Below are 55,755 nucleotides of genomic sequence, written 5' to 3' on the forward strand. Positions count from 1 at the left end.
CCGACCCCGCCCCCCACCCTGCGCAGGCGGCGGCGCGGCGTGCGCCGGGCCAGCGTGGCGCGTGCCGAGCCGTCGGCGCCCGCCGCCAGCGGTTCGTACGGCTGCGCGGGAGCGCCATTCATTGCCGTGTCCATCACCGTGGCCCGCATGCGGGTCAGGCGGTCGGCGGCGGGCTCGGGGGCGTCGGCGCGCATCTCCTGGAGCAACCGCAGGTCATCCATGGTCTGCCTCCTCGGCGATCTGGGTCGGGTCCGTGCCGCCCAGCGCGGCACGGGTCTTCTTCCTGGCCCGGTGCAGCCGGGACCGCACGGTCCCCACCGGGATGCCGAGCGCCACGGCCACCTCCTCGTAGCCGAGGTCCGCCCAGGCGATCATGAGCAGCACGTCCCGCTCGTCCGGGGTGAGGGCGGCGAGCGCGCGGGCGAGGTCGCGGTGCGCGGCGGAGGCCGACACCCGTGACTCGACGCGCTCGGCGTAGCTCTCGGCCACCTCGTCGACGCCGGTCCTGGCGAGCGCCTGGTAGGCGCGGACCTCGGCGCGGCGGTGCTTGCCGACGAGGTTGGCGGCGATGCCGTACAGCCAGGGCCGCGCGTCGGCGTGGCTCAGGTCGTAGCGGTCGCGCCGCCGGAAGGCGGCCAGGAACGTGTCGGCGACGACGTCGTCGGCGAGCGAGTCGCCCAGACGCCGGGTGACGTAGCGGTGCAGGGCCGGAGCGTGCCGGTCGAACAGGGTGGAGAAGGCCGCCGGTTCCTGCCTGGAGCGTTGGATCACCTCGGCGTCGGTGGACACGCGTGCAGTGTCCGTGATCAAACTCGCCCCCTTTCGTCGGGTGTCGTCACCTGCTATCACCCGGACGAGGAAGACGGGTTCTCACGAGTTCGCGTGGCGCAGCGCCTCTTCGTAGGTGTCGAAGACCTCGAAGGCGTTGCGCAGCCCGGTGATGTAGAGGACGCGGGCCATGACGCCCTGCACGCCGCCGAGCAGCAGGCGGGTGCCGCGGGCCTCGCACCGGTGCATGATGTCGACGAGCTCGTTGAGGCCGATCGAGTCGCAGAAGCCGACCCCGGCCAGGTCGATGATGAGGTAGGGGGTGGGCGCGATCTCCCACACGCGCTCCAGGTGGTCGCGCAGGATGAGCACGGCGTCGCCGTCGACCTCGCCGTCGAGCCGGACGATGACGGCGTTGCGCGAGAGGCCGGAAGAGACGCTCAGCAGTGACTTTCCCGTGGCCTCAGACGACATCGGCAACGTCCTTCTCATCTCCCAAGGCGGCCAAGGTCAGTGTTGCCTCATCCGTACGTGCTCTAACGGAAGGTCACGACTCTGTCGCCAAACGAACAGAGTCGCGCAGCGTGACGGTCACCGGCCGGGGCCGGTGACCGTCAACTGACCTGGCGGGCGCTCAGCGGCGCTGGGTGGCCCACTGGCGGATCTTGTCGATGCGCTCCTGGATCTGCTCGGCCGTCGCCTGGGCGATGGCCGGGCCGCCGCAGGCGCGGCGCAGCTCGGAGTGGATGACGCCATGGGGCTGGCCGGTGCGATGGTTCCAGGCGCCGACGAGGCCGTTGAGCTCGCGCCTGAGCTCGGCGATCTGCTCGTGCGGGGCCAGCGCGGGAGCCCGCTCGGCGGGCTGGGCGCGCTTGGCGGCCTGCTGCTCGGACTGGCGCTTGCGCAGCAGCGTGGCGACCTGGTCGGGCTCCAGCAGGCCGGGCAGGCCGATGAAGTCCTCCTCCTCGGCGGAGCCGATCTCCGCGCCGGTGCCGAACTCGCCGCCGTCGAACAGGACCCGGTCGAACGTCGCCGACGTCTCCATGGTCTCGAACGGCAGCTCGTCGCCCAGGACGTCGGGGTTGTCCTTCTTGCGGTTGGCGTCCTCCAGGAGGCTGTCGTCCAGGCCGTCCTCGGGCGGCCTGCGGTTGAGCACGTGGTCGCGCTCGACCTCCATCTCGTTGGCCAGGCCCATGAGCGTCGGCACCGACGGCAGGAACACCGAGGCCGTCTCGCCGCGCTTGCGGGCCCGCACGAACCGGCCGACGGCCTGGGCGAAGAACAGCGGGGTCGAGGTCGAGGTGGCGTAGACGCCCACGCACAGGCGGGGGATGTCGACGCCCTCGGACACCATGCGGACCGCGACCAGCCAGCGGTCGCCGGACGCGGCGAACTGCTTGATCTTCTTGGACGCGCCGGGGTCGTCGGAGAGCACGACCGTGGCGCCCTCGCCGCTGATCGAGCGCAGGTGGCGGGCGTAGGCGCGGGCCGTCTCGTGGTCGGTGGCGATGACCAGCCCGCCGGCGTCGGGCACGCCGCGCCGCACCTCGGTCAGGCGCCGGTCGGCGGCCTGCATGACCTGGCGGATCCAGTCGCCCTTGGGGTCGAGCGCGGCCCGCCACGCCTGGGAGAGCTGGTCCTTGGTGAGCGGGGTGCCGAGCGTGGCTGCCAGCTCGTCTCCGGCCCTGGTGCGCCACTTCATCTCGCCGGAGTAGGCCAGGAAGATGACCGGCCGCACGACGCCGTCGTCGAGCGCCGGGCCGTAGCCGTAGGAGTAGTCCGAGACGCTGCGCTTGGCGCCGTCGGCGTCCTCCTCGTAGGTGACGAACGGGATCGGGCTGTCGTCGGAGCGGAACGGGGTGCCGGTGAGCTGGAGCCTGCGGGTGGCGGGCTCGAACGCCTCGCGCACGCCGTCGCCCCACGACTTGGCGTCGCCCGCGTGGTGGATCTCGTCGAAGATGACGAGGGTCTTGCGGGCCTCGGTGCGCGCCCGGTGCAGCGCCGGGTGCATGGCGACCTGGGCGTAGGTGACGGCGACGCCCAGGTAGTCGCGGCTGGTGGCGCCCTGGCTGTTCTTGAACTCGGGGTCGATGCTGATGCCGACCTTGCCGGCGGCGTCGGCCCACTGGCGCTTGAGGTGCTCGGTGGGCGTGACGATGGTGATCGCCCGGATCACGCCGTTGGCGATCAGCTCGCTGGCGATGCGCAGGGCGTAGGTGGTCTTGCCCGCTCCGGGGGTGGCCACGGTGAGGAAGTCACGCGGCTCGCGCCTGAAATACAGGTCGAACGCCTGCTGCTGCCAGGCCCGGAGCTTGGGGGCGGTGCCCCACGCGGCCCGGTCCGGATAGGAAGGCGACAGGTGGGATGCGGCGAACGTGCTCACCGCATCACCTCTGGGGTTCGTGTGCTTCGCTCTCTCACAGTGACCCAAGAGTAATCGGGCTCACCGACAAGACGTGCCGTGCATCGTCGATCCTGGCCAAGCCGCCCCAGGAGTGGTATGGGCGGGTCGCGGCATATCGCACGCTGGCGAGCACGGTGTCCACGACCTGCCTGCCCGTCTCGTCCTCGGGCTGGAGCAGGCCGACGAGCAGCGCCGATCTGCCGTTCTCGGTGACGAGTGTCACGCGCAGGTAGGCGGGCCGGTTCACCACGTCGTCGTACTCGGCCCGCAGCGCCCTGGTGTGCCCGAGGGCGAGCGGCTCGTCGGCGACGACGGTCACCCGGTCGCCCTTCAGGAGCAGCTCGGAGTAGCGCTCGGCCGCCTCCTTGACCGCCCCGGCGGGGTCGGCCGGCGCGCCGGTGACCGGTCTGGCCATGACGAGCGCGCCCCCGCCGGGCGCCCTGGCGACCGAGGTGAACCCGGTGACGGGCGGCACCTTGCCCTCCTGCCATCCGGCGGGCAGCGCCAGCCGCACCCCGGCGATGGTGTCGGTGAGCGGCGCCCCCGCGCCGCCCGGCGCGGTGATCCGCAGCACGACGGCGGTCAGCCCGGCCACCGCCGCCACGGCCACGGCCGCGCCCAGCACGGCGCGGCCCCACCGTCCTCCCGCCAGGCCCCGCAGGAGGGCCCACACGCGGCGCAGGGCGCTGCGCCGGACCCGGGGGCCGCCTGGGGCGGCCGGAGCGCCGTAGAGGCGGGCGGAGGGCGGCAGGGAGTCCCACGCCTGGCCGACCGGCTCCTCGGGTTCGAGGCCGCGCGTGGCGGCGCGGGCGGCCGGGTCCCACAGCTCCTCCGGCTCGCCTCCGCGCCTGCCGCCGTGCCCGCCGCCGTAGGGCCGCCTGCGGTGATCACGCTCCATGGCACCTCCTCGTGCCGCAGTCGTATCACCGCAGGGCGCGGGGCTTCAGGCGTTCCGTGATCGCTGTGGCGGAAGGGGCAGAATCACCTTGCCGCGACCCGTGAGGACAGCAGCAGGGCGGCGACCGCGATGGCCGCCATGAGCCCGCAGATCACCGCGAACCCCCACACGAGCTCGGCCGGGCCGTGCCCGATGAGGTTCACCAGCGCGCCGCCGATGCCCAGCGTGAGCGCGGAGCCCAGCATGTCGGTGACCGAGAGGGCCGCGCTGTTGGCGCCCTGCTCGCTGACCGGCGACTGCTTGAGCGCGGTGACGTTGACCGTGGTCAGCCCGAGCCCCATGCCGAACCCGGCCACCACCCAGGCCGGCACCGCGATCCAGCCGGTGACGCCGGGCAGCACCGCCAGGACCGACAGCGCGATGCCCACGGTCACGCAGGCCGCGCCGAACCTGATCCGCCGGTGCGGCTCGGCGGTGCGCCTGCTCTGCAGGTACGAGCCTGCCGACCAGCCGAGTGCGCCGGTGGTGAGCGCGAGGCCGGCGGCGCCGGTCTCGAACCCCTTCACGTCGTGCAGGGCCAGCGGGATGAAGCCGTTCACCCCGAAGAACGCGGCGGAGAACAGGCCGCGCATCATCACCGTGGTCGGCAGCCCGCGACCGAACCGCAGCGCGCCCTGCGGCAGCAGCCTGACGAGCCCGTACAGCAGCAGGGCCAGCCCGCCGGCGCACGCGAGGCCGCCGATCAGGGCGGCCTTGTGCACCGTGTCGACGCCGTACAGGAGCACGCCGGCGCCCAGGGCGGAGGCGGAGGCGGCGACGGTCATGGCCACGGGCCGCGAGCGCGGCCCCTCGCCGGGCGAGGTCTCCTCGTCGGAGGGACGCCTCTTGAGCGCCGGGACGAGCATGACCAGGGCGGGCAGCACGAGCGGGATGATGCCGTAGAACACCCAGCGCCAGCCCCAGGTGTCGCCCACGAAGCCGGCGACGGCGGGGCCGACCATGGCGGGCACGACCCAGGCGGCCGACAGCGCGGCGAACACGCGGGGCCGCATCACGGCGGGATAGACCCGGGCGATCATCACGTAGAGGGCCACGATCGACGCCCCGGCGCCCAGGCCCTGCACGGCCCGGGACACGAGGAACAGCATCTCGTTCACGGCGGCCCCGGCCATGCCCATGCCGACCACGAACAGCACCACGCCCGCGACGAACGGCAGCGCGTAGCCTCGCCGGTCCGACCACAGGCCGGCGACCACGTTGGCGAACAGGCTGGCGATGAGGAAGGCCGAGAAGCTGACCCCGTAGATCTCCTGCGCGTCGAGGTCGGCGGCGACCTGCGGCATGACCACACCGACCGACATGCCCTCGAAGGCGATCAGGGTGACGACGAGGAGGATGCCCACGGTCGCCACCCGGTACGGATGGCTGAAGATGCGGGGGATCTCGTGAGGGGCATCTAGTGCGTTTGGTGCTGTCACCCGGACATCGTAGGGCGCACCCGGTATGCCGCCCACATCTGGCGCATACGCAGGCCCTGGCCCGCGGTGAACTCGCGCATGCACCGGTCCTGCGCGTAGTCCATGAAGTTGTGCACGCCGTCGAGGCCCGGCGCCGCGCAGGTGTCCTGCTCCACCGGGCATCCCTCGGTCGGCCCGGCCTGCGCGGGGGTGTCGGCCACGCCGTCGCCGGGCTCCTCGCAGCCGTTCTCGAAGGTGTGGAACAGGCCCAGCCAGTGGCCGATCTCGTGCACGCCGGTGTAGCCCTGGTCGTAGCCGTCGAGCGTGCCGCCGGGCAGGCCGCGCCAGTCGATCACCACGCCGTCGAGCCGGGGCTGGGACTCGTACCAGTAGGGGTAGGAGGAGAAGCCGAGCACCAGGTCGCCGGGCTGGGCGAGGTAGAGGTTGAGCGTCTCGGGCCCGCCCTTGCGCAGCGACGTCTTCATGGCGCGCTCGTGCGCGATCGGCGCGGTGAACCAGGCGGCGTCGCGGGTGACGGCGATGCCGTCGAGGCGGAAGCTGACGCCGGTGTCGGCCCCGCCGAGCCGGCCCGCGTAGGCGTCGTTGAGCGTGGCGATCTGCGCCTTGACCGCCTTGGTGGTGGCCTTGGCGGCGCCGTCGGTGATGACGTGCACCCAGGTCGGCACCGTGATCCGGGCGGGCGTCCTGACGCCGCGCAGCCGCTGGGCGAGCTCGGCGGTGACCGCCGCCACGTCACCCGGCTTGGGCGCGCGCGGCTCGGGCGAGCGCGGATGACCGGCCGCGCGCAGGCAGCTCGACGCCGCCGCCGGCGAGGCCGGCGGCGTGAACCCGGCCGCGAGCACGCAGACGATCAGGACGGCGGCGCGCCGGGTCATGTGATCTCCCGTTACGGTAGGGGGCGGTCCGGATACGAACCGTAGCCCTCCCGTGGGCGATCACCGGTCAGCAACACTCACTGCTTGTCGTCACCCTCGCCGCCACCGGACGGCAGGCCCTCGTAGATCTCCTTGCACTCCGGGCAGACCGGATATTTCTTGGGATCGCGGCTGGGCACCCAGATCTTGCCGCACAGCGCGCGGATCGGCGTGCCCGTCACCATGGATTCGGTGATCTTGTGCTTGTCGGCGTAGTGGGCGAACCGCTCGTGGTCGCCGTCGCCGTGCGAGGTCTGCGGACGGGTGTCCTGCTCTGGAAGGATCTTCGTGCTCACCCCATCGAGTCTATTCCCGCCGCCGACCGCTCCCGCTCGTGAACAGCGATACGGCTCCCGTCCCCGGAGGGAAGGGAGCCGTACGGGAGAGTGCGTCAGCCGACGTGGACCGGCGCACCCTCGGTCTTGCGGCCGGCCTTGACGAACAGGGCCAGGACCGCGGTGAGCAGCGCGATGCCGGTGCTGACCAGGAAGGCCAGGTGCATGCCGTCCATGAACGCGCTGTTCACGGCCGGGCCCACGACCTGCACGAGCTGCTCGGGCGTGCCCGCCGGCAGGCCGCCGAACGCGGCCGCCTTCTCCAGCAACCCGAGTTGGTCCGGCGGGATGCTCGCGGCGGCCGGGCCGAGATAGCCGGGCAGCTTGTCGGAGATCTCACCGGCCATGACGGCGCCCAGGATCGCGGTGCCGAGCGCGCCGCCGACCTGCATGGCCGACTGCTGCAGGCCGCCCGCGACGCCGCTGAGCTCGACGGGCGCGTTGCCCACGATGACCTCGGTGGCGCCGACGAAGACCGGCGAGAGGCCGAAGGCCAGCACCACGAACGGGATCGCGCTCTCCAGGAACGAGGCGTCCATGCTGAGGCGGGACATCAGGAACATCGCGCCGGCGGTGACCACCAGGCCGGACGCCATCGTGATCTTCGGTCCGAGCTTGCCGATCATCATGCCGGCCAGCGGCGAGGCGACGATCATGCCGGCGCTCATCGGCAGCATGCGCAGGCCGGCGTCCAGCGGGCTCAGGCCGTGCACACCCTGGAAGAAGAAGCCCAGGAAGAACATCGCGCCGAACATCGCGAACGCGACCATCATCATCAGCACGGTGCCGATGGAGATCGAGGCGTTGGTGAACAGCGACAGCGGCACCAGCGGCTGCCGGGCCCGGCTCTGCCAGAAGATGAACGCGGCGATCAGCACCGCGAACGCGCCCATGAAGCCCAGCGTCGTGGAGTCGCCCCAGCCCCACTCGGGCGCCTTGATGATGGTCCACACGAGCGCGAACATCGCGCCCGACAGCAGCACCACGCCGCCCCAGTCGATGCGGTTGAGCACCTTGACCGGGCTCTCCTTGATCAGGAAGATGCCCATGACGAGGGCGATGACGCCCACCGGGGCGTTGATGAAGAAGACCGACTCCCAGCCCTGGTCCTGGACCAGCAGGCCGCCCACGATCGGGCCGGCGGCGCTGGACAGGCCGATGATCGCGCCCCACGCGCCCATCGCCTGGTTGAGCTTCTCGCCGGGGAAGGCGTTGCGCAGCAGCGCCAGCGCGGCGGGCTGCAGCAGCGCGCCGAACAGGCCCTGCAGCACGCGCAGCCCGATGAGCGCGCCGACCGGGGTGACGCCGGGCACGATGTCGGCGAGCTGCTGGCTGAGGCCGATGCCCACGGAGGTGATCGCGAAGCCGGCGACGCCGATGAGGAACACGCGCTTGTGGCCGAACAGGTCACCCAGCTTGCCCGCGGTGATCAGGAAGACCGCCAGCGCGAGCAGGTAGCCGCTCGTCACCCACTGCAGGTCGGCGAGCGAGGCGCCCAGATCGGACTGGATCACCGGGTTGGCGATGCCGACCACGGTGCCGTCGAGCATCACCATGATGACGCCGAGGCTGACCGCGAGCAGCACCAGCCACGGATTGGCGGCCTTCTCCCCCGGTGGTGGCGCCTCTACCACCTTCGTCTGTGCCATGAAGTCCCCCTAAACACATCCCGCCCCACACCGGGGCGTACGTCTCATAAGCCCGGGTAATCTACGTCAGAGTCTGCCAGATGACAAATGAGTTTTATTCGTCGCATCCTGACTTGTGTCATACTGTGACAGGAAGGTTTCGAGGGAGTGACGCCGGTGGGTCTGCGGGAACGTAAGAAGGAGAAGACGCGGCTCGCGCTGCTCGACGCCGCACTGGATCTGTTCCTCGAACAAGGGTACGACTCGACCACCGTGGAGCAGATCGCGGGGGCGGTCGACGTCTCCTCCCGCACCTTCTTCCGCTACTTCACCAGCAAGGACCACCTGCTGCTCTGGTATCACGACCAGGGCGAGGAGACGATGCTGGAGACGCTGGCCGCCAGGCCGCCCGACGAGCCGCCGTTCGCCGCGATGACCCACGCCGTGCGCGCGGTGCTGCGCGAGATGGAGCAGTCGACGACCGCCGACACCGAGAGGTTCCTCAAACTGCGGCGCGTCCTCGACGACAACCCCAACCTCGTCGCCTTCACGATCGCCCGGGGCATGGAGAGCGAGCTCCGCCTGGCCGAGGCGGTCGCCGCCCGGATGGGCGTCACCCTCGACGCCGGCCCGGTCCCGGCGCTGGTCGTGGCGTTCGCGATGTCGCCCATGCGCGTCGACTACGGCTGCGCGTCGGACGTCCTCGACCTCAAGCTCATGGTGCGCCGCGTCGAGCAGACCCTCCAGGTCGTGGAACGCTCGCTGCGGCCCGGCTGGGACGCCTAGTTCATCGGCCTAGTTCATCGGTCTAGTTCATCGTCGGGTCGTCCGGGCACGTGGCGACGAAGGCCAGCTCGCCCGGCTGCCGCCGCAGCACGTGACGCCAGAGCGAGCCCGGGTCGGTGTGGAAGGTGTCGCCCGCCTCGGAGTCGACGACGTACCAGGCGCCCTCGGCGATCTCGCTCTCGAGCTGACCCGACGTCCAGCCCGCGTAACCGGCGAAGATCCGCATCTGGGCGATCTCGCCCTGGAGGATCTCCGGCGGCGCGTCCAGGTCGACCGTGCCCAGCCGTGACACCGCCGGCGTGCCCGCGTGGAGGCGGCGCCAGCCCAGCGGCTCCTCCCCGCTCGGCACCGCCGCGAGCGCCAGCGCGCTGTCGGTCTGCACCGGGCCGCCCTCGAACAGCACCGGCGGGCCGGTCACCAGCGGGTCCCACACGGGCAGGACCTGCGTCACCGAGATCTCGCTCGGCCTGTTGAGAACCACCCCGAGGGTGCCGCCGTCGAGGTCGTGTTCGAGGATCAGCACGACGCTACGCCGGAAGTTGGGGTCGTCGAGGAGCGGCGTCGCCACCAACAAACCGCCGACGTAGATCGCCTCCGCCATACCTCCATCATGAGGGGTGAACCGGCCTTCCCGCTCCCCCGGTCCGGCGATGTTACTTTTCGTAGTCATATGGGCACGGTAGGTACCAAAGTTCGCGAACTCGGGAGGGTCACATGCGCCGTCTCGCCCTGGCAGGTCTGGGACTGCTCCTGGGTCTCATGCTCTTCCCTCCTGCGGCGGCGCCCGCCTGGCCGAAGCCCGACACCGGCGACCCCTTCACGATGAGCGTCGACCGCATCGGCTGCCGGGCCGGCACCGTACGCGTGACGCTGCGCAACCAGACCCGCCAGCTCGCCCGGTTCGACCTGCGCGCCGACTCCGCGACCGTGGCGACGGGCTCCATCCCCGCGCGCAAGGCGATCACCCGGCACGTGCGGATCCGGCACGGCGGCAGCGTCGAGATCGAGGCGTACTCGGTCAGCGAGAGCCACCCCGACACCCTGATCGACTCCACGCGGGTGCGTAACGACTGCCCCGGCGGCCGGCGTCACCTGCCCTTCACGGGGCCTCCGGTGGACCTGATGGGCAAGCTCGCCACCGCCGGCGGCATGGTGCTCACCGGCGGGATCATCTGGTGGTACGGGTCGCTGTGGCCCCGGTCGCGGCGGGACCCGTACTGACGCCGGGAACGGCGGGCTCCACACCGAGGCCGGGCACGCCCGGATCCGCGCCGACGCCCGCTGCGGCGGGGCCGGTGACGAAGGCGCCGGCCCGGGCCGCGATCAGGGCGACGGTCACGGCGCGCACCGCGGCCTCGCGGTCGACCGGCTCGCGCGTCACCACCAGGCGGTAATAGAGCGGCGCGGAGACGGCCTTGATGAGCTCCTGGCCGTCGGTGCCGGGCGGCAGGTCGCCGCGCGCGATCGCCTGGTCGGCCACCGTCGCCCACTCCGAGATGCGGCGCCCGTAGAAGGCGCGCAGCGCCGCGGCGGCGCCCTCGTCACAGGTGGCGGCCGCGATCACGGCCTGGAAGGTCGCGCCGAGGCGCGGGTCGTTGACGGCCTCCATCACGCTGATCGCGTTGGCCTCCAGATCGCCCTGGATGCTGCCCGTGTCGGGCGGCGGCGAGGACTGGGCGGCCAGCTCGGTCATGAGCTCCGTGACCAGCCCGGCCGTGGTGCCCCAGCGGCGGTAGATAGTGGTCTTTCCGATGCCTGCCCTGGTGGCCACCTGCTCCATGTTGAGGCCGTGGAAGCCGCGTTCGACCAGCTCGTCCTGGGTTGCCTGCAACACTGCCGCGCGCACCTTCGCCGTACGGCCGCCAGGACGGACCGTTCCCGCCAAACGGGACCCTTGTTCCATTAATTCTCCTCATGTGTTAAGGTCACGCCATCCTAATGGAACAGATTACCCGTTAAGGGGGATGACGTGACTGTGCTCGATGAGCGGGTGACCGATCGGATGAGCTCCCGGCAGCGCTTGGTCCTCGTGCTGCTGCTGGGCTCCCAGTTCATGCTCGCTGTTGACTTCTCCATTCTGAACGTGGCGCTCCCGGTGATCGGCGCCGGACTCGGGTTCGGCCTCGCCGACCTGCAGTGGGTGGCCACCACGTTCGCGCTGGCCGCCGCCGGGTTCACGCTGCTGTTCGGGCGGATCGCCGACCTGTTCGGACGCCGCCGGCTCTTCCTGGCCGGGATGGCGCTGCTCGGCCTGTCGTCGCTGGCCGGCGGGCTCGCCACCTCGCCCGGCATGCTGCTCGCCGCCCGCGTCGCCCAGGGGCTCGCCACCGCCGTGGTCACGCCCGCCGGGCTGTCGCTGCTCACCACGTCCTTCCCCGAAGGGCCGCTGCGCGCCAGGGCGCTCGGGCTGAACGGCGCGCTGATGTCGGCCGGGTTCACCTCCGGCGCGATCCTCGGCGGCCTGCTGACCGAGCTGCTGAGCTGGCGCTGGGCGTTCTACGTCAACGTGCCCGTCGCGCTGGCCGTCCTGGTGGCCGCGCCCGTCGTGCTGGCCGAGAGCCGGCCCGACCGCCGCCCCCGCATGGACGTGCTCGGCGCCGTCACGGTGACCGGCGGCCTGCTCGCCCTCGTCTACGGCCTCACCCGCGCCGGCGAGCACGGCTTCGCCGACCCGGTCGCGCTCGCCGGGCTGGCCGCCGGAGCGGTGCTGCTCGTCGCCTTCTGGTTCGCCGAGAAGCGCGCCGTCGCGCCCCTCGTGCCGGTCGCCGTCCTGGCCCGCCCCAGCATCAAATGGGGCAACCTGGCCGGCCTGCTCGCCTTCGCCACCGAGACCTCGCTCGTCTTCCTCATGACGCTCTACCTGCAGAAGGTGCTCGGCTACTCGGCGCTGGCCACCGGCCTGGCGTTCGGCGTGCTCGGGCTCGGCACCGTCGTCGGCGGCGTGCTCGCCCCGCGCGTGCTGGCCCGCGTCGGGCTCCGCAAGGCGCTGGCCACCGGCTTCGCCCTCCAGGCCGCGGCCACCGCGTCGCTCGCCCTGCTCGGCACCGCGCCCGGCTGGATCTGGCTGCTGCTGGCCGCCACCTTCGCCGGCGGGATCGGCAACATGGTGGCGATCGTGGCCTTCATGGTCACCGCCACCTCCGGACTGCCCGACTCCGAGCAGGGCCTGGCCACCGGCCTCGCCACCATGACCCAGCAGGTCGGCATCACCATGGGCATCCCGGTCATGAGCGCCGTGGTCACCGCCGCCATGGGCAGCGTGCTCCAGGGCGTGCTCGTCGCCGTGCTGGTCAACGCCGCCCTCGCCCTGGCGGGCGCGTTCATCCGCGTGGCCCGCTGACATCCCCATCACGGGCTCTCCCCCGCTTCCGACGCGGCCCGCGAACCCCGCGACCGGCCCTCGTCACGACATCTCCCCGGTACGCACTCCGTACCGGGGAGAACGCGTCGGCGGCGAGGGCCGCCGCTGCGGTCACGCCTCGGTGAAGCCCCGGGCACGGCCGCCGGCGGACTCGCGGACGGCGGCGGCCACGGCGCTCGCCACGTCCGGGTGGAAGACGCTCGGGATGATGTAGTTGGGGCCCAGCTCCTCGGGCGTGACCACGGCGGCCAGTGCTCCGGCGGCGGCCAGCAGCATCTCCGAGGTCACCTCGGTCGCCTGCGCGTCGAGCAGCCCCCGGAAGACACCCGGGAAGGCCAGCACGTTGTTGATCTGGTTGGGGTAGTCGGAGCGCCCCGTGGCCACCACCGCGGCGTGCTCGCGGGCGTCGTCGGGAGAGACCTCCGGCTCCGGGTTGGCCAGCGCGAACACCACGGCGCCCGGCGCCATCGTGGCGATGTCGTCACCGGTCAGGATGCCCGGCGCGGACACCCCCACGAACACGTCGGCGCCCTTGACCGCCCCGCGCAGGTCGCCCGAGTAGCCCTCGGCGTTGGTGTGGTCGGCGATCCAGCGCAGCGAGTCGTCGAGGTCGTCGCGGCCCTGGTGGACGGCGCCGAGATAGTCGCAGACGATCACGTTGCGGGCGCCCGAGGCCAGCAGCAGCCGCAGCACGGCGTTGCCCGCCGCGCCCGCGCCCGCCATCGTGATGCGCACGTCCTCGATCCGCTTGTCGACCACGCGCAGCGCGTTGGTCAGCGCGGCGAGCACGCAGATCGCGGTGCCGTGCTGGTCGTCGTGGAAGACCGGGATGTCGAGCAGCTCGCGCAGCCGCCGCTCCACCTCGAAGCAGCGCGGCGCGCCGATGTCCTCGAGGTTGATGCCGCCGAAGCCCGGCGCGATGAGCTGCACCGCGCGGACGATCTCGTCGACGTCCTGGGTGTCGAGGCAGATCGGCCAGGCGTCGATGCCCGCGAACCGCTTGAACAGCGCCGCCTTGCCCTCCATCACGGGCAGCGCGGCCTCCGGCCCGATGTTGCCCAGCCCCAGCACGGCCGAGCCGTCGGTGACGACGGCGACCGTGTTGCGCTTGATGGTCAGGCGGCGAGCGTCCTCCTTGTTGCGGGCGATCGCCATCGACACCCGGGCCACGCCCGGCGTGTAGGCCATGGAGAGCTCGTCGCGGTTGCGCAGCGGCACCTTCGACTTCATCTCGATCTTGCCGCCGAGGTGCATGAGGAACGTGCGGTCGGAGACCTTGTGGATGACGACGCCCTCGACCGCTTCGAGCTGGTCGACGATCGCCTGGGCGTGGTCGGTGTCGCGCGCCGCGCACGTGACGTCGATGCGGAGCTTCTCGTGGCCCGCGTTGGTGACGTCGAGGGCGGTGACCACCCCGCCGGCCGACTCTACGGCATGGGTGAGCTGGCTGACGGCCTTGCCGCCGGCCGGCACCTCGAGCCGCACGGTGATGGAGTACGACACACTCGGGACGGTCGCCACGTCAATCGCTCCTTCGCGCCTGACCAAGAAGTCCTCCCATGGTAGGGGGCAACTGGTCAAGCGAGCGCCGTCGCGGCTGTCACGATCAGGTCGACACAGGCCGCCACCGGGATCGCCGTGCTGTCGACGACCAGGTGGTAGAGCCGGGGGTCGGCGGGGTCCGCACGATAGAAGTGGCGCACGTAGGCGGTGCGGGCCCGGTCGTTGTCCTCGATGATCCTGCGCGCCTCGCGCTCGGTCAGCTCGCCGAGCGTGGCGGTCTGCCGGACGCGGCGCTCGATCGGGCCGTCGAGCCGCACGTGCAGCGCGCCCGGGTGCTCGGCCAGCACCACCGCCCCGGCCCGGCCCAGGAAGACGCCGCCCTGGTCACGGGCGGTCTCGGTGAGCACCCGCTCGGTGTGGCGGACGAACTCCTCCGGCGCGTGCGGCAGCACCCCGGGCACGTACATGTCGACGCCGCCGAACGTGACCGTCGGCAGCCGCATCGCGCCCGACAGCAGCCTGCCCAGGCCGCGCTCGGCCCGGTCGTCATGGGCGAGCGCCTCCTCCAGCGTGCAGCCCAGCTCCTGGGCCACGGCGCCGGGGATCGCGCGGTCGACGAAGGGCACGCCCAGCCGCTCGGCCACGGCCGGGCCGATGTGGCTGCCGGCCGTGCCGTAGGTCGCGGAGAGCGTGACTACACGCATACCCCCAGGTTAGAACAGAGCGCTCGACAAAGCTCTACGCGCCTTCGCCAAAGACGGATCCTCGGCCGGCAGCGCGTCGAACAGGCCCAGCAGATGCCGCCTGGCCTTGTCACGCTCGTCGCCGGACGTGCGCTTGACCACCGCGATGATCCGGTTGAACGCCTCGTCGACCGAGCCCGACAGCATCTCCAGGTCGGCCGCCAGGAGCTGGGCGTCGATGTCGGCCGGGTCGTCCAGCCTGCGCTGCACCTCGGCCGGGTCGGCGTCGGCCGTCCGCTTGATCAGGCTGACGCCCGCCAGGCCCATCCTGGCGTCCTCGTTACCGGGGGCGCGGGCCAGCAGCCGCTCGTAGGCCGCCGCGGCCGCGTCGAGGTCGCCCTGGTCGATGGCCTGCTCGGCGGCCACCAGGTCGGGGTCGGCCGGGGGCGCCTGCGGCGCCTCCTCACCCGGCTCCGCCGCCGGCGGCCGGGCGCCCGGGTTGGCCTGGTAGAACTGCTCGACCGCGCCCATCAGCTCGTCGAGCCAGCGCTGCACCTCCTGCTCGGGCAGCACCTGCTGGAAGCCGGTCACGGCCTGCCCCTGGAAGATCGCCAGCACCGTCGGCACCGCCTGCACGCGCAGCGCCTGCGCGATCTGCGGGCTGGCGTCGACGTTGACCCGGGCCAGGACCACCTTGCCGCCGGCGTCGCCGACCACCTTCTCCAGCACGGGGCTGAGCTGGGCGCTGCCGGGCGCCCGCGGCGACCACAGGTCGAGGACGACCGGCGTGGTCATCGAGCGGTCGATGACGTCGCTCGTGAACGTCTCCTCGGTCACGTCCACGACCGAGGCCGGCGAGGCCCCCTGGGGACCCGCCGCCTCCCGCCGGGCCTGCGATTCCAGGGCTTGCTTGCGCGCGCCCAGATCCACGGCTCCGTAGAGCGATCCGGGCCTAGAGAAGTCCGCCATGCTCCTCATCTTGCCGCATGTCCGGCCCGGAGAAGTCACCCGCCGCCACCCGCAGCGTGCGCAACTGCTCGAACATCTGCCGCAGTTCGGTCTCGCCGTACATGCCCAGGCCGAAGTCGGCGCCCATGAGCTCGGCGGTGGCGCGCCGCACGACGTCACGGCCCGCCTCGGTGATCTCGGCGAGCACACCACGGCCGTCCCGCGGATTGGGCATGCGGCGGACCAGGCCGGACCTTTCGAGCCTGTCAACCGTGTTCGTGACACTGGTCGGGTGGACCATGAGCCGCTCCCCGATTTTCCAAAGCGGCAGCGCCCCGGTCCGGCTGAAGGTCAAGAGAACCAGAGCCTCGTACCTGGCGAAGGTCAAGTCGTACGGCTTCAGGAGCGAGTCAAGTTGCGACAGCAGGATCTGATGCGCTCTCATGATCGACGTGACGGCGGCCATGGCGGAAGAGGGACCGAAGTGAGCGCGCCAGGACTCCGCGGCACGGTCGATGGGATCGAACGGCAGGTTGAGGGGCTTGGGCTGCGACACAGCGCTACGGTAGCGCGCTGCTCGTCCAGGTTCGTGCGCTTACGGAGCGCGATCGGATTCTTCGCTTGGCCAAGAATCCGGGCGGCAATCATCACGCTCAGTTATGGTTCTCGCATCGAATGGTGACGGGGAAGCCAAGTCCATCAGCCGTGGGGACGGCCGGGCCTGACCGCTTCGCCGCGCCTACGGGGCACGGGGGGTGCTTTGATGAACTTCAACGGGGACAAGGGTGCGTGAGCACGGGGGCGTTTCACGGGAGGAGCTGAGACAGAGCGCGGCCGTCACGGTGGCCGTGCTCCTCGCTCTCGGCCTGGTCGCGGCGTGGAGCGTCCTGATCCCTGGCGTCGACGCCTGGGAGAACATCGTGGCCGCGGTCATCGGATCGCTCCGGCTGACCGGGCCCGTCGCCGCCGCGTTCGCCGCCTGGGTGGCGCTGCGCAAGCGCCGGGCGTCACGCGGCCTGCAGCTGACGACCTGGCGAGCCCTGCGGGCGCCGCTGGCCATCCTGGTGGTGGTGCTGGGCTCGTTCGCCGCGACCGTGCTGGTGCTGGCCGTCAAGACGGTGCTGACCGAGCAGTCGGGGCGGCTGAGCCTGTCGGGCCTCGGCATGGGCATGGCGGGGCTGGCGCTCTACTCGGTGATCGGGTGGGTGGCCGGCTGGGTGCTGCCGTACGCGGTCACGCCGCCGATCGCCGGCCTGGCCTGCTACGGGCTGTTCACCTGGCTGGCCGACGGCGAGGGCTGGGCCGACCGGCTGGCGCCGGGCACGGGCGAGCCGTACGACCTGTTCCAGGGGCTCAGCGGGACGATCTTCCTCAACCAGATCATCTGGCTGCTGGGCGTCACCTGCGCGCTGCTGCTGGGCTGGGCGGCGCTGGTGACCCGGCAGGCGCTGGTGCTGGCGTTCGCGCTGCTCGCGGTGCTGCTCGCGGGCACCGGGGTCGCGCGGGTGCTGGCCGAGCCGAAGCCCGCCGCCGCCCAGGAGATCGCCTACAGCTGCCAGGAGTGGCCGATCACGGTCTGCGTCCATCCCGGCATGCGCGCCGGGCTCACCGAGCTGGGGGCGGCGTTCACCGAGATCGCCTCCCGCCTGGCCGAGACGCCGGCCGCGTTCACCCGCGTCGAGCAGCGTCCGCTGGACGACCCGCTCACGCCGTCGTCCGGGCTGGCGCCGATCCACCTGCCCGACCTGTCGGCCGGTTTCGCCGACGAGGCCGCGCGCGAATACCTCGACGCGCTGGCCGCCCGCTGCCACGGCCGACCCGCCGACGGCTACCGGGAGATCGTGATGGCGTGGCTGCGCGGCGAGCCGCTGCCCGGCGGCCCGCTGCTGGAGCACGAGTACGCCGCCGCCTGGTTCTCCGGGCTCAACGAGCACCAGCGCCGCGAGTGGCTGCGGATGTTCTTCAGCGACTTCCAGACCTGCAAGCTGTCGACCACCCACTTCGGCGGCGGCCCGGCCGGCACGTCCGTCCAGGTGGCCACCCCGGTCGCCACCGAGCCCGACACCGCGAGCAGCCCCCAGGTCTACCCGGTCTACCCCGACCCGAGCGCCTCTCCGGGCTGGGGACCGAAGATGTCACCCCACGGGTGGCACTGATGATCTCTCCTCGGGTAGTCAAGCAGCATGACGACATCCCGTACGGCGCCGCCCGCGCCAACCCCCCGGCGGCGCCGCAGGTGGCGATATCTGGCCGGGCTGCTGGTCCTGGCGGTTCTGCTCGTGGTGGCCGGCCGCGTGGCCTGGACCTGGCTCAACCCGCTCGGCGAGCGCGCGATCGACCGCTCCGGTCCGGCCCTGCTCCAGTCCATCAAGGACATGAGCCGGTACGAGGCCGCGACCGGCTCCTTCCAGGTCGTGGTGGATCTGGAGAAGGACGCCAACTTCCTCCCGGACGCCGTCAAGGGCAGCCGCACGCTGTTCGTGGGGGCGGGCAGCGTCGACGCCTATGTGGACTTCTCCACCCTGGCCAAGGACGCCATCACCGTGTCGGAGGACCGCACCCGGGCTGACGTGCGCCTGCCGCGCGCCCAGCTGGAAAAGCCCAACCTGGACAACACCCGCTCCTACGTCTTCGCCCAGCAGCGCGGGCTGATCGACCGGGTCCAGGACTTCCTGTCGTCCTCCCCCGGCGACCAGCGGGAGCTGTACGTGCTCGCGGAGAAGAAGATCGCCGAGGCGGCCGTGGCCAGCGACCTGCGCAGCCGCGCCGACGCCAACACCCGCGCCATGCTGGAGGGCCTGCTCAGGTCACTGGGCTTCACCAAGGTCACCGTCAGCTACGCCGGGGAGCCTTAGGCCGTGCCCGCCGTGCCCGGCGCCTTCCTAAGTACCCTCTAGGCCCCCGGACCGGGGCAGATAAGGCATCCGCCCGATGTGTCGCCCGGGGCCTTAGGACCATTCTTGAGAGTGCAGGGAAACAACAACCAAGGAGCACTCTCCATGAACGCCGAGTTCGAATACGTAGTCATGCAGAACCACGCGCGTGAGCTGCGCGAGGCCGCCGCCGAGCACCGCAGGGTCCGGCAGGCCGTCAAGGAGCAGCGCGGCGAGGGCCGCCACCGCTCCGTCTTCGCCCGCCTGCTCTCGTCATGACCGCCCCAAGAACGCCCGGCCGCAACCTCCCTCGCGGCCGGGCGCATCAACCGCCCTGAACCCGCGCCCCGCTCTCCTGGGTTGGAGAGCGGGGCGCCCCTTTTCTCACGACATATACGGATGCGCCCTTATATGGGTGCGTCCTGCTGCTGGGACCCGGCCCCGCTACTCGGACACGTCCTGCGCGGGCACGTTGATGATCAGCGCGTCGCCCTGACCGCCGCCGCCGCACAGCCCGGCCGCACCGAGACCGCCGCCCCGGCGCCTCAGCTCGTGGGCCAGCGTCAGCACCAGGCGGGCCCCCGACGCCCCGATGGGGTGACCGAGCGCGATCGCGCCGCCGTTGACGTTGACGATCTCCCTCGGCACGCCGAGCTCCTTCGCCGACTGGATGACCACGCTGGCGAACGCCTCGTTGATCTCCACCAGCGACAGGTCGCCGGGCGTGAGACCCTGCTTGCCCAGGGCGTGCTTGATGGCGTTGGCCGGCTGCGACTGCAGGGAGGCGTCCGGCCCGGCGACGTTGCCGTGCCTGCCGATCTCCGCCAGCCAGGGCAGTCCCAGCTCCTCGGCCTTGGCCTTGGACATCACGACCACCGCGCACGCCCCGTCGGAGATCTGCGACGCCGACCCGGCCGTGATCGTCCCGTCGGCCGCGAACGCCGGCCGCAGCCGCGCGAGCGCCTCGACCGAGGTGTCGCCGCGCACGCCCTCGTCGTCCTTCACCACGATCGGCTCGCCCCGCCGCTGCGGGATCTCCACCGGCACGATCTCCGACTCGAACGCGCCGTTCTTGGCGGCCGCGGCGGCGAGCTGGTGCGAACGGGCCGACACCTCGTCCTGCTCCTCGCGGCCGATGCCGAGCCTGGCGTTGTGCCGCTCGGTCGACTCGCCCATGGCGCACTGGTCGAAGGCGCAGAACAGCCCGTCGTGCGCCATCGAGTCGACGACCTGCGAACCCCCGTACTTGACGCCCTTGCGCAGGCCCGGCAGCAGGTGCGGCGCGTTGGTCATCGACTCCATGCCACCGGCCACGACCACGTCGAACTCACCGGCGCGGATCAGCTGGTCGGCCAGCGCGATGGCGTCCAGCCCCGACAGGCACACCTTGTTGATCGTGACGGACGGCACGGTCATCGGGATGCCCGCCTTGACCGCCGCCTGACGTGACGGGATCTGCCCCGCCCCCGCCTGGAGCACCTGCCCCATGATCACGTACTCCACGTCCTCCGGCGACACCCCGGCCCGCTCCAGGGCCGCCTTGATGGCGATCCCCCCGAGCTCCACGGCCGACAGCCCGGACAGGGCGCCTAGCAGCTTGCCGATAGGGGTGCGAGCTCCGGCGACGATGACGGAACCAGACATGGCGGGCCTCCTGTGCGCACGGTGGATTCTTTGACACGATACCCACGCATCGCCGGGTGTCCGCTATGGAGGTTGGCCACACATGTTCATGCGTATCGACCACATCGGGATCGCCTGTCACGACCTCGAGGAGAAGATCCGGCTGTTCGCCGAGACGTTCGAGCTGACCGTCGTGGCGCGGGAGGTCAACGAGGAGCAGGGCGTCAAGGAGGCCATGCTGCACGTCGCCGACGGCGAGGGCGGAGGCTCCTACATCCAGCTGCTGGAGCCGCTCTCGCCCGATTCGCCGGTCGGGAAATTCCTGGCCAAGCGGGGCGAGGGAGTGCACCACGTGGCGTTCGGGGTTCCGGACGTCGCCGAGGCGATGGGTAAGATCGGTAACAGGGGCGTCCGGTTGCTCGACGAGCGTCCCAGGCACGGCTCGATGGGGTCGCAGATCGCGTTCCTGCACCCCAAGGATGTTGGAGGAATGCTCACGGAGTTGGTTCAGGCGACTAGGCCCTAGCTAACGCAAAAATCGTTCATTTGTAACTAGTCACGCAGAAACCTGGACGGGGCTTCGCACGCGGCAAGTGCGGAGTACGCTGGCTTTCCACCGGACGAGGAGCCTGCCGCGAGGCACAGGCTCCTGGCTCGGGTGCCCCGAACCCCCCGTCCGGCCCGTGTAGCCGTCTCGACAACCCAGGATCGAGCCTCCATGCAGTCCGACATCGACGCCCAGCTCAACAACTTCTTCGAGGATGCCCCAGCCCGCGAGTTCGACGTCGTGCTCCGCGGTTATGACCGGCACCAGGTGCACGATCATCTGAAGCAGCTCGACGCCGAGTTGCGGCAGGCCCGCGAGCAGGTCTCCGGCCTGCAGCGCGATCTGTCCGACTCCCAGCGCCAGCTCCAGGAGCAGGAGCGTCCCACCTACTCCGGTCTGGGCGCGCGCATCGAGCAGCTCTTGCGGCTGGCCGAGGAGCAGGCCACCGAGCTCGTGCAGGCGGCCAGGGCGGAGGCCAACGAGATCAAGGCCGCCGCCAAGGTGGAGGCCGCCGATCTGCGGGCCGCCGCCGAGGCCGAGGCGGCCGACAAGCGGGCGCAGGCCACTCGCGAGAGCGAGGAGATGCGCACCAGCGCCGAGCGGGATGCCGAGGAGATCCGTTCGACGGCCCGCCGGGAGGCCGACGAGCTGACCGCCACGACGGAGCGGGAGGTCGCCAAGCTGCGCGCGACCGCCGACCACGAGGTGGCGGAGAAGCGGGCCGACGCCGAGCGCGAGATCGCCAAGCTGCGCACGACCACGGAGCGGGAGGTCGCGCAGCTGCGCGCCTCGACCAAGCGTGAGCGTGACGAGGTGCTGACCACCGCCAAGCGTCAGGCCGACGAGATGCGCGCGCAGGCACAGCGCGTGCTGGAGGAGTCGGAGGCCAAGCGGGCGCAGGACGAGGCGGAGTTCGAGATCCAGCTGGCGTCGCGCCGCGAGGAGGCGGAGCGCCAGGAGGCCGAGCGCCACGCCACCACGCAGGCGGCGACGCAGAAGCTGGTCGCGGAGGCCGAGCAGCGCGCCGCGACGGCGGAGTCCCGGGCCACGAAGGCGACGCAGCAGGCCGACCAGACCCGCCGCGAGGCCGATCTGCACGCCAAGCAGCTGGTCGCCAACGCCCGTAAGAGCTCGGAGCAGATCGTCGCCGACGCCAAGAGCAGCGCCGAGACGATCGTCACCGAGGCCAAGAACGAGGCCGAGCGCACCCGCACGTCGATGCAGCGTCAGGTCGACGAGCTGACCCGGCAGCGTGACAGCATCACCAGCCACCTGGCCCAGCTCCGTCAGCTCCTGGGCGGCGCGGCCCTGCCGGGCCTGGAGCCGGAGCCCGCGGTCACCGCGGCCCCGCCGAAGCCGGCGATCGCCGCTCCGGCGCCCGACCCGGTCGAGGAGCGTCCGGCCCCGGCTCCAGTGACGGCCAAGGCGGAGACCAAGTCCGAGGACGACGCCGAGTGGTGGCAGGAGTAGCCACGACGAGCTGACATGGGCGACATGCACGGGGGCTGATCTGGCAGCCGGAGAGAGCCTGGCGACCGCGAAGGTCGCTAGGCTCTCTTTCTGTTCACGCCCCCGCCTCCGCAGGAGCCCGCCCGGTGACGACTGACGTCGAGTCCCCGAAGCCCGCCGCCGACGACAGCCCGCCGGCGCCGCCACCGCCGCCGTACGGGCTGCCGGGCAAGCCGCTGGCCCGGGGGCCGTTCCTGTTCGGGCTGGTGGGCGGGCTGGGGGTGCTGACGGCGATCGGGCTGGCGCAGATGGTCGTCAGCTCGCTGAGCACGATCATCCTGGTGATCGTGGCGATGTTCCTGGCGGTGGGGCTCAACCCGGCGGTGGAGGCGTTGCAGCGGCGCGGGATGGCCAGGCGGTGGGCGATCTCGATCGTGTTCGCGGCGGTGATCGTGGCGTTCACGCTGTTCGGGCTGGCGGTGGTGCCGCCGGTCAGCCAGCAGTTGTCCGATTTCGTCCAGGCGGTGCCGGGGTATGTCGCCGAGTTGCGGGCGCATCCGACGGTGCGGGCGCTGGAGGCCGACTATCAGATCCTGCAGCAGCTCGCCTCGTTCGTGACGGGCACGCTGGCGGCGTCGCTGGCGAGCGGGGTCGTGGGCGCGGGGCTGGTGGTGCTCGACGGGCTGTTCACGACGGTGACGCTGCTGGTGCTCATGCTCTACTTCCTGGGCTCGCTGCACACGATCAAGGCGTATCTGCTCAAGCTGGTGCCGGCGTCGCGGCGGGAGCGCACGAGCGCGATCAGCGAGCAGATTCTCGCGGGGATCGGCGGTTACGTGGCGGGCAACGTGCTCATCTCGGTGATCGCGGGCGTGATCACGTGGATCTTCCTGTCGATCGCCGGGGTCGAGTACGCGCTGGCGCTGTCGTTGATCGTGGCGCTGACCGACCTGATCCCGCTGGTGGGCGCCACGATCGGGGCCGTGGTGGTGACGAGCGTGGCGTTGCTCGGCTCGGTGCCCGCCGGCATCGCGTGCGCGATCTTCTTCCTGATCTACCAGCAGGTGGAGAACTATCTGATCTACCCGCGGATCATGAAGCAGTCGGTGAACGTGACGCCGGCGGTGACGGTGATCGCCGCGCTGTTCGGCGGGGCGCTGCTGGGGATCGTGGGCGCGTTGCTGGCGATCCCGGTGGCGGCGGCGATCGCGCTGATCATTCGCGAGGTCGTGATCCCGAGGCAAGCTCGGAGCTGAGGAAGCGCTCGACCGCCGCGTTGAACGCCTCGGGCTGCTCGACGGCGGTCAGGTGGCCGGCCTTGGGGATGACCTCGACGCGGCTGTCGGGCACGGCCCTGGCCATGGCCTCGCCTTCGGACAGCGGCGCGAGCTCGTCCTCCTCGCCGACGAGCACGAGCGTCGGCACCTTGAGCGCGCCGAGCGTGTCGAAGGAGTCGGGCCGGGCGGCCATCGCCCGCTGGGCCCAGGCGACGGCCTGGGGCGGGGCCGACTGCACGAGGCCCTTGACGCGCCCGAACACCATCGCCCTGCGCTGGCGGGTGGTGGGCCCGATGAGGGTGGGCAGCACGTCGGTGACGAGCACGTCGTTGCCGTCGGCGAGGACGGCCTGGGCGATGCGCTCGCGGTTGTCGCGGACGGGCTCGGTGTCGGGCCCGGCCTTGGTGCTGGCCAGGATGACGCCGAGCAGCCGGTCGGGGTGGCGGCGGCAGAAGGCCATCGTGACGTAGCCGCCCATCGACAGTCCGCCGACCACGGCCCGGTCGATGCCTTCGGCGTCGAGCACGCGGGCGACGTCGTCGGCCATCACCTCGACCGACGGCTCGTCGTCGCCGAGGCGTGATCCGCCGAAGCCGCGCAGGTCGGGGGTGATGACGCGGCAGGAGCCGGCCAGCCCTTCCCGTTGCGCCAGCCACATGGCCGACGAGAGCGGGAACGCGTGGAGCAGGACGACCGGGAGCCCGGTCCCGGCTGATCTCGTGTAGAGCTGCACTCACACAAGGTAGCCTCGTTCCCCGCGACAATCACTCCGCCCGATAGACCGATATACCGGATTTACCTGACCGGTTTACGCGGCTGTCGCGCCACCGTCGACGAACAGCACCTGTCCGGTCACGTACGCGCTGGCCGGGGCGGCGAGGAAGACGGCGGGCTGGGCCATCTCCTCGGGGGTCCCCCAGCGCCGCATCGGCACGCCCGCCACCGTGGCCTGGTTGCTGGTTTCGTCCTCCCACAGGTTGCGGTTGAGGTCGGTGGCGGTCCAGCCGGGGCACAGCGCGTTGACCCGCACCCCGGCCTGCGCCCATTCGAGCGCGAGCGTCTTGGTGAGCGCGACCAGCCCGGCCTTCGCGGCGGCGTACGGGGCCAGGAAGGGGGCGCCGAGCGCGGCGACGGAGGCGACGTTGATGACGGACCCTCTGCCGCGCCCGAGCAGGTGGGGCGCGACGGCGTGGCAGACGGCCATGGCGGAGTCGAGGTTGAGCCGCATGATCTTGTCCCAGCCTGACAGCCGCAGGTCCTTGAACTCGACGAGGAAGTTGGAGCCGCCCGCGTTGTTGACCACGACGTCGAGGTGGCCGAGCCCGTCGACGGCCCGGGTGACGGCCTCGCCGGCCGCCTCCCTGCTGGTCAGGTCGGCGGGGATGACGACGGCCCGCCGGCCGTGCGCCTCGACCTCCTTGGCCACCTCGGCCAGCGACTCGGCGTTGCGTGAGACCAGCGCCACGTCCGCGCCCGCCTCGGCGTAGGCGAGCGCGATGGCCTTGCCGATCCCCTTGGACGCCCCGGTGACCAGGGCCTTCTTACCGTCGAGGGCAAACGCGCCCATCGTGCCTCCTCGCTCGGGACCGAACAAGATTCTAGCGCGGTCAGACCTCGGTCGGCAGGGGGTACGCCTCCGGCACGACGCGCCGGACGATCTCGTTCAGGACGACGCGCACGTACGGCTCGCCCACCCACAGGTGCTTGGCCCCGTCGACGCCGACGACCTCCGCCTGCGGCACCCGGGCGAAGCGCCGCCTGGCCTCCTCCGGACGCAGGTAGTCGTCGAACTCCGGCACCAGCGCCACCAGCGGCCGGCCGAACGCCGCCCAGGCGTCGAGGTCGTCGTCGGTGGCCCTGTGGAGCGGCGGGGACAGCAGGATCGCGCCCTCCACCAGCGGGTCGTGCGCCCACTTGAGCGCCAGCTCGCTGCCGAACGACCAGCCGACCACCCACACGCGCGGCAGGTCGTGATACTCGGCGTACTCCAGCGCCGCAGCCACGTCGAACCGCTCGCCCTCGCCGCCGTCGAACGCGCCCTGCGAGGTGCCGCGCTCGGACGAGGTGCCGCGCGTGTTGAAGCGCAGCACCGCCATCCCGGCCAGGGCGGGCAGCCGGTTGGCGGCCTTCTTGTACACGTGGCTGTCCATGAACCCGCCGTGCGTGGGCAGCGGATGCAACGTCACCAGCGTCGCCACGGGGGGCCGGTCCTCGGGCTGGGCCAGCTCGCCGACCAGGGTCAGGCCGTCGCCGGTGTGCAGCTCGATCGGCTCCCGCCGGGCGGGCAGCACGCTCGCCGCGCGAATCTCCACGTCGTTCCTCTCAGTAGCGGCTGCGGCCGGGGCCGCGGTCACGTCTCTTGCGCCAGCACACCGTGTGCCAGTGGCGGCGCTCCTCGTCGCCGCCCGTCCAGTTGGGCCAGGTCACCAAGTGCGGCTGGCCGGTGCGGATCTCCTGGTCGCAGCCGGGACAGCGGTAGTTCTTGGCCGAGGAGGCGCCGCTGAGCGCGCGCACCTTCCACTCCCCGTCGGGCCACTCCTCCACCCGGTCGGTGGCGCTGGGGAAGGCGATCGGCCGGGTGGACTCCTTGCGGCGGGCGCGGCGCGGGCTCATGGCCGGGGAAAAGCGCGCACGCCGGCGGTGACGAGCTGGTCGAGCAGCGGCGCGGGGGCGTAGGCGGCCTCGCGGTACTCGGCGTAGAGGGCGCGCAGCCCGTCGCGCACCACGGCCAGGCCGATCGTCTCCAGCGTCTCGAACGGCCCCGCCGGGTAGCCGCAGCCCAGCTTCATGGCGGTGTCGATGTCGCCGATGGAGGCGTAGCCCGACTCGTACATGCGCACGGCGTCGTTGAGGTAGGGGTAGAGCAGCGCGTCGGTGACGAAGCCGGCCCGGTCGCGGCAGGCGACGGGCGTCAGCCCGATCACCTTCATCAGGTCGCGGGCGCAGCGCGCGGCCTCCGGCGAGGTGAGGATGGTGGCGGCGAGCTCGGCGACGCGGTCGCCGACGACGCGCACGCCGACAAGCTTGGCCGGGTCGCGCAGCTGGACGGCGTGCTCGATCACCGGCCGGTCGGCGGCCCGCAGGATCACCTCGGGCTCGTCGGAGGACTTGAAGCCCGCCGCGCGCAGCCGCTCGCCGATCCCGGCGGGGTCGGGCCCGTCGACGCCGAAGGTGATCACCGACGACTTCTCGGGCTCGCGGCGCATCGGCTCGTCGCCGTGGAAGCCGCGCCCGGTCTTGCGGCCGAGCAGCCGGGCGGCGACGAGCTCGCGCAGCAGCGGCGCGGGGGCGTGCCGCCGGTCGCGGGTCTCGTCGAACAGCACCCCCATCACCTCGTACGCGGTGTCGAGGCCGATGAGGTCGAGCAGCTGGAAGGGGCCCATCGGCAGCCCGGCGCCGCGGGTCATGGCGGCGTCGATGTCGTCGCGCCCCGCCACGCACTGCTCCAGCAGCACGGCGGCGTGGTTGAGGTAGGGCAGCAGGAGCCGGTTGACCACGAACCCGGCGCGGTCGCCGACGGTCACCGGCGTCTTGCCCAGCCGGGCGGCCAGCTCGGCGATCTCGGCGGGCAGCCCGTCGTCGGTCACGACGGTGCCGACGACCTCGACGAGCTTCATGACCGGTGCCGGGTTGAAGAAGTGCAGGCCCACGACCCGGCCCGGCCTGCCGGTGGCGGCGGCCAGCGCGGTGACCGGGAGCGAGGAGGTGTTGGTGGCCAGCACCGTTTGCGGCTTGCAGATCCGGTCGAGGGCGCGGAACAGGCCGATCTTGTGGTCGAGGATCTCCGGGATCGCCTCGACGACCAGGTCGGCGTCACGCAGGTCCTCGCGTGAGGTGGTCAGCGTGATCAGGCCGAGGATCCGGTCCCGGCCGGGGCCGTCGAGCCTGCCTCTGTCGACCGCCCGTTGCGTCGATCTCTCCAGGTGGCCGCGCCCCCTGGCCAGGGCGTCGGCGTCGGCCTCGACGCCGATCACCCGCAGCCCGGCCCGTGCGAACACCTCCGCGATCCCGGCCCCCATCGTGCCGAGCCCGACCACTCCCACCATTTCGAACGCCATACCTGTAGTTTTCCAGAGCCGATAGGGTTGCCAGTCATGCGGCTGGTCATCGCGCGATGCAGCGTGGATTACATCGGACGGCTCACGGCACACCTGCCGATGGCGCCGAGGCTCGTTCTCATCAAGGCTGACGGCAGCGTGTCCATTCACGCCGACGACCGCGCCTTCAAGCCGCTCAACTGGATGAATCCGCCGTGCAAGCTCAAGGAGGACGACGGCACCTGGACCGTCACCCACGGCAAGACCGGCGAGAAGCTGGTCCTGACGATGGCGGAGATCCTGCACGACTCCAGCCACGAGCTGGGCGTCGACCCTGGCCTGATCAAGGACGGCGTCGAGGCGCACCTCCAGGAGCTGCTGGCCGAGCACATCACCACGCTGGGCGAGGGCTATTCGCTGATCCGGCGCGAGTACATGACGGCCATCGGCCCGGTCGACATCCTGTGCCGTGACGGCGGCGGCGCCACGGTGGCGGTGGAGATCAAGCGCCGCGGTGAGATCGACGGCGTCGAGCAGCTCACCCGCTATCTGGAGCTGCTCAACCGCGATCCGCTGCTGTCGCCGGTGCGGGGCGTGTTCGCCGCGCAGGAGATCAAGCCGCAGGCGCGGGTGCTGGCGGCCGACCGCGGCATCGACTGCGTGACGCTCGACTACGACGCCCTGCGCGGCATCGAGCCGGAGAACCCCACGCTCTTCTAGTAAGTGCTGATTTACCGGTCTATCGTGACGCCATGACGACGCTCACGTTCGACTCGCTCAACCCGGCCACCGGCGCGGTCGTCGGCAGCCATCCCAACCAGGACGCCGAGGCGGTCGGCGCGGCCGTGGCGCGGGCGGAGACGGCCGCCGCCTGGTGGGGCGGGCTGGGTCACGCCGGGCGCCGGCGGCGGCTGCTCGACGCCAAGGCGGTCGTCACCCGCCACCTGCGGGAGCTGGCCGCCCTGGTGCACGAGGAGACGGGCAAGCCGGTCGGCGACGCCACGCTGGAGATCGTGCTGGCCATCACGCACCTCGACTGGGCGGCCAGGCACGCCGAGAAGGTGCTGCGCAGGCGGCGCGTCGCGACCGGGATGATCGGCGTCAACCTGGCGGCCAGCCTCGAGTACCTGCCGCTGGGCGTCGTCGGCGTGATCGGGCCGTGGAACTATCCGGTCTTCACGCCGATGGGCTCGATCGCCTACGCGCTGGCGGCGGGCAACGCGGTCGTGTTCAAGCCGAGCGAGCTCACGCCGGGCGTCGGCGTGCGGATGGCGGAGCTGGTCGCCGAGGCGGTGCCGGAGCACCCGATCTTCCAGACGGTGACCGGCCTGGGCGAGACCGGCGCGGCGCTGGCCCGCGACCCGCGGGTCAAGAAGGTCGCGTTCACCGGCTCGACGGCGACGGCCAAGCGCGTCATGGCGGCCTGCGCCGAGAACCTGACGCCGGTGGTGATCGAGTGCGGGGGCAAGGACGCGTTCATCGTCGACGCCGACGCCGACCTGGAGGCCGCCGCCGACGCGTGCCTGTGGGGCGCGCTGTCCAACGCCGGGCAGACGTGCGTGGGCGTCGAGCGGGTGTACGTGGTCGACGCGGTCTACGAGCCGTTCATGCGCGAGCTGTCGCAGCGGGCCGCCTCGGTCCGGGCGGGCGAGCACTACGGGCCGATCACCATGCCGGGCCAGCTCGACGTCATCAGGCGGCACATCGACGAGGCCGCCAAGTCGGGCACGGTGGTCACCGGCGGGCCGGACTCGGTGCGGGCGCCGTTCGTCGACCCGGTGATCATGGCGGACGTGCCGGAGGACTCCCCCGCCGTCCGCGAGGAGACGTTCGGGCCGACGATCACCGTACGGCGCACCCGTGACGTGCACGAGGCGCTGGAGCTGGCCAACGCCTCGGCGTACGGGCTGGCGGGCACGGTGTTCTCGCGCAACAAGCGCCGGGCGATGGAGCTGGCCCGCGCGATGCGGACCGGGATGACGGCCGTCAACTCGGTCATCTCGTTCGCCGGAGTGCCCGCGCTGCCGTTCGGCGGGGTGGGAGACTCGGGGTTCGGGCGCATCCACGGCGCCGACGGGCTGCGCGAGTTCGCCCGGCCCAAGGCGGTCTCCCGTCAGCGGTTCGCGCTGCCGGGGATGAACCTGACCTCGTTCACCAGAGGCGAGCAAGAGCTTGAGCGGCTGATCAGACTTGTCACGTTCTTGCACGGCCGACGTAAGAGATAATCTTCATACTCTTTCCCTAATGCGATCATCCATCCATAATTGTGTGCTCGGGGGCCACGATCATGCGGACGGGTGGAATGTGAACCGGTCTTACCGGGGAATGTCGGCTGAGCAAAGGCTGGCGGACAGACGCGAGCGGCTGATGACAGCCGCCTACACGCTATACGCGAAACCAGGTTTCACGGTCACGACGATCGAAAGGCTGTGCTCGGAGGCGCGGATCTCCAACCGCGCCTTCTATGAATGTTTCAGCAGCCAGGAGGAACTCCTTCAGGTCCTCCACGAGCGGTGCGTGGAGGAAAGCCTGGCCGTCGTGGCCAAAGCGTTACAAGATGCGCCTAACACACTCGACGGGCGGATCAAAGCGGGGATACGGGCATATATCGAGTTCGCTACTGCTGACTGGCGCCGGGCCCGCATCATGCACGTCGAGGTGCGCCGGAGCGGCGACATCCTCTCGGCGTCCCGGCAGCGCGCCATCGACTCCTTCGCCCGCCTCGTGGAGGACGCCTCGGCCGAATTCCCGGCGGCCATCGTGGCGAATCGGCGCCTGGTGGCGCTCGGCGTAATTGGGGCGCTTCAGGAGCTACTCATCGAATGGCTCCTGGCAGAGGATCCGCCCGAGATCGACGAACTGGTGGCCGTGGCCGTGCACATCTTCGGCCGGTCGCTCGGAGCGTCGTGATGATTTGATTACGCACCGTGGTTTCATGGCCGAGTGATACGCGGGATTATCGGCATTTTCCTTATAGCGACGACCACCTCCTGCGCCGGACAAGTCCGGCAAATCAGCACACCTAGCGAGCCGCCCGGGGAAAAGGCCGTCCAGGAGACGGCCACCCGGCGCGATTGGTGCGAAAGCGTGCGCTGCGGTCTCGCCGACGGCGAACGGCCACCCCAGTTCGTGGTCATCTCCTTCGACGGCGCCGGGGTGGGCAACGGCTGGTTCCGCGCCTTCCGCGAGTCCGCGGCCCGCAACCGGGCCACCCTCACGTTCTTCCTGTCCGGCGTCTACCTCCTGCCCTCCGACCACCGCCGCCTCTACCGTCCCCCCGGCCACCGGCGCGGCAGCTCCGACATCGGCTTCCAGCGGCCCGCCAGGATGCGGCTGCAGGCCCGCGAGCTGACCGCCGCCTGGAACGCCGGCCACGAGATCGGCACCCACTTCAACGGCCACTTCTGCGGCAGCCGCGGCGTCAACTCCTGGTCGGCCGCCGACTGGCGCAGCGAGATCCGCCAGTTCCACCGCTTCGTCACCGACTGGCGGCGCAACTCCGGCCTGACGCACCTGCCCGACCTGCCGTTCCGGGTCCGCGAGGCCGTCCGCGGCGGCCGTACCCCTTGCCTGCAAGGTGACCGGCAGGCGATGTTCCGGGCCTTCCGCTCGTACGGGTGGCGCTACGACGCGTCGGGCACCGGCGTGGCGGCCTGGCCGCGCAAGCGGGCGGGCCTGTGGCAGTTCCCGCTGCCGGGCATCGACGTGGGCGGCCGGCAGGTGCTCGCCATGGACTACAACCTCTACGCGGTGCAGAGCGGCGCCAGGCCCGGCCCGCGGCGGCTACGGGACCGCTGGGGGCGGCAGGCGGGCCGCGCCTACGAGCGCGCCGTGGAGCGCTCGCTGCGCACCGACCGGGCCCCGGTGTTCATCGGCCACCACTTCGCGAGCTGGAACGGCGGCATCTACCAGCGGGCGCTGCTCGGGCTGATGGACCGGGTCTGCACCCGGCAGGAGGTGCGCTGCGTGTCGTTCGAGCAGCTCGCCGACTGGCTGGACGCCCAGACGCCGGCCACGCTGGCCAGGCTGCGGGGCAGGACCTGAAGGGAGCGGGCGGCGGCTGATCGCCACCCGGTCCGATATGTGTCGCTCAGGCCACCGCGGCGTGCGTCACCTCGACGTGGAGCACCCGATTCAGCCGGGTCACCGCAAGTATCCGCATGATCCGCGGGGGCACCCCCCGAAGGACGAGGCGGCGTTGCGCGCTCAGCGCGAGCCGATGCGTGCCCACGAGCACTCCGAGACCGGTGGCGTCGATCATCTCCAGCTTGGAGAGGTCGAGGATCAGGTCGCCCTCGCCGGAGTCGACGGCCTCGTGCAGCATCGTCCGCACGCCCGCCGACGTCCCCGCGTCGAGCCGCTGACCGGTCCGCACCACCTGTGCCTTCGGATTGCCCCGGACGCGCATGCCACCTCCTCAGAACAACGTGCGCCGGGGCGAACCCCGACACCTTCCCACTACCCAGCAATCGGCAACGACACGACCGCTCGCAGCAGAAAGTGCCCGTCGTCGACCGGACCGGCCGTCAGCGTGCCCCGCACGGCGCCCACCCGCTCGGCCAGCCCCGAAAGGCCGCTGCCCAGCTCGTCGCCGCTGCGGCCGGTCGCCCCGTCGTTGCGGACCCGCACCTCCGCCTCCTCGTCGGTGAACCGGATGAGGATGTCGCAGAAGGTGGCCGTGCTGTGCTTGAGCACGTTGGTCACCGCCTCGCGGACGACGTAGGCGAACACCGGCGCCACGCCTTCGGGCAGCTCGCGGTGGGGCAGGCGCGTCTCGCAGCGCACCCCCGCCGCTTCCAGGACCCCTTTCACGCTATTCAGCTCCGCGCCCAAGTCAAGCTCGCGGTAGCCGCGCACGGCCTGCCGCAGCTCCTTCAGCGCCTTCCTGGTGAGCGCGTGGACCTCGGTCATCTCCGCCTTGGCCGCCCCGGTGTCGGCGTCGGCCAGGCGCACCGCCAGCTCGGTCTTGACCGCGATGGCCGAGAGCTGGTGGCCGACCAGGTCGTGCAGGTCGCGGGAGAAGCGCAGCCGCTCCTCGGCGAGCGCGAGCCGCGTGTGCGCCTCCTTGCCCTCGCTGGCCTGGACGGCGAGCTGCCAGATCCACATCCACACCCGGTTCGTCCACGGGAACGCCACGCAGAACAGCCCGTAGATGAAGACCAGGTACGCCACGACGGGGCCGGCGCTCACGTCACGCAGGAGCAGGACGTCCGGGTCCAGCAGGTAGTTGCCCAGGCCCAGCAGCACCCCGGCGGCCATCGTGCCCACCGCCATGACCGTGGCGGTGCGGACCCGTACGCCGATCGCCGCCACCGACAGCCAGGCCGCCAGCGTGAACCCCCAGCTCATCGGGTCGGCCCCGCCGGCGCTCGCGGTCACCAGCGCGAGCACCCCGGCGATCGTGACCTCCCGCCGGGCGTAGCGGTCGCGCAGCACGGCCGAGACGGCCCGGTGGTAGTACCAGGTGAACGCCGTCACCGCGATCAGCCCGGGCACGACGCGCTGCCAGTGGACGTCCTCGGCGTGCAGGAACAGCCGCCCGATGATGAACAGCCACAGCATCACCACGATGGAGGCCATCATGTGCAGCGTGTGGCGCCGTGCCCGATCGATCGGATTCATCACTTGGCGCGCAGCACTTCACCCAGCTTGACCCGGGCGCCGGTCCGCAGCACGGCCCGCTCGTACACCTTGGCCCCGAAGGACAGCGTGGCGAGCACGGCGACGATCATCAGCGCGGCCGAGGCCCCGACCTCCCACAGCGGCACCTCGGTGGCGGCCATCCGCACCGGCATCACCATGGAGGAGAACGGCGGGACGAACGACACGATCGTGGCCAGCGTGCCGGTCGGGTCGCTGGTGGCGTAGAAGGCCACGAAGTAGGCGGCCATGATGAGCATGGTCAGCGGCGACATCACGTTGCCGACCTCCTCCTGGCGGGAGACCAGCGAGGCCAGGGCGGCGGCGAGCGTGGCGAAGAAGGCGTAGCCGAGCACGAACCAGACCAGCACGCCCGCCACGATGCCCGCCATGCCCGGCGGGAAGTCGGCGGCGAAGCCGGAGGCGAACGAGGCCGCGAGGCCGACCACGAGGATCGTGCCCAGGTTGATCAGGCCGAGCACGCCCAGCCCGATGATCTTGCCGCCGAGGAGCTGCCACGGCCGGATCGAGCTGAGCAGGATCTCCACGATCCGGCTGCCCTTCTCCTCGACCACGCCCATGGCGACCATCATGGTCTGTCCGATGATCAACATGAAGAGCACCAGCACGAGCACGACGGCGATCCCGGTGCGGGCGGCCTCGTAGCGGGTGTCGGCGCCGACCGACTGCATCTGCAGCGGCGGGATCGACACCCCGGCCGCGCCCAGCTTGACCTCCCGGTTCGTGCTCTGCATGAGCACGCCGAGCTCGGTCTCGATCTCGCCGTCGGTGATGACCCTGACGCCGTCGATGAGCGCGGCGTCCACGTCGCCGGCGAGCACCGCCTCCTTGGCCGCCTCCTCGTCCGGGAACGCGCGCCACTCGAACGTGGCGTCCGGCGCCGCCTGCGCCAGCGGGAGCTGCTGGGAGTTGACCGTGCCCACGGTGTAGGAGTCGGGGCGGTCGAGCAGCTTGGGGGCGAAGGCCAGCGCGCCGACCAGCACCGCGGTGATCAGCAGGCTGATCTTGAAAGCCCGCGTCCTGACCTGGGTGCCGATCTCGCGCCTGGCCACCAGCATCATGCCGTTCACGCCACGGCCTCCTTGAAGATCTCGGTGAGGGTCGGCTGCTCGACGCCGAAGTGCTCCACGTGCCCGGCCTTGAGTGCGCGGCGCAGGATCTCCTGGTCGTCGCCGCCGGCGACGAGCAGGGTGTGGCGGTCGCCGGTCACGCTGAGCTCGCCCGGCAGGCCGTCGGCCCAGCCCGGCGTCGCGCCGCGCACCACGACCCGCAGCGTGCCGCCCTCGGCGGCGCGCAGGTCGCCGACCGTGCCGCTGGCCACCATCCGGCCGGCCGACACGATGCCGACCGAGTCGCACAGCCGCTCGACCAGTTCGAGCTGGTGACTGGAGAAGATGACGGGGACGCCGCCGCGGCAGCGCTCCTGAAGGGCCGTGGCCAGCGTCTCGACCGCGATCGGGTCGAGCCCGGAGAACGGCTCGTCGAGGATCAGCACCTCGGGGTCGTGCACCAGCGCGACGGCGAGCTGCACACGCTGCTGGTTGCCCAGCGACAGCGACTCCACCGAGTCGTTCCTGCGCTCGGTCAGGCCCAGCCGCTCCAGCAGGTCGTCGGTGGCCTTCTTGGCCGCCGGCGCGCTCAGGCCGTGGAGCTGGCCGAAGTACTCGATCTGCTCGCCGGCGCGCATCTTCTGGTAGAGGCCGCGCTCCTCCGGCATGTAGCCGAACCGCTGCCGCTCGCCGTAGCCCAGCGGCTTGCCCTGCCAGCTCACCGAACCGGAGTCGGCCTTCAGGACCCCCATGACGATCCGCATCGTCGTCGTCTTGCCGGCGCCGTTCGCGCCGACGAACCCGAACATCTCCCCCGGCCGGACCGTGAAGCCGATCCCGTCCAGGGCGAGCTTGCCCTCGGTCGCCCCGGGGGCCGCGGCGAAGCGCTTGCGCAGTTCGCTGATCTCGAGCATCAGGTTCTCTCCTTCGTCATGCACCAATCGTCCCGTAACAGGCGTTAGCCCTGGTAGGTGCTGAAATCAGGAGCCTGGCATGCGCTACGCGTCCGTTCCGGATGACATTTGTCATTACGCTGGGCTCATGACGCGCGCAGACAAGGACAAGCCGGTCGTCCTCTCCCGCATCTACACCCGCACCGGAGACGACGGCACGACATCGCTCAGCGACATGAGCCGCACGTCCAAGACCGATCCGCGACTGGCCGCCTACGCGGACGTGGAAGAGGCCAACGCCCACCTCGGGCTGGCCCTCGCGCACGGCACCCTGCCCGCCGACCTCGTGGAAGTGCTGGTACGGGTCCAGAACGAGCTGTTCGACCTCGGCGCCGACCTCGCCACCCCGGTCACGGCCGACCCCGAGTTCCCGCCGCTGCGCGTCGAGCAGTCCTACATCGACCGGCTCGAAGAGCAGTGCGACCACTTCAACGCCCGGCTCAAGCCGCTGCGCAGCTTCATCCTGCCCGGCGGCGACCCCGCCACCGCGAGCCTGCACGTCGCCCGCGTTACCGTACGCCGGGCCGAACGCACCACGTGGGCGGCCCTGCACACCCACGACGACATGAACCCGCTGACCGCGACTTACCTCAACCGGCTGTCGGACCTGCTGTTCATCCTGTGCCGGATCGCCCACGCGGGCGACGAGATCCTCTGGAAGCCCGGCGGCACCCGCTGATCAGGCCCGCTGATCAGGCCCACTGATCAGGCGACGTCCAGGTAGGCGCTCGGCGGCGCCGACTCCAGCCAGGCCAGAAAACCGGTCAGCGCGTCGGCGCTCATCGCCAGCGACAGGTCACGGGTGGAGCCGGAGCAGTCGACCGCGTACAGGCCGCCGTCGATCTCCCTGCGCTGGGAAACGACGAGGCCGCGCCTCGCGATCGCGTGGCGCGGCCTCAGTCGCACACCCATGAGCGGAATCCAGTGGAGCTCTCCGTCGGCGTAGCGCGCTACGCCGCTCTGCCAGGCTCCCTGCCCGACACGCAGCCGGCAGGGTACGCTCCCCCGGCGCGCGAGCATGAAGTAACGCACGACCGCCAGAGCGGCGGCAAGCAGCGCACAGATCACCAAAGTCTCGACCATGCCTGCCGCCCCCTAGCGCTCGTAATATCAGACCTCTTCGCCCGCCGCGCGCAGCCGGGCCCTGGCCCGCTTCGCCTCGATGGCCGCGTCAGCGTCCTCCTGGTTGGCCTCGATCGAGGCCTGGGCCCGGTCGAGAGCGTCACGGGCAGCCGCGACGTCGACCTCGGAACCGAGCTCGGCCACCTCGGCGAGCACGGAGACCTCGTCGTCGGCCACGGAGATGAAACCGCCGTGGACCGCGGCGACCAGGTCGTCCTGGCCCTCCCGCTTTACCTTCAGCACGCCGCCCTCGACGAGGACGCCGAGCACGGGTGCGTGTTGCGGCATAATACCGATCTCGCCGTCCACGGTCTTGGCAATCACCATGTCGGCCTCGCCCGACCAGATCTCACGCTCGGGTGAGACAACCCCTACGCGTAGCTTCGCCACTTGTGTAGGTTCCTTTCCGATCAGGTGGTGGCCCGGCCGCAACCGCGCCACCACCGGTAGGGCGACTTAGCGACGCTCGAGTTCCTTGGCCTTGGCCACGGCCTGCTCGATGCCGCCGACCATGAAGAACGCCTGCTCGGGCAGGTGGTCGTACTCACCCGCGCAGAGGCCCTTGAAGGAGGCGATGGTCTCGTCCAGCGGCACGGTCTCGCCCGGCTGGCCGGTGAAGGCCTCGGCCGCGTACATCGGATGCGACAGGAAGCGCTCGATGCGGCGGGCCCGCTGGACGGTGACCTTGTCCTCCTCGGAGAGCTCGTCGATACCGAGGATGGCGATGATGTCCTGGAGCTCGCGGTACTTCTGCAGGATCCGCTTGGTCTCCTGGGCCACCCGGTAGTGCTCCTCGCCGACGATCTGCGGGTCGAGGATCCGGGAGGAGGAGTCGAGCGGGTCCACCGCGGGGTAGATGCCCTTCTCCGAGATCGGCCGCGAAAGCACGGTCTGCGCGTCGAGGTGCGCGAACGCGTTGTGCGGGGCCGGGTCGGTGATGTCGTCGGCGGGCACGTAGATCGCCTGCATGGAGGTGATCGAGTGACCGCGCGTCGAGGTGATGCGCTCCTGGAGCACACCCATCTCGTCGGCCAGCGTCGGCTGGTAGCCCACCGCGGACGGCATACGGCCGAGCAGCGTGGACACCTCGGAACCGGCCTGCGTGAAGCGGAAGATGTTGTCGATGAACAGGAGCACGTCCTGTCCCTGAACATCGCGGAAGTACTCCGCCATGGTCAGCGCCGACAGCGCCACCCGCAGACGGGTGCCCGGCGGCTCGTCCATCTGACCGAAGACGAGCGCGGTGTCCTTGAGGACGTCCGCCTCCTCCATCTCCAGCCAGAGGTCGTTGCCCTCACGGGTGCGCTCACCCACGCCGGCGAAGCACGAGGTGCCACCGAAGTTACGGGCGACGCGGCGGATCATCTCCTGGATCAGAACGGTCTTGCCGACGCCCGCGCCGCCGAACAGACCGATCTTGCCACCCTGCACGTACGGGGTGAGCAGGTCGATGACCTTGATGCCGGTGACCAGCAGCTCCGTGCGGGACTCGAGCTGGTCGAAGGCCGGCGACGGACGGTGGATGCCCCACCGCTCCTCGATCTTGAGCGAGGAGGTCGGCACGTCCAGCGTCTCGCCCAGCGCGTTCCACACGTGGCCCTTGACGACGTCGCCGACGGGCACCGAGATCGGCGCGCCGGTGTCGAGCACCGCCTGGCCGCGGACCATGCCGTCGGTCGGCTGCATCGAGATGGCCCGGACGAGGTTGTCACCCAGGTGCTGGGCGACCTCGAGGGTCAGGGTCTTGGTCTCGCCGCCGAGGGTCACCTCGACCTTGAGCGCGTTGTAGATCTCGGGCATCCCCTCGACGGGGAACTCCACGTCAACGACGGCGCCGGTGACGCGGGCCACGCGGCCAGTGCCGGCCGCGGGGGTTTCTACAGTTTCAACAGCCTCTGCAGTCATTTCACTCTTTCCCCGCTGCGGCGTCAGCGAGCGCGTTGGCGCCACCGACGATCTCGCTGATTTCCTGGGTGATCTCGGCCTGACGAGCCTGGTTCATCTGCTGGGTCAGCATCCGCATCAGCTCGTTGGCGTTGTCGGTGGCCGACTTCATCGCGCGCCGCCGCGCGGCCTCCTCGGAGGCCGCCGACTGCAGCAGCGCGGTGAAGATGCGCGACTCCACATAACGCGGCAGCAGCGTCTCCAGCACGTCGCCCGCCGTGGGCTCGAACTCGAAGTACGGCGGGATCGTGGTGGACTCCGTCGCCTCGGTCTCCTCGACCTCCAGCGGCAGGATCCGCCTGACCACGACGTTCTGCGTCAGCATCGAGACGAACTCGGTCGAGACGATGTGGATCTCGTCGATCCCGTTGTCGTCCTTGAAGGAGTCGATCAGCGTGTTTGCGATCTCCTTGGCGTCGGCGTAAGCCGGGTTCCTGGAGAAACCGACCCACTGCCCGCCCATCTCCCGCTGGCGGAAGGAGTGCCAGGTGACACCCTTGCGCCCGGTGACGAACGGGACGACGCTGAGGCCGCGGCCCTCCAGCAGCCCGCGCAGGGCCTCGGCCTCGCGCAGGACGTTGGCGTTGAAGCCGCCACAGAACCCGCTGTCGCTGGTGACGATGAGGACGCCCGCCTTGGCGGGGTTCTCCTTCGCCACGGTCAGCGGATGGTCGACGCTGGCCGCGTTGCTGACGACGCCGGTGACGGCGCGAGTGATCTCACGCTCGTACGGCAGCGCCGCCTGCATCCGCATCTGCGCCTTCACGATCCGCGAAGAGGCGATGAGCTCCTGGGCGCGCGTGATCTTCGCGGTCGACTTGACCGAGCTGATCCGCCGCCGCAGCAGCCTTAGCTGGGCACCCATGTCCTACTTCTCCGCCGCCGGACGGACGACCTTCTTGATCTTCTCCTGGCCGACCTCGTCGGCACCGAGCGGCGCCACCGGCTCGTCCTTGACCAGCAGCTCACCCGAGGAGGTGGTGAAGCCCTTCTTGAACTCCACGATCGCGTCCTTGAGCACGGTCACCGCGTCGTCGGACAGCTCGTTGGTCTCCCGGATGCCGTCGAAGACACCCTTGTGGGAGGAGCCGAGGTAGTCGAGGAACTCACCCTCGAAGCGGCGCACGTCCTCGACCGGCACCTCGTCGAGCTCACCGGTGGTGCCGGCCCACACCGACACGACCTGCTTCTCGACCGGGAACGGCGAGTACTGCGGCTGCTTGAGCAGCTCGACCAGGCGCTGACCGCGGTCGAGCTGGGCCCGGGACGCGGCGTCCAGGTCGGAGGCGAAGGCCGCGAACGCCTCCAGGTCGCGGTACTGCGACAGGGAGAGCTTGAGCGTGCCGGCCACCTTGCGCATGGCCTTGACCTGCGCCGAACCACCGACTCGGGAGACGGAGATACCGACGTTGATCGCGGGCCGGACACCCGCGTTGAACAGGTCGGTCTCCAGGAAGCACTGGCCGTCGGTGATGGAGATGACGTTGGTAGGGATGAACGCCGAGACGTCGTTGCCCTTCGTCTCGATGATCGGCAGACCGGTCATCGAGCCGCCGCCCATGTCGTTGGAGAGCTTCGCGCAGCGCTCCAGCAGGCGGGAGTGGAGGTAGAACACGTCGCCGGGGAAGGCCTCACGGCCCGGCGGGCGACGCAGCAGCAGGGACACGGCGCGGTAGGCGTCGGCCTGCTTGGTCAGGTCGTCGAAGACGATGAGAACGTGCTTGCCCTGGTACATCCAGTGCTGGCCGATGGCCGAGCCGGTGTAGGGGGCGAGGTACTTGTAGCCGGCCGGGTCGGAGGCGGGGGCGGCGACGATGGTCGTGTACTCGAGCGCGCCGGCCTCCTCCAGCCGCGCCTTGACCTGCGCGATGGTCGAGCCCTTCTGGCCGACGGCGACGTAGACGCAGCGGACCTGCTTCTCCGGGTCGCCCGACAGCCAGCCCTCGCGCTGGTTGAGGATGGTGTCGACCGCGATCGCGGTCTTGCCGGTGCCACGGTCGCCGATGATCAGCTGACGCTGGCCGCGGCCGATCGGCGTCATGGCGTCGATGGCCTTGATGCCGGTCTGCAGCGGCTGCTTCACCGGCTGCCGCTGGACGACCGACGGGGCCTGGAGCTCAAGGGCGCGCAGGCCCTCGGACTCGATGGCGCCCTTGCCGTCCAGGGGGTTGCCCAGGGGGTCGACCACGCGGCCGAGGAAGGCGTCACCGACGGGCACGGACAGGACCTCGCCCGTCCGGCGGACCGTCTGGCCCTCCTCGATGCCGCTGAACTCGCCCAGGACCACGGCACCGATCTCACGGGTGTCGAGGTTCAGTGCCAGGCCGCGCGTGCCGTTCTCGAACTCGAGCAGCTCGTTCGCCATCGCCGAGGGAAGGCCGGAGACATGGGCGATGCCGTCGCCGGCGTCGACGACGGTCCCGATCTCCTCGCGCGCGGCGCCTTCCGGTTCGTACGCCTGGACGAAGCGCTCAAGCGCGTCCCGGATCTCGTCCGGCCGGATCGTAAGCTCCGCCATCTCTACTCTGTCTCCCTCTTCGCCTAGCCGGCCAACCGGCGGCGGACTTCTTCGATTCGTCCCACGATTGTGGTGTCGATGATCTCGTCGCCGATGCGGACCGAGAACCCACCGAGCACTCGCTTGTCCACCTCGACATTCAGGTGCACGTCTCGGCCGTAGGAGGAGCGCAGCCAGGCGGCGAGCCGCTGCTTCTGCGTCTCCGTCAGCTCGACGGCACTGCGCACGACCGCCACGAGACGCTGGCGCTGCTCGGCCACAAGGCGGCCGAACTCCTCCAGCCCCGTCTCCAGGCTACGTCCTCGCGGATGCACTGCCACCTGCGCGATGAGCCGCTGGGTGGTCGGTGCTGCCTTGCCGCCGAGCAGACCCGCGAGCAGCTCGCGCTTGCCCGCCTCGGGGGCGGCGGCATCGGCGAGCGCCCGGCGCAGGTCCGGGTTGGCGGCGACGATGCGGCCGAAGCGGAAGAGCTCGTCCTCCACCTCGTCCAGCTTGCGCTGACCCTCCGCCTCGGCGGCGGCGGCGACCACGCCCAGGCGCTCCAGCACGTCGGCCAGGTCGCCGGCACGCGACCACCTGGCCGAGACGGCGGCCTCGGTCGTGGCGACCGTGGCCTCGCTGACCTTGCCCTGGAGCAGCGCGCGGGCCGTGGCGGCCTTCTGCTCGCCGGCCCGGGACTGGTCGGACAGGGCGCGACGCAGGCCGTGCTCGCGGTCGAGCAGATCCGCGACAGCGAACAGCTCGTCGGAGAGCGCGCCGAGGTCGGCACTACCGGCGACCGCGTTGAAGCGCTCCTCGACCTCTGCCAGCGAAGTCCTGCTCAAGCCCCTCATTAACGCACCGCCTGCGCGTTAGAGCTCTCCAGCTCGTCGAGGAACCGGTCGACGATGCGGCTCTGCCGCGACTCGTCCTCCAGGGACTCGCCGACGATGCGGCCGGCGAGCTCGGTCGACAGGCGACCGACCTCGTTGCGGAGCTGGGCGAACGCCGCCTGCCGGTCGGCCTCGATCTGGGCGTGCGCCGCCTCGACGAGACGGCGGGCCTCGGCCTGCGCCTCCTCGCGGAGCTCAGCCTTGATCTGCGCCGCCTGCTCGCGAGCCTCCTCGCGCAGCCGGGCCGCGTCACGCCTGGCCTCTTCGAGCTGCTCGGCGTACTGCTGCTGCAGGACCTGGGCCTGGGCCTGGGCCTCTTCCGCCCTCTTGATGCCGCCTTCGATGGCGTCGGTGCGCTCGGCCAGCGTCTTCTGCACACGCGGGACGAGGATCTTTCCGACGACCAGGACGACGACGAAGAACGCGAAGACGCCGACGACGAGCTCGTAAGTGTGCGGCATGAGAGGGTTGGCGCCCTCCTCCGCAACGATGAGCTTAGCTGCCGTGATCATGGTTGCAGCCTTTCGTCAGAGGGGATGATCAGGCGATGCCCTGGAAAATGAACGGGGCGACCAGACCGATCAGGGCGAGGGCCTCGGTGAGGACGAAGCCGAGGAGCATGTTCTGGCGGATCAGGCCGTAGGCCTCGGGCTGACGCGCGATGGCCTGCACGCCCTGACCGAAGATGATGCCGACGCCGATGCCGGGGCCGATGGCGGCGAGACCGTAACCGATGGCGGTGACGTTGCCGGAGACCTCAGCGAGAACGCTCATTGCTGTTTTCCTTTACTGGACGGCCGGTGATTCGGAATTTCACCGGTCTGGACTAATCCGGTCTGTGGTTCTCAGTGATCCGCGTGCAGCGAGCTGCCGATGTACATCGCGGCCAGCATCGCGAACAGGAACGCCTGCAGGTACATGATGAACATCTCCAGGCCCGTGAGCAGGATGGTCATCACCACCCCGATGACGCCGATGGGGGCGCCGAGCGGGGTCAGCTTCTCGAAGAGGAACCAGAAGCCCACCATGCTGAAGAAGGCCAGCAGCATGTGGCCCGCGAACATGTTGGCGAACAGTCGCACCGCGTGCGTGAAGGGCGCGATGATCATGTTCGACAGGAACTCGATCGGGGCCAGCAGGAAGTAGATCGGCTTCGGCAGTCCCGGCGGGAACATCATGTTCTTGAAGTAGCCGATGCCGCCCTGGTGCTTGATGCCCAGGTAGATCTTGAGGATGTAGATGGTTGCCGCGAGCACGATCGGGAAGGCGATGTGCGAGGCGACCGGGAACTGGAGGACCGGGACGACGCCCAGGAGGTTCCAGACCAGCACCAGGAAGAAGATCGAGACCAGCAGGCCCATCCACCGGTCGGCGTCCTTGCCCAGGAAGGGCCGGGCGACCTGGTCGCGGACGAACATGTAGCCGAGCTCGACGACGTTCTGCATGCCCCGGGGCACCAGCTTCGGGCTGGCGAAGGCCGCCCAGCAGATGCCGATCACCAGGACCGAGCTGAAAAGGGCGAGGAGCACCGGCTTGGTGAACCATTCGACCCCGGGAATGATCGGGGGCAGAGTGAACAGCTCGTCAGGCGTAGGCGCCCCGAACTCTCCCGGAGGTGCTAGGACCGTCAGCGCACTCACGCGGCGTTCCCTTCAACGTCGTAGTGGATCACAGAAGTTTCCTCGGAGATGCGGTCGCGCCGTACGGCTAGCGACCGTGTCTCCGGTAGACCGCGTAGCCGGCGAGCGAGACCCCCAGGACGATGCCTATGGGGAAGAACGCGGACATGTCGAGCCAGCGGTCCAACAGCCACCCGAGTCCGCCGTAGACTGCCATCCCGGCGAGGAGGTAGCTGGGGACCGACCACATGGCGTCGGAGAAGTCCCGACCGTCGGTTTCCGGTCGGCGTTCCTGTTGGCTCATCGCGGCCCTGACGATAGCAGGCGAGCAGAGGACTAGTCATATCGGACCCCGCGTTTTACCAGGCTCATCAGTCGCCCTGCCCGGGGACCTTGGCGTCGGGGTCGACATAGAGCATCTTCGTCTTCATGAAGGCGCGGACTTCGAAGGCGGTCCAGACGACGGTGCCGGCCACGACGGTCCAGGCGAACGCCTGCGTGTTCCACAGCGTGGTGTCACGGAAAGTGACCAGCATCACCATGATGACGATGACTTTGACGAGGTAGCTGACCATCGCGGCGATGGCCATCATCTGCGGAGAGACGCGCGCCGCGTAGGCGACGGCCACCACGCTGATGCTGAAGAAGACGCCGACGAGTAGAACGCCGAGCAGTGCGCCGAGGGCGCCGCCGCCGCCCGCCACCAGAAGGCTCACGACCACGGCCACCGCCCCTACCCCGAGGGTGGGAATCGCGGCGCTTTTGAGTACGCGCACGTCGTTGGCCTGCATCGGAGCTCCATCAACGAGTTATCAAGCGAGCGTTTGCTACCCCCAGAACATTCGCGTTTGGGGGCCCCTGCTCGTGAAAGATATCACAAGCTCACGGAAGACCGCTTTTACCTGTGGTTTCTAGTTCACGATCATGAACGGCCCGGGTAGACCGGAATGACCGGGTTACGCTCCGCGCTCGCCCGGTCCTGCTGCGACGGGCCCGCCTCCGGCGGCATCCGCCGCCTGACCTCGGACTCCGGCACGATCGGCGGCATCGGGCCGGTGGGCGGGCCGTCGTCGTCATGGTTTCCGCCGGCCCTGCGCGCGCCGCCCCGGCCCCGCCACCGGGGCGCGGCCATCAGCAGCACCAGCACCGCCAGCGCCACCACGATCACGATCGGGAACAGCAGCACCGGCACACCCCACGTGGCCATCGCCACGATGCCGAACGCGAACACGAACGCCCACGCGTACATGATCAGCACCGAACGGCGGTGCGAGTGGCCGATGTCCATCAGCCGGTGGTGCAGGTGACCGCGGTCGGGCGCGAACGGCGACATGCCGTGAGAGGTGCGCCGCACGACGGCGGTGATCAGGTCGATCAGCGGCAGGACCAGCACGCCCGCCGGGACCAGCAGCGGCAGCAGCACGCCGAAGCGGTTGATGCCCTCGATGACCGACGGGTCGACCGGCGTCACGGTGACGATCGACGACGCCAGCACCAGGCCGATCAGCATCGCCCCGGTGTCACCCATGAAGATCTTGGCCGGATGGAAGTTGTGCGGCAGGAAGCCCAGGCAGGTGCCGATGAGGACGGCGGCGATCGCCGCGGTCGTCGTGATGCGGTCACCCGAGATGCTCTGCGCGAGAAAGATCGAATAGGCCCAGGTGGCCATGCCCGCGATGCACACGATCCCGGCCGCCAGCCCGTCGAGCCCGTCGACGAAGTTGACCGCGTTGATCGCCACCACCACGACGAGGATCGTGATGATCGTGCTCAGTGTGTAGTCGAGGCTGGTGGAGCCGCCCCAGTCCTTCGGCAGCGGGATGTAGGTCAGCCGCAGGCCGAAGGCGACCAGCACCCCGGCCGCCGCGATCTGGCCGGCCAGCTTGATGAAGGGGTCCATGCCCCACCAGTCGTCCAGGAAGCCCGTCACCGTGATCAAACCGCCGGCCACGATGAGCGCCAGCACCGGCTGGCCCTCCGCGTCGCCCAGCGCCCGGCCCGTGTTGGCCAGCTCGCTCGCGATCAGCAGGCCCGCGACCAGCCCGCCGTACATCGCCAGCCCGCCCAGCCTGGGCGTCGGCGTGGTGTGCACGTCACGTTCGCGAATCTCCGGCGCCGCCCCGATGCGGATGGCGAAGCGGCGCACCAGCGGGACGAGCAGATACGTCACCGCGGCCGCGACGAGTGCCATGAACAGATATTCGCGCACGGACCTAGTTTCCCGGATGCTCCGGCCGGCTGTGACCGGAAAACGACACAGACCAGCTTAATATTCGCTGAGATATGGCCGATGTATGGCGACGAGAGCGGCCACCCTTTCCCGGACCTCCGCCGCCGCACCAGGCTCTCGCACCACCCGCGCGACCAGCGAACCGATCTCCTTCAATTCCTGGAGCCCCATCCCCTGCGTCGTCACGCACGGCGTGCCCACCCTGATCCCCGACGTCACGGCGGGCGGCTCCGGGTCGTACGGGATCGCGTTGCGGTTGAGCGTGATGCCGGCCGCCGCGCACCTGCGCTCCGCCTCCGCCCCGGAAACCCCCAGCTCACGCAGGTCGATCAGGGCCAGATGCGTGTCGGTGCCGCCCGACACCGGGCGCATCCCCTCGGCCGCCAGCGTGTCGCACAGCGCCCGCGCGTTGGCCACCACCTGCCGCGCGTAGCCGGCGAACTCCGGCCGCAACGCCTCCCCGAACGCCACCGCCTTCGCCGCCACCGCGTGCATCAGCGGCCCGCCCTGGATGAACGGGAACACCGCCCGGTCGATCCGCGCCGCCAGCTCCTCCGTGCACAGGATCCCGCCGCCGCGCGGCCCGCGCAGCGCCTTGTGCGTGGTGAACGTGACCACGTCCGCGTACGGCACCGCCGACGGGATCGCCCCGCCCGCCATCAGCCCGATCGGGTGCGCCATGTCCGCCAGCAGCCACGCGCCCACCTCGTCCGCGATGCCGCGGAACACGCCGTAGTCGATCAGCCTCGGGTACGCCGTCGCCCCGCACACGATCAGCTTCGGCCGATGCCGCAACGCCAGGTCACGCACCTCGTCGTAGTCGATGAGCTCGGTGTCACGGCGCACCCCGTAGGAGGCCACGTCGAACCAGCGGCCCGAGAAGTTCACCCGCGAGCCGTGCGTCAGATGGCCGCCGTGCGGCAGCGCCATCGCCAGCATCGTGTCGCCCGGCTGCAACAGCGCCGCGTACGCGGCCAGGTTCGCCGACGCGCCCGAATGCGGCTGCACGTTCGCGTGCTCCGCGCCGAACAGCTCACGCGCCCGGTCGATCGCCAGCCGCTCCGCCCGGTCCACCACCTCGCAGCCGCCGTAGTAGCGCCGCCCCGGGTAGCCCTCCGCGTACTTGTTGCTCAACGTCGAGCCCAGCGCCGCCAGCACCGCGGGCGAGGTGAAGTTCTCGCTCGCGATCAGCTGCAGGCCGCCGCGCACCCGCGCCATCTCGTCGAGCAGCACCTGCGCGACCTCGGGATCCTGCTCCCGCAGCCGCCCGAAGTCGGGCCCGTAGTCGGGTGTCGCACCCATGATCCCACTGTACGACCGAGTGTCCGGATTTCCCACTTCCCCGGCTCAGGAGAACGCGTGCGGCGCGCCGATCGGGCTCGGGATCCAGCGCGGCGTGTCGGCCGCCTCGTCGCTGATCGACGTCAGCACCGCCTGCCGGTAGAGCGCCAGCCTCGACCGCCACTCGCCGATGTCCTCCACATACCGGCCGCCCACCGGCGCGTCCCACGTCTGCGGGCTCCTGGCCAGCTGGTAAGCCTTGTCCAGCGCCGCCGACATGCTCTCCAGCAGCGGCATCACGTTCTGCCACGCCGTCACCAGGCGCTGGTAGTCGGGGTTGAACTCCCACGCCCTCGGCTGGCCGTCCAGCGGGCCGCCGCCCCCGGCCTTGGGCGGCATCTCCCCCGGCTGCCTCGGCCTCGGCGCGGGCGGATCGACGTACATCACACGCTCCTCTCCTGCGTCCGCGGATCGACCGGCCCGTCAGGCCCGTTGTCCTCAGGCGCCTCGACCGACGGCATGTCCATCGGGCGCACCTCTGTCGCGCTCTCGACCAGGGCCCGGATCGCCTCCTGGCTCGGCGGCCTCACCTCGACCGACACCACCCCGCCGTCACCCTGCCTCTCCCGGTACGCCCTCTCGCCCCGCCGGGGCTCCTGCTCCGTGGAGCCGCCGGGCTGCGGGTCCGGGTTGCCGGAACCGCCGGGGTACGGGTTACGGGGCTGCTGGTCCTGACCGGAGGGGCTGCCGGGCTGCGGGTCCGGGTTTGCGGAGCCACCGGGGTACGGGTTACGGGGTTGCTGGTCCTGGCCGGAGGAGCCGCCGGGCTGTCGGTCTTGGCTTGTGGAGCCAGCGGGCTGTTGATCCTGGCCGGTGGAGCCGCCGGGCTGTTGGTCCTGGCCCGTGGAGCCGCCGGGCTGTGGCTTCTGGTCGATGGGGGCGTCGGGTTGACGGTCTCGGTCGGGGGCGGGTTGGGAGGGTTCCGGGCAGTCCCGGGGGGCTTGTGCACTGTCGGGTTGGCGGGGGTCGGCGGCGTCCTGCGTGCCGTTCCGGCCGCCGTCGACGGGGGTGTCGGGTGCGCCGTCGACTGCCGGCGGTGTGCTGGTCCCGCCCTGCGCTTCAGGGCCGCCGTATCCGCCCACTGCGCTGCCCGCTTCGCCGCCCGTGACGCCGCCTTGGGCACCGCCCGCTATGCCGCCCGTGACGCCGCCTTGGGCGCCGCCTGCCGCTCCGCCGTGCACGCCGTCGCCCAGGCCGCCGTACGCGCCTGTGGCTCCGCCTGAGACGCCCCCAGGTGCGCCTCCTACGGCGCTATCCGGGACGCCCGCCGTGCCCAAGGGGGCGGCGCCTCCCTGGGCTGGTGGGCCGCCGTAGCCGCCCTCCGCGGCGGGCAGGGGGTGGGGCTGGTACTCGCGGGCGTTCTCCGTCACCGTGCCGAGGGCTTCGGGGTCGAGAGGGCGGCCTCCGATCGAGATCACGTTGGCGCCGTCGCCACCCGCACCCGTGCCTGCGACGCTCTGGGCGGTGGATCCGGCGCCTCCGGTGGCTGTGTCCGGTGGCGGGGTCGGTGGTACGACGAAGCCTTGCCCGTCGTTACGTGGCGCCTCAGGGGTGCCGTTCTGCGCACCGTTCTGGGCGCCGTTCTGGGCGGCGTCGCGTACGGGCGCGTCGTCGGGCCGGCCGTTGCCGGGCTGTTTGTCGCAGTCGTCCGTGGTGGCCGGGGGCTGGGTGGCGGTGGAGTCGTCGGGCGTCGTCGGCATGTCGGCGGGCTGGGCGCGGTCGAGGTTGTCGAGGATGCCTTCGAGCTCTCTGGCCGTGGGCGGGTCCAGGGGGATCTGGAGCACCTTGGTGCCGTCGACCTCGACGACCTGCGGCCTGCTGGGGTCGGGGTCGTCGGGGTGGTCCTTGCCTGGGGTGTCGGTTATGTCCTGGTCGCGGTTGCAGTCCTGGTCCTGTTCGCCGCTGCGGTCCGGCTCGGCGCCGTGGTCTCGCCTGCTGCCCCGGTCCTCGTCCTTCGGCTCGTCCTTCGCCTCAGGCTTTCCGTCGGCGTCGGGCTTGCCGTCAGGCTTGGCGTCTGCCTCAGGCTTTCCGTCCGGCTTGGTGTCCGCCTCGGGCTTGCCGTCCGGCTTGGTGTCCGCATCCGGTTTGTCCGGCTTGCCTTCGGGCTTGGCGTCCGCCTCGGGCTTCCCGTCGGGCTTGGCGTCCGGCTTGTCGCCCGCGTCCGGCTTGTCGCCCGCTTCGGGCTTGCCCTCCGGTTTGGCGTCCGGCTTTCCGTCCGGCTTGGGGTCGGGCTTGGTGTCCGCTTCGGGCTTGCCTTCGGGCTTGGTCTCGCCCTCCGGCTTTCCGTCCGGCTTGCCGTTCGCGTCCGGTTTGGGGTCCGGCTTCGGGTCCGGCTTGGCCGTGGGGGTGTCGTCCGTGGCGGGCAGGGAGGGCTTGGGCGGGTCGGCCCGCTTCTCCAGCACCGCGAGCCGGGCCTTGATGTCCTTGACCATGCGGTCGGCGGCGTCCGCGATCTGGACCGGGCGGTGGGTGGTCTGGGTCGAGAGCCCGGCGGTGGACATGATCTGCGTGACCCGGGCCTCGACGCGGCGCAGCTCGGCCGTGGCCCGCTCCGTCTCGGCCAGCAGCTCACGGACCAGCTTGGGATCCATGCCGTCGAACTTGCCCATGGGTCACTCCCGGACGTCGCAGCTCCGGGCTCAACCGTAGGCACGTGGCACCGCCCGGCGCAGCCGGGATAGCCAGACGGTATATCTCAGTCCTCGGTGGCGACGTACCCGATGATGCCCCGCAGCTTCTCGACGGGGATGCTGCCGCGGCGCAGCAGGCGGGGCACGGCGGTGGTGAGGTCGAGGATGGTCGAGGGCGTGTTGTCGCTGGTCCTGCCGCCGTCGAGGTAGACCGAGACGGACTCGCCGAGCTGCTCCTCGGCCTCGGCGGCCGTGACGGCGGCCGGGGCGCCGGAGCGGTTGGCGGAGGAGACGGCCATCGGGCCGGTCTCCTTGAGCAGGTCGAGCGCGACGGGGTGGAGCGGCATGCGCACGGCCACGGTGCCCTTGGTGTCGCCGAGGTCCCACGACAGGGCGCGGTTGGCCTTGCAGACAAGGGTCAGCGGCCCGGGCCAGAACGCGTCGATGAGGTCCTGGCCGTAGGGGCCGAGGTCTTCGACGAGGGCGTTGGCGGCGCGTACGGTGCCGACGAGGACGGGCGGCGGCATGTCGCGGCCACGGCCCTTGGCCTCGAGCAGCAAGGCGACGGCCGCGGCCGTGAAGGCGTCGCAGCCGATGCCGTAGACCGTGTCGGTCGGCAGCACCACGAGCTCGCCCCGGCCGACGGCGGTGGTCGCCTCGCGCAGGCCCTCGGCCCGCTGGTCGGCGTCGGTGCAGTCAAAGCGTCTTCCCACGGCGTGCATCCTAGTCCTGGCCGAGTCGGGCGGTGACGAAGCGGTCCCTGCGGGTGAGGTCCTGGCGCAGCCGTACGTCGCGCCAGCCGTTGTCCTCGGGGAAGGTGAGGTAGACCGACCGGCCCTGCTCGTCGGCGTGCTCGACGGCGACCCAGCCGCCGGGGCGCAGCAGCCGCCGGGCGGTGCGCTCGACGGCCCGGACCTCGCCGAGGCCGTCGTCGCCGGTGCCGTAGAGGGCGCGCGCCGGGTCGTAGTCGCGCACCTCGGGGTCGCGCGGGATCGCGCCGGGCGGGATGTAGGGCGGGTTGGAGATGACCAGGTCGACCTTGCCGTTGAGCTCGGGCAGCGCTTCGGCGAGGTCGTCGGGGTGCAGGTGGGTGCGGCCCTGACCGTGCTCGGTGATGTTGCGCTTGGCCCAGCTGTAGGCCCGGGGGTCGACCTCGACGGCGTGCACCTCGGCCAGGGCCACTTCCTGGGCGATGGACAGCGCGATCGCGCCGGAGCCGGTGCCGAGGTCGACGACGAGCGGCGCGGTGACGTCCATGGCGCGCAGCGTCTCGATGGCCCATCCGGCCATGACCTCGGTCTCGGGCCGTGGCACGAACACGCCGGGGCCGACGTCGAGCTCCAGGTAGCGGAAGTAGGCGTGGCCGGTGATGTGCTGGAGTGGCTCGCGGGCTTCACGCCGGGCGACGCCCTCCCAGAACAGCGCGTCGAAGTCGGCGTCCTTGACGGTGTGCAGCTCGCTCCGGCGCACGCCGTGGACGAACGCCGCGATCTCCTCGGCGTCGGTGCGCGGGGACGGCACACCCGCCTCTGCCAGCCGCGCGGTGGCGAGGGCGATCTCGTCCAGCAGGAATGTCATGAGTGTTGTGCGAGCTTCTCCGCCATTTCGGCGTCGATGAGGGCCTGGGTGACGGCGTTCAGCTCGCCGTCGAGAACCTGGTCGAGGTTATACGCCTTGAAGCCGACGCGGTGGTCGGAGATGCGGTTTTCCGGGAAGTTGTAGGTGCGGACGCGCTCGGAGCGGTCGACGGTGCGCACCTGCGACTTGCGTTCGGCCTGCGCGGCGGCGTCGGCCTCCTCCTGGGCGATGGCCAGCAGCCGGGCGCGCAGGATGCGCATCGCCGACTCCTTGTTCTGCAGCTGACTCTTCTCGTTCTGGCAGGAGACGACGACGCCGGTGGGCAGGTGGGTGATGCGCACGGCGGAGTCGGTGGTGTTGACGCTCTGGCCGCCGGGGCCGCTGGAGCGGTAGACGTCGATGCGCAGGTCGTTGGGGTCGACCTGGACCTCGACGTCCTCGGCCTCCGGGTAGACCAGCACGCCGGCGGCGCTGGTGTGGATGCGGCCCTGCGACTCGGTGACGGGCACCCGCTGCACGCGGTGCACGCCGCCCTCGTACTTGAGCCTGGACCACACGCCGTCGTCGCCCTTGGCCTTGATCGCGACCGTGACGTCCTTGTAGCCGCCGAGGTCGGACGGCTGGCTGTCGATGATCTCGGTCTTCCAGCCGATGCGCTCGGCGTAGCGCAGGTACATGCGCAGCAGGTCGCCGGCGAACAGCGCGGACTCCTCACCGCCCTCGCCCGCCTTGATCTCCATGATGATGTCCTTGTCATCGTTGGGATCACGCGGGATGAGCAGGTGTTTGAGCCGTTCCTCCAGCTGGGGGATGCGCGTCTCGATCTCGGCGGCCTCTTCGGCGAACGCCTCGTCCTCGCGGGCCAGCTCCTTGGCGGCCGTCAGGTCCTCGCGGGCCGTCTCCAGCTCGCGGTAGGTGCCGACGATCGGGGTGAGCTGCGCGTAACGCTTGCCGAGCGTGCGGGCCCTGCCCTGGTCGGCGTGCACGGCGGGGTCGGCGAGCTGCATCTCCAGCTCGGAATACTCCTTGAGCAACTCGTCGAGGTTCACCGTGGGTCCTTCGTCGTGCGGGTGGGCGGGCCGTGCACCAAGAAACGCCGGCCCGGCGCACGCGGGTGCGTCGGAGCCGGCGTCGCTGAAGCTACTTGCCCGAGGCCTTCTTGCCGAAGCGCTTCTCGAAGCGCGCCACCCGGCCGCCGGTGTCGAGGATCTTCTGCTTGCCCGTGTAGAACGGGTGGCAGGCGGAGCACACGTCGGCGTGGATGACGCCGTTCTTGGCGGTGCTGCGGGTGGTGAACGTGTTGCCGCAGGTGCAGGTGACCTGGGTCACGTGGTAGTCGGGGTGGATGTCGGGCTTCATGGTTTTCCTTTCGGGGTGCGGTCGCCGGGTCGCCTCTGAGCTCATGGCGGGAACCGGTACCGCAGCAAGCGGTCGGCTACCAGTGTGCCAGATGGTTCAACCAGCCCGGGCCACCGGCCATTCCCCGATCTTCCCCCGGTCTTCACGGCGGCGTCACGCTAGGCTCCCCCGCACATACCATCACTTTCACCACCGAAGGGTCACTCATCGGATGAGAAGAACGGTGCGGTCGCTCATAGCGGCCGCCACGGGGGTCGCTGTTCTGTTCGGGGGTCCTGCCGCAGCCGCCCAGGAGGCCAAGCAGCCGGACTTCACCAGTGCCGGCTGGTCCGGCGCGTACGTCCCGCTCCAGGGGGAGACGGGAGCGACGGCCACGCTGAAGCTCAGGGACCCGGAGACGGTCAAGGGCGTGAAGGGCGCCATCGAAGCCCCGGGCAAGGCCGAACGGCCCGTCACGTTCGACGTGAAGCCCGGCGAGGCCGTGGTGACCGGCCGCTGGGCCATCGGCGCGAACGACCCGCCCGGCGACTGGAAGCTCACCGTCACCGTCACGCGCGACGCCCCGCGTGACAACACCTTCAGCGTCAAGGTCGCCGGCAAGCAGAGCATCACCGACGCCTCCGTCACCCCCGACCCCGTCAGGCTCGTCAAGGGCAAGGACGTGGAGGTCAAGGTCGAGGCCGCGGTCAAGGGCGCCCGGACGGTGACGGCCAAGCTGCGCAGCGACACGACGAGGAAGTTCTACGACCTCGGCGTCATGGCGCTGGAGCCCGACGGCCACCACCGCGGCTCCACGTACTTCAGCGACGACACCGCGCCCGGCGCGTGGACGCTGGAGGTGTACGCGACCCGCGGCGGCGAGGCGCTCAAGGGCGTCGTCCCGTTCACCGTCGAGGCCCCGGCCGCCGGCGTCAGCCGCAAGGCCACCGCCAGGGTCACCATCAGCGCCGCCAAGAAGGTCAAGCAGGGCAGGAGCTTCAAGGTGTACGGCAAGGCGTACCGGGGGGCCAAGCCGTACAAGGGCACGAAGCTGCGCATCTACTTCAAGGCCAAGGGCACCAAGACGTACAAGCTCGTCGCGTACGCGAAGACGAACGCCTCCGGCAGGTACACCCGCACGTTCAAGGCCGTGAAGGACGGCTACTACCGCGTCAGGTCGCTCGCCACGAGCAAGACGCGCGGCGCGCTGTCGCCGCAGCGGCTCGTGGACGTCCGCTAGAACGCAGCCCTGACACACGCGGAAGCGGCGGGAGGGGATCCTCCCGCCGCTTCCGTTTCGTACACGCTAGTCGCGGTCGTTGCTCACCGTGGTCTTCTGGACCTGGAGCAGGAACTCCGCGTTGGACTTGGTCTCCTTCATCTTCTCCAGGAGCAGCTCCAGCGCCTGCTGCATGTCGAGCGCGTGCAGCACCCGGCGCAGCTTCCAGACGATCTGGAGCTCTTCCTTGGCCATGAGGATCTCTTCCTTACGGGTGCCGGACGCGTCGACGTCCACCGCGGGGAAGATGCGCTTGTCGGCCAGGGAGCGGTTGAGCTTGAGCTCCATGTTGCCGGTGCCCTTGAACTCCTCGAAGATGACCTCGTCCATCTTGGACCCGGTCTCGACCAGGGCCGTGGCGAGGATCGTCAGCGAGCCGCCGTTCTCGATGTTGCGGGCGGCGCCGAAGAAGCGCTTGGGCGGGTAGAGGGCCGTGGAGTCGACACCACCCGACAGGATGCGCCCGGACGCCGGGGCCGCCAGGTTGTAGGCGCGGCCGAGCCGGGTGATCGAGTCGAGCAGGACGACCACGTCGTGGCCCAGCTCCACCAGGCGCTTGGCGCGCTCGATGGCGAGCTCGGCGACCGTGGTGTGGTCCTCGGCCGGACGGTCGAAGGTCGAGTGGATGACCTCGCCCTTGACCGACCGCTGCATGTCGGTGACCTCTTCGGGCCGCTCGTCCACGAGCACGACCATCAGGTGGCACTCGGGGTTGTTGCGGGTGATCGCGTTGGCGATCGACTGCAGCACCATCGTCTTGCCGGCCTTGGGCGGCGAGACGATGAGACCGCGCTGGCCCTTGCCGATCGGCGACACGAGGTCGATGATCCGCGTGGTCAGGATGTTGTGCTCGGTCTCCAGGCGCAGGCGCTCCTGCGGGTAGAGAGGCGTGAGCTTGTTGAAGTCGGGCCGGTTGCGGGCCTGCTCCGGGTCCATGCCGTTGACGGTGTCGAGGCGGACCAGGGCGTTGAACTTCTCGCGGCGCTCGCCCTCGCGCGGCTGGCGGACGGCGCCGGTGATGACGTCGCCCTTGCGCAGGCCGTTGCGGCGGATCTGGGCCAGCGAGACGTACACGTCGTTGCTGCCCGGCAGGTAGCCGCTCGTCCTGACGAACGCGTAGTTGTCGAGGATGTCGAGGATGCCGGCGATCGGGATGAGGACGTCGTCGTCGCCGATCACGGGCTCGCTGCTGTCGAAGCGGTCACGGCCACGGCCGCGGTTGCGCTCCCTGAACCGGCCGCGCCGGCCACGGCCGCCGCGCTCGTCGTCGTCGCCGCCACGCTGGTCGCCGCGCTGGTCGCCGCGCTGGTCACGCTGGTCGCCACGGCTGCCGGAGTCGGCGGTCCGCTGGTCGGCGCGACCGTCACGGCCGTCACGGCCATCGCGACCGTCACGACCGTCACGACCGCCGTCGCGGCTGTCGCGGGCGCCGTCACGGCTGTCGCGGATGTCGCGGGCGGCATCGCGGCCGCCCTCGCCGCGGTCGTTGCCGGAGCGGTCACCGCGGTCACGGCGCTCGCCGCGGCTGCGGCGCTCACGACGGCTCTCGCCGCGCTCGCCACGCGAGTCGCCCTGCGGCGCCTCCGCAGGCTGCACGGGCTGTACGGGCTGCTCGACGACCGACTCGGCCGGAGCCGCCACGGGCTCGGCGACCGGGGCCGCGGCCACCGGCTCGGGGGCCTGCACCGCGGGTTCGTCAGCGGTCTTCACACGGGAACGTTCCCGGCGCGTCCTGGTGGGCCGCTCGGCGGCCGGGGCCGCGTCGACCGCGGCAGGCGCCTCGGCCGCCGCAGCGGGGGCGCCGTCTCCCGTGCCACCCTGCTTCTCCTGGATGGCCGCGATGAGCTGGCTCTTCCGCATGCGCCCGGTCCCGCTGATGCCCAGTTCGGCGGCCATCTTCTGCAGCTCGGGCAGCACCTTGGCGGACAGGCCGGTGCCGGAGCGACGCGCACGAGGCTTGGCCGCGGCGCGGGTGGGGGTGTCGCCGGACGCCGCAGATGTGCCTGGTGCGTCGGAGAGGAGTTCGGTGGTGTCGCTCAACTAAAAGGTCCTTCCCAGGGGTCGGGCGCCGGTTTCGTTCAGCCGGGCGTCCCGGAGGTGCTTGCGATC

General features: G+C 70.8%; 60 protein-coding genes. 15 read left to right on the forward strand and 45 right to left on the reverse strand.

All coding sequences use genetic code 11. The annotated features are described in order from the left end of the window. The 9 genes from KME80_RS15785 to KME80_RS15825 all read right to left on the reverse strand — a co-directional run. On the reverse strand, positions 1-221 hold a 221-nt coding region (locus KME80_RS15785), incomplete at its 3' end, for a hypothetical protein (RefSeq protein WP_219505757.1). Continuing rightward, positions 214-789: an RNA polymerase sigma factor gene (locus KME80_RS15790; protein ID WP_308125783.1), complete on the reverse strand. Its 576-nt coding sequence runs from the start codon at positions 787-789 to the stop codon at positions 214-216. The genes KME80_RS15785 and KME80_RS15790, both read right to left, overlap by 8 nt. Before the next feature lie 81 nt (positions 790-870). Continuing rightward, the gene (locus tag KME80_RS15795) at positions 871-1,242 is read right to left on the reverse strand and encodes an anti-sigma factor antagonist (protein ID WP_219505759.1); all 372 of its coding nucleotides are present in this window, start codon (positions 1,240-1,242) and stop codon (positions 871-873) included. A 160-nt stretch (positions 1,243-1,402) separates the two neighbouring features. Then, a complete protein-coding gene (locus tag KME80_RS15800) occupies positions 1,403-3,151 on the reverse strand; it encodes a DEAD/DEAH box helicase (protein WP_308125784.1) in 1,749 nt (582 codons plus the stop codon). Positions 3,152-3,185: 34 nt separating this feature from the next. Next, the gene (locus tag KME80_RS15805) at positions 3,186-4,070 is read right to left on the reverse strand and encodes a hypothetical protein (protein WP_219505761.1); all 885 of its coding nucleotides are present in this window, start codon (positions 4,068-4,070) and stop codon (positions 3,186-3,188) included. Between the two features lie 83 nt (positions 4,071-4,153). Further along, on the reverse strand, positions 4,154-5,548 hold the full coding sequence (locus KME80_RS15810) for an MFS transporter (protein WP_219505764.1): 1,395 nt from the start codon (positions 5,546-5,548) through the stop codon (positions 4,154-4,156). Continuing rightward, positions 5,545-6,423: a zinc metalloprotease gene (locus KME80_RS15815; protein WP_219505766.1), complete on the reverse strand. Its 879-nt coding sequence runs from the start codon at positions 6,421-6,423 to the stop codon at positions 5,545-5,547. Before KME80_RS15815 ends, KME80_RS15810 begins: the two co-directional genes overlap by 4 nt. Before the next feature lie 77 nt (positions 6,424-6,500). Further along, positions 6,501-6,758, reverse strand: a complete 258-nt coding sequence (locus tag KME80_RS15820) for a DUF3039 domain-containing protein (protein ID WP_219505768.1) — start codon at positions 6,756-6,758, stop codon at positions 6,501-6,503. A 95-nt stretch (positions 6,759-6,853) separates the two neighbouring features. Further along, entirely contained in the window at positions 6,854-8,446 is a 1,593-nt protein-coding gene (locus KME80_RS15825; protein WP_219505770.1) for a DHA2 family efflux MFS transporter permease subunit, read from the reverse strand. A gap of 156 nt (positions 8,447-8,602) precedes the next feature. Between KME80_RS15825 and KME80_RS15830 the strand changes: the two genes are divergently transcribed. Next, positions 8,603-9,211 (forward strand): TetR family transcriptional regulator, encoded by a 609-nt coding sequence (locus KME80_RS15830; RefSeq protein ID WP_219505779.1) that lies wholly within the window; start codon positions 8,603-8,605, stop codon positions 9,209-9,211. Between the two features lie 22 nt (positions 9,212-9,233). Here the strand turns inward: KME80_RS15830 and KME80_RS15835 are convergent, their stop codons facing one another. Beyond that, a complete protein-coding gene (locus tag KME80_RS15835; protein ID WP_219505781.1) occupies positions 9,234-9,812 on the reverse strand; it encodes a YqgE/AlgH family protein in 579 nt (192 codons plus the stop codon). A 113-nt stretch (positions 9,813-9,925) separates the two neighbouring features. On the opposite strand from KME80_RS15835, the gene KME80_RS15840 reads away from it, so the two are divergent. Further along, positions 9,926-10,432 carry a hypothetical protein gene (locus KME80_RS15840; protein WP_219505783.1) on the forward strand — a complete coding sequence of 169 codons (507 nt, stop codon included), beginning with the start codon at positions 9,926-9,928 and terminating at the stop codon, positions 10,430-10,432. Here KME80_RS15840 and KME80_RS15845 read toward each other — a convergent pair. Then, positions 10,380-11,045, reverse strand: a complete 666-nt coding sequence (locus tag KME80_RS15845; RefSeq protein WP_308125785.1) for a TetR/AcrR family transcriptional regulator — start codon at positions 11,043-11,045, stop codon at positions 10,380-10,382. The two genes, KME80_RS15840 and KME80_RS15845, sit on opposite strands and share 53 nt — an antisense overlap. 135 nt (positions 11,046-11,180) lie before the next feature. Here KME80_RS15845 and KME80_RS15850 point away from each other — a divergent pair, with 135 nt between their 5' ends. Further along, positions 11,181-12,551 (forward strand): MFS transporter, encoded by a 1,371-nt coding sequence (locus tag KME80_RS15850; protein WP_308125786.1) that lies wholly within the window; start codon positions 11,181-11,183, stop codon positions 12,549-12,551. Between the two features lie 132 nt (positions 12,552-12,683). On the opposite strand, the gene KME80_RS15855 is transcribed toward KME80_RS15850, so the two are convergent. From KME80_RS15855 to KME80_RS15870, 4 genes are read right to left on the reverse strand one after another with little or no spacing between them, the layout of a single operon-like run. Beyond that, positions 12,684-14,093 carry an NAD-dependent malic enzyme gene (locus KME80_RS15855; protein WP_219505787.1) on the reverse strand — a complete coding sequence of 470 codons (1,410 nt, stop codon included), beginning with the start codon at positions 14,091-14,093 and terminating at the stop codon, positions 12,684-12,686. A 56-nt stretch (positions 14,094-14,149) separates the two neighbouring features. Further along, positions 14,150-14,779, reverse strand: coding sequence for a cytidylate kinase-like family protein (locus KME80_RS15860; RefSeq protein WP_219505789.1), 630 nt, complete (start codon positions 14,777-14,779; stop codon positions 14,150-14,152). Between the two features lie 9 nt (positions 14,780-14,788). After that, complete coding sequence (locus tag KME80_RS15865; protein ID WP_219505791.1) at positions 14,789-15,727, reverse strand: tetratricopeptide repeat protein; 939 nt, start codon at positions 15,725-15,727, stop codon at positions 14,789-14,791. Continuing rightward, the gene (locus tag KME80_RS15870) at positions 15,711-16,262 is read right to left on the reverse strand and encodes a MarR family winged helix-turn-helix transcriptional regulator (RefSeq protein WP_219505794.1); all 552 of its coding nucleotides are present in this window, start codon (positions 16,260-16,262) and stop codon (positions 15,711-15,713) included. Before KME80_RS15870 ends, KME80_RS15865 begins: the two co-directional genes overlap by 17 nt. Positions 16,263-16,491: 229 nt before the next feature. Between KME80_RS15870 and KME80_RS15875 the strand changes: the two genes are divergently transcribed. From KME80_RS15875 to KME80_RS15885, 3 genes are all read left to right on the forward strand, one after another. Continuing rightward, complete coding sequence (locus KME80_RS15875) at positions 16,492-17,862, forward strand: hypothetical protein (protein WP_219505795.1); 1,371 nt, start codon at positions 16,492-16,494, stop codon at positions 17,860-17,862. 27 nt (positions 17,863-17,889) lie between these two features. Then, positions 17,890-18,561, forward strand: coding sequence for a DUF4230 domain-containing protein (locus KME80_RS15880; RefSeq protein WP_219505797.1), 672 nt, complete (start codon positions 17,890-17,892; stop codon positions 18,559-18,561). A gap of 144 nt (positions 18,562-18,705) precedes the next feature. After that, on the forward strand, positions 18,706-18,858 hold the full coding sequence (locus KME80_RS15885) for a hypothetical protein (protein ID WP_219505799.1): 153 nt from the start codon (positions 18,706-18,708) through the stop codon (positions 18,856-18,858). A 165-nt stretch (positions 18,859-19,023) separates the two neighbouring features. Here KME80_RS15885 and KME80_RS15890 read toward each other — a convergent pair whose 3' ends face one another. Next, entirely contained in the window at positions 19,024-20,223 is a 1,200-nt protein-coding gene (locus KME80_RS15890) for an acetyl-CoA C-acetyltransferase (protein WP_219505800.1), read from the reverse strand. A gap of 82 nt (positions 20,224-20,305) precedes the next feature. Between KME80_RS15890 and mce the strand changes: the two genes are divergently transcribed. The 3 genes from mce to KME80_RS15905 all read left to right on the forward strand — a co-directional run bounded on the left by mce (position 20,306) and on the right by KME80_RS15905 (position 23,454). After that, positions 20,306-20,728 carry a methylmalonyl-CoA epimerase gene (gene mce, locus KME80_RS15895; RefSeq protein WP_219505802.1) on the forward strand — a complete coding sequence of 141 codons (423 nt, stop codon included), beginning with the start codon at positions 20,306-20,308 and terminating at the stop codon, positions 20,726-20,728. A gap of 192 nt (positions 20,729-20,920) precedes the next feature. After that, the gene (locus KME80_RS15900; RefSeq protein WP_219505812.1) at positions 20,921-22,219 is read left to right on the forward strand and encodes a DivIVA domain-containing protein; all 1,299 of its coding nucleotides are present in this window, start codon (positions 20,921-20,923) and stop codon (positions 22,217-22,219) included. A gap of 125 nt (positions 22,220-22,344) precedes the next feature. Beyond that, positions 22,345-23,454, forward strand: a complete 1,110-nt coding sequence (locus tag KME80_RS15905) for an AI-2E family transporter (RefSeq protein WP_219505814.1) — start codon at positions 22,345-22,347, stop codon at positions 23,452-23,454. Here the strand turns inward: KME80_RS15905 and KME80_RS15910 are convergent. From KME80_RS15910 to KME80_RS15930, 5 genes are all read right to left on the reverse strand, one after another. After that, positions 23,414-24,208: an alpha/beta fold hydrolase gene (locus KME80_RS15910; RefSeq protein ID WP_219505816.1), complete on the reverse strand. Its 795-nt coding sequence runs from the start codon at positions 24,206-24,208 to the stop codon at positions 23,414-23,416. The two genes, KME80_RS15905 and KME80_RS15910, sit on opposite strands and share 41 nt — an antisense overlap. 75 nt (positions 24,209-24,283) lie before the next feature. After that, entirely contained in the window at positions 24,284-25,042 is a 759-nt protein-coding gene (locus KME80_RS15915) for an SDR family NAD(P)-dependent oxidoreductase (protein ID WP_219505818.1), read from the reverse strand. Between the two features lie 40 nt (positions 25,043-25,082). Next, entirely contained in the window at positions 25,083-25,787 is a 705-nt protein-coding gene (locus KME80_RS15920) for an alpha/beta hydrolase (RefSeq protein WP_219505820.1), read from the reverse strand. Positions 25,788-25,797: 10 nt separating this feature from the next. Then, entirely contained in the window at positions 25,798-26,088 is a 291-nt protein-coding gene (locus tag KME80_RS15925) for an Rv1322 family protein (protein ID WP_219505822.1), read from the reverse strand. Next, the gene (locus KME80_RS15930; protein WP_219505824.1) at positions 26,085-27,533 is read right to left on the reverse strand and encodes a 3-hydroxyacyl-CoA dehydrogenase; all 1,449 of its coding nucleotides are present in this window, start codon (positions 27,531-27,533) and stop codon (positions 26,085-26,087) included. Before KME80_RS15930 ends, KME80_RS15925 begins: the two co-directional genes overlap by 4 nt. Before the next feature lie 36 nt (positions 27,534-27,569). Here KME80_RS15930 and nucS point away from each other — a divergent pair, with 36 nt between their 5' ends. The 4 genes from nucS to KME80_RS15950 all read left to right on the forward strand — a co-directional run bounded on the left by nucS (position 27,570) and on the right by KME80_RS15950 (position 31,556). Then, positions 27,570-28,232 carry an endonuclease NucS gene (gene nucS, locus KME80_RS15935; RefSeq protein WP_219505826.1) on the forward strand — a complete coding sequence of 221 codons (663 nt, stop codon included), beginning with the start codon at positions 27,570-27,572 and terminating at the stop codon, positions 28,230-28,232. A 32-nt stretch (positions 28,233-28,264) separates the two neighbouring features. Then, on the forward strand, positions 28,265-29,737 hold the full coding sequence (locus KME80_RS15940; protein WP_219505829.1) for an aldehyde dehydrogenase family protein: 1,473 nt from the start codon (positions 28,265-28,267) through the stop codon (positions 29,735-29,737). Positions 29,738-29,879: 142 nt separating this feature from the next. Continuing rightward, positions 29,880-30,422, forward strand: coding sequence for a TetR/AcrR family transcriptional regulator (locus KME80_RS15945; protein WP_246645039.1), 543 nt, complete (start codon positions 29,880-29,882; stop codon positions 30,420-30,422). Positions 30,423-30,599: 177 nt separating this feature from the next. Further along, the gene (locus tag KME80_RS15950) at positions 30,600-31,556 is read left to right on the forward strand and encodes a polysaccharide deacetylase family protein (RefSeq protein ID WP_219505831.1); all 957 of its coding nucleotides are present in this window, start codon (positions 30,600-30,602) and stop codon (positions 31,554-31,556) included. Positions 31,557-31,602: 46 nt separating this feature from the next. On the opposite strand, the gene KME80_RS15955 is transcribed toward KME80_RS15950, so the two are convergent. The 4 genes from KME80_RS15955 to KME80_RS15970 are packed head-to-tail and all read right to left on the reverse strand — an operon-like array spanning position 31,603 to position 35,136. After that, positions 31,603-31,920: an STAS domain-containing protein gene (locus KME80_RS15955; RefSeq protein WP_219505833.1), complete on the reverse strand. Its 318-nt coding sequence runs from the start codon at positions 31,918-31,920 to the stop codon at positions 31,603-31,605. A gap of 50 nt (positions 31,921-31,970) precedes the next feature. Continuing rightward, positions 31,971-33,134: a sensor histidine kinase gene (locus tag KME80_RS15960; RefSeq protein ID WP_219505835.1), complete on the reverse strand. Its 1,164-nt coding sequence runs from the start codon at positions 33,132-33,134 to the stop codon at positions 31,971-31,973. Then, positions 33,134-34,234 (reverse strand): ABC transporter permease, encoded by a 1,101-nt coding sequence (locus KME80_RS15965; RefSeq protein WP_246645052.1) that lies wholly within the window; start codon positions 34,232-34,234, stop codon positions 33,134-33,136. The genes KME80_RS15960 and KME80_RS15965 overlap by 1 nt, the downstream gene beginning before the upstream one ends. 5 nt (positions 34,235-34,239) lie before the next feature. Next, the gene (locus tag KME80_RS15970; protein WP_219505847.1) at positions 34,240-35,136 is read right to left on the reverse strand and encodes an ABC transporter ATP-binding protein; all 897 of its coding nucleotides are present in this window, start codon (positions 35,134-35,136) and stop codon (positions 34,240-34,242) included. 127 nt (positions 35,137-35,263) lie between these two features. On the opposite strand from KME80_RS15970, the gene KME80_RS15975 reads away from it, so the two are divergent. Further along, entirely contained in the window at positions 35,264-35,854 is a 591-nt protein-coding gene (locus KME80_RS15975; RefSeq protein WP_219505849.1) for a cob(I)yrinic acid a,c-diamide adenosyltransferase, read from the forward strand. A gap of 26 nt (positions 35,855-35,880) precedes the next feature. On the opposite strand, the gene KME80_RS15980 is transcribed toward KME80_RS15975, so the two are convergent. The 19 genes from KME80_RS15980 to rpmE form a co-directional block, all read right to left on the reverse strand. Then, a complete protein-coding gene (locus KME80_RS15980) occupies positions 35,881-36,258 on the reverse strand; it encodes a DUF2550 domain-containing protein (protein ID WP_219505851.1) in 378 nt (125 codons plus the stop codon). Positions 36,259-36,285: 27 nt separating this feature from the next. Then, entirely contained in the window at positions 36,286-36,687 is a 402-nt protein-coding gene (locus tag KME80_RS15985; protein ID WP_049561059.1) for a F0F1 ATP synthase subunit epsilon, read from the reverse strand. 66 nt (positions 36,688-36,753) lie between these two features. Next, positions 36,754-38,202: a F0F1 ATP synthase subunit beta gene (atpD, locus tag KME80_RS15990; RefSeq protein ID WP_219505866.1), complete on the reverse strand. Its 1,449-nt coding sequence runs from the start codon at positions 38,200-38,202 to the stop codon at positions 36,754-36,756. A gap of 1 nt (position 38,203) precedes the next feature. Beyond that, positions 38,204-39,106 (reverse strand): F0F1 ATP synthase subunit gamma, encoded by a 903-nt coding sequence (locus KME80_RS15995; protein WP_219505868.1) that lies wholly within the window; start codon positions 39,104-39,106, stop codon positions 38,204-38,206. A 3-nt stretch (positions 39,107-39,109) separates the two neighbouring features. After that, positions 39,110-40,759 (reverse strand): F0F1 ATP synthase subunit alpha, encoded by a 1,650-nt coding sequence (gene atpA, locus KME80_RS16000; RefSeq protein WP_219505869.1) that lies wholly within the window; start codon positions 40,757-40,759, stop codon positions 39,110-39,112. A 23-nt stretch (positions 40,760-40,782) separates the two neighbouring features. Beyond that, positions 40,783-41,592, reverse strand: a complete 810-nt coding sequence (locus KME80_RS16005; RefSeq protein WP_219505870.1) for a F0F1 ATP synthase subunit delta — start codon at positions 41,590-41,592, stop codon at positions 40,783-40,785. Next, on the reverse strand, positions 41,592-42,143 hold the full coding sequence (locus KME80_RS16010) for a F0F1 ATP synthase subunit B (RefSeq protein ID WP_219505872.1): 552 nt from the start codon (positions 42,141-42,143) through the stop codon (positions 41,592-41,594). Before KME80_RS16010 ends, KME80_RS16005 begins: the two co-directional genes overlap by 1 nt. Positions 42,144-42,171: 28 nt before the next feature. Beyond that, positions 42,172-42,405 (reverse strand): ATP synthase F0 subunit C, encoded by a 234-nt coding sequence (atpE, locus tag KME80_RS16015; RefSeq protein ID WP_049561045.1) that lies wholly within the window; start codon positions 42,403-42,405, stop codon positions 42,172-42,174. A 71-nt stretch (positions 42,406-42,476) separates the two neighbouring features. Then, entirely contained in the window at positions 42,477-43,271 is a 795-nt protein-coding gene (gene atpB / locus KME80_RS16020; RefSeq protein WP_219505873.1) for a F0F1 ATP synthase subunit A, read from the reverse strand. A gap of 67 nt (positions 43,272-43,338) precedes the next feature. Continuing rightward, a complete protein-coding gene (locus KME80_RS16025; RefSeq protein ID WP_246645040.1) occupies positions 43,339-43,554 on the reverse strand; it encodes an AtpZ/AtpI family protein in 216 nt (71 codons plus the stop codon). Between the two features lie 67 nt (positions 43,555-43,621). Further along, positions 43,622-44,041: a Cg1360 family ATP-synthase-associated protein gene (locus KME80_RS16030; RefSeq protein ID WP_219505875.1), complete on the reverse strand. Its 420-nt coding sequence runs from the start codon at positions 44,039-44,041 to the stop codon at positions 43,622-43,624. Between the two features lie 131 nt (positions 44,042-44,172). Further along, complete coding sequence (locus KME80_RS16035) at positions 44,173-45,459, reverse strand: glycosyltransferase family 4 protein (protein WP_219505876.1); 1,287 nt, start codon at positions 45,457-45,459, stop codon at positions 44,173-44,175. A 57-nt stretch (positions 45,460-45,516) separates the two neighbouring features. Next, positions 45,517-46,782, reverse strand: a complete 1,266-nt coding sequence (gene glyA / locus KME80_RS16040) for a serine hydroxymethyltransferase (RefSeq protein ID WP_219505877.1) — start codon at positions 46,780-46,782, stop codon at positions 45,517-45,519. A 45-nt stretch (positions 46,783-46,827) separates the two neighbouring features. Beyond that, complete coding sequence (locus tag KME80_RS16045; protein ID WP_219505879.1) at positions 46,828-47,205, reverse strand: hypothetical protein; 378 nt, start codon at positions 47,203-47,205, stop codon at positions 46,828-46,830. Next, positions 47,205-49,430: a hypothetical protein gene (locus KME80_RS16050; RefSeq protein ID WP_219505881.1), complete on the reverse strand. Its 2,226-nt coding sequence runs from the start codon at positions 49,428-49,430 to the stop codon at positions 47,205-47,207. The genes KME80_RS16045 and KME80_RS16050 overlap by 1 nt, the downstream gene beginning before the upstream one ends. An 86-nt stretch (positions 49,431-49,516) precedes the next feature. Continuing rightward, entirely contained in the window at positions 49,517-50,173 is a 657-nt protein-coding gene (locus KME80_RS16055) for an L-threonylcarbamoyladenylate synthase (protein ID WP_246645041.1), read from the reverse strand. Position 50,174: 1 nt separating this feature from the next. Next, positions 50,175-51,029 (reverse strand): peptide chain release factor N(5)-glutamine methyltransferase, encoded by an 855-nt coding sequence (prmC, locus tag KME80_RS16060; protein ID WP_049559024.1) that lies wholly within the window; start codon positions 51,027-51,029, stop codon positions 50,175-50,177. Beyond that, the gene (gene prfA / locus KME80_RS16065; RefSeq protein ID WP_219505883.1) at positions 51,026-52,078 is read right to left on the reverse strand and encodes a peptide chain release factor 1; all 1,053 of its coding nucleotides are present in this window, start codon (positions 52,076-52,078) and stop codon (positions 51,026-51,028) included. Before prfA ends, prmC begins: the two co-directional genes overlap by 4 nt. Positions 52,079-52,169: 91 nt before the next feature. Beyond that, entirely contained in the window at positions 52,170-52,388 is a 219-nt protein-coding gene (gene rpmE / locus KME80_RS16070) for a 50S ribosomal protein L31 (RefSeq protein WP_219505884.1), read from the reverse strand. Positions 52,389-52,599: 211 nt separating this feature from the next. On the opposite strand from rpmE, the gene KME80_RS16075 reads away from it, so the two are divergent. Continuing rightward, entirely contained in the window at positions 52,600-53,607 is a 1,008-nt protein-coding gene (locus KME80_RS16075) for a hypothetical protein (protein WP_219505885.1), read from the forward strand. 66 nt (positions 53,608-53,673) lie between these two features. Here the strand turns inward: KME80_RS16075 and rho are convergent, their stop codons facing one another. Next, positions 53,674-55,686, reverse strand: coding sequence for a transcription termination factor Rho (gene rho, locus KME80_RS16080; RefSeq protein ID WP_219505886.1), 2,013 nt, complete (start codon positions 55,684-55,686; stop codon positions 53,674-53,676). Positions 55,687-55,755: the final 69 nt, after the last annotated feature.

The sequence above is a fragment of the Nonomuraea ceibae genome (assembly GCF_019396325.1).
In the GTDB taxonomy this organism is placed as follows: Bacteria; Actinomycetota; Actinomycetes; order Streptosporangiales; family Streptosporangiaceae; genus Nonomuraea; species Nonomuraea ceibae.

Coding starts and splice junctions, on each gene's coding strand:
- KME80_RS15860 (WP_219505789.1), bottom strand. CDS start 14,779: ATGCGTGTAGTCACGCTCTCCGCGACCTACGGCACGGCCGGCAGCCAC.
- KME80_RS16010 (WP_219505872.1), bottom strand. CDS start 42,143: ATGATCACGGCAGCTAAGCTCATCGTTGCGGAGGAGGGCGCCAACCCT.
- KME80_RS15960 (WP_219505835.1), bottom strand. CDS start 33,134: ATGAATCCGATCGATCGGGCACGGCGCCACACGCTGCACATGATGGCC.
- KME80_RS15975 (WP_219505849.1), top strand. CDS start 35,264: ATGACGCGCGCAGACAAGGACAAGCCGGTCGTCCTCTCCCGCATCTAC.
- KME80_RS16055 (WP_246645041.1), bottom strand. CDS start 50,173: ATGCACGCCGTGGGAAGACGCTTTGACTGCACCGACGCCGACCAGCGG.
- KME80_RS15995 (WP_219505868.1), bottom strand. CDS start 39,106: ATGGGTGCCCAGCTAAGGCTGCTGCGGCGGCGGATCAGCTCGGTCAAG.
- KME80_RS15925 (WP_219505822.1), bottom strand. CDS start 26,088: ATGAGCCCGCGCCGCGCCCGCCGCAAGGAGTCCACCCGGCCGATCGCC.
- KME80_RS16050 (WP_219505881.1), bottom strand. CDS start 49,430: ATGGGCAAGTTCGACGGCATGGATCCCAAGCTGGTCCGTGAGCTGCTG.
- KME80_RS16075 (WP_219505885.1), top strand. CDS start 52,600: ATGAGAAGAACGGTGCGGTCGCTCATAGCGGCCGCCACGGGGGTCGCT.
- KME80_RS15970 (WP_219505847.1), bottom strand. CDS start 35,136: ATGCTCGAGATCAGCGAACTGCGCAAGCGCTTCGCCGCGGCCCCCGGG.
- KME80_RS15955 (WP_219505833.1), bottom strand. CDS start 31,920: ATGCGCGTCCGGGGCAATCCGAAGGCACAGGTGGTGCGGACCGGTCAG.
- rpmE (WP_219505884.1), bottom strand. CDS start 52,388: ATGAAGCCCGACATCCACCCCGACTACCACGTGACCCAGGTCACCTGC.
- KME80_RS15815 (WP_219505766.1), bottom strand. CDS start 6,423: ATGACCCGGCGCGCCGCCGTCCTGATCGTCTGCGTGCTCGCGGCCGGG.
- KME80_RS15865 (WP_219505791.1), bottom strand. CDS start 15,727: ATGGCGGACTTCTCTAGGCCCGGATCGCTCTACGGAGCCGTGGATCTG.
- prmC (WP_049559024.1), bottom strand. CDS start 51,029: ATGACATTCCTGCTGGACGAGATCGCCCTCGCCACCGCGCGGCTGGCA.
- mce (WP_219505802.1), top strand. CDS start 20,306: ATGTTCATGCGTATCGACCACATCGGGATCGCCTGTCACGACCTCGAG.
- KME80_RS15900 (WP_219505812.1), top strand. CDS start 20,921: ATGCAGTCCGACATCGACGCCCAGCTCAACAACTTCTTCGAGGATGCC.
- KME80_RS15945 (WP_246645039.1), top strand. CDS start 29,880: ATGACAGCCGCCTACACGCTATACGCGAAACCAGGTTTCACGGTCACG.
- KME80_RS15980 (WP_219505851.1), bottom strand. CDS start 36,258: ATGGTCGAGACTTTGGTGATCTGTGCGCTGCTTGCCGCCGCTCTGGCG.
- KME80_RS15890 (WP_219505800.1), bottom strand. CDS start 20,223: ATGTCTGGTTCCGTCATCGTCGCCGGAGCTCGCACCCCTATCGGCAAG.
- KME80_RS15965 (WP_246645052.1), bottom strand. CDS start 34,234: ATGATGCTGGTGGCCAGGCGCGAGATCGGCACCCAGGTCAGGACGCGG.
- KME80_RS16025 (WP_246645040.1), bottom strand. CDS start 43,554: ATGAGCCAACAGGAACGCCGACCGGAAACCGACGGTCGGGACTTCTCC.
- KME80_RS16030 (WP_219505875.1), bottom strand. CDS start 44,041: ATGCAGGCCAACGACGTGCGCGTACTCAAAAGCGCCGCGATTCCCACC.
- glyA (WP_219505877.1), bottom strand. CDS start 46,782: ATGGGTGCGACACCCGACTACGGGCCCGACTTCGGGCGGCTGCGGGAG.
- KME80_RS15825 (WP_219505770.1), bottom strand. CDS start 8,446: ATGGCACAGACGAAGGTGGTAGAGGCGCCACCACCGGGGGAGAAGGCC.
- KME80_RS15840 (WP_219505783.1), top strand. CDS start 9,926: ATGCGCCGTCTCGCCCTGGCAGGTCTGGGACTGCTCCTGGGTCTCATG.
- KME80_RS15795 (WP_219505759.1), bottom strand. CDS start 1,242: ATGTCGTCTGAGGCCACGGGAAAGTCACTGCTGAGCGTCTCTTCCGGC.
- KME80_RS15835 (WP_219505781.1), bottom strand. CDS start 9,812: ATGGCGGAGGCGATCTACGTCGGCGGTTTGTTGGTGGCGACGCCGCTC.
- nucS (WP_219505826.1), top strand. CDS start 27,570: ATGCGGCTGGTCATCGCGCGATGCAGCGTGGATTACATCGGACGGCTC.
- KME80_RS16005 (WP_219505870.1), bottom strand. CDS start 41,592: ATGAGGGGCTTGAGCAGGACTTCGCTGGCAGAGGTCGAGGAGCGCTTC.
- atpA (WP_219505869.1), bottom strand. CDS start 40,759: ATGGCGGAGCTTACGATCCGGCCGGACGAGATCCGGGACGCGCTTGAG.
- KME80_RS15805 (WP_219505761.1), bottom strand. CDS start 4,070: ATGGAGCGTGATCACCGCAGGCGGCCCTACGGCGGCGGGCACGGCGGC.
- KME80_RS15930 (WP_219505824.1), bottom strand. CDS start 27,533: ATGGCGTTCGAAATGGTGGGAGTGGTCGGGCTCGGCACGATGGGGGCC.
- KME80_RS15940 (WP_219505829.1), top strand. CDS start 28,265: ATGACGACGCTCACGTTCGACTCGCTCAACCCGGCCACCGGCGCGGTC.
- KME80_RS15885 (WP_219505799.1), top strand. CDS start 18,706: ATGAACGCCGAGTTCGAATACGTAGTCATGCAGAACCACGCGCGTGAG.
- atpE (WP_049561045.1), bottom strand. CDS start 42,405: ATGAGCGTTCTCGCTGAGGTCTCCGGCAACGTCACCGCCATCGGTTAC.
- atpD (WP_219505866.1), bottom strand. CDS start 38,202: ATGACTGCAGAGGCTGTTGAAACTGTAGAAACCCCCGCGGCCGGCACT.
- KME80_RS15915 (WP_219505818.1), bottom strand. CDS start 25,042: ATGGGCGCGTTTGCCCTCGACGGTAAGAAGGCCCTGGTCACCGGGGCG.
- KME80_RS15880 (WP_219505797.1), top strand. CDS start 17,890: ATGACGACATCCCGTACGGCGCCGCCCGCGCCAACCCCCCGGCGGCGC.
- KME80_RS16045 (WP_219505879.1), bottom strand. CDS start 47,205: ATGTACGTCGATCCGCCCGCGCCGAGGCCGAGGCAGCCGGGGGAGATG.